Genomic DNA, 57,671 nt, shown 5'->3' with positions numbered 1-57,671 from the left:
GCCACGCCTGCCGAGGGAACCGAGGCCGCAGCGACAACGCCAGCGGATGCTGCTGCAAGCGAGCCAGAGGCCAGCGCCGTACCGACACCTGCCCCGCTCCTCACCCCAGAGGAACAGAACAAGGTGCATGCCGAACGGGTATTGGCGCGCATCGAGGCCGCTATCGCGTTTGCCGAGCAGCAGCAAGCCAAGCGCATCGTGCTGCTGGGCCATGGCAGCGGCGCCTATTGGGCCGCCCGCTACCTGGCCGAACGCAAGCCCGCGCAAGTCAAGAACCTGCTGATGGTAGGAGCCTCGCTACCGGTCGGTTTCAGCCCGCCGCTGGAGGAACTGGTACCGGCGCTGCAGCTGCCCACCGGGGACTTCTACTACAAGGACCAGGCGCAAGACCGCAACGCCGCGCTCAGACGGGCCCAGGCCGGTAAACGACAGAAGCACCCGGCCTATATCCAGGTGGCGATGAAAGCCCTGCCCGGTAACCCTGCGGCCGAACAGGAGCAACTCTATCGGCGCATCCGCGGTTGGTTGACCCTGCAGATCACGGGCGCCACGTCGCCCTGAAACCACGCCAACGAGGGGCCGGCTTAGAAACCCTGGCGCTCGCGGATCAGCGCATAGGCCTGATGCAACTCGCGGGTTTTGTCCGTGGCCTCACGCACCCGCTCGGGGGAGGCGCCGCTGCCCGCGACCTTGTCCGGGTGGTGGCGACTGAGCAGGCGTCGGTAGGCGCCCTTGACCTGCGCCGGCTCGCTGTCAGCGCCGACTCCGAGCAGGTCCAGGGCCTGCTGATAGCTGCTTTGGCCACGCCGTATGGCACGCTGCGGGGCCTGCTCGTTGGCCAGCGCGTCCAACGCCTCTCGCCCCAGACCCAGCCACCCCCCCCATTGCGCGATCAGTTCCCGCTCGCGAGCGGGTACCCGACCGTCCGCCCACGCCATGCGCCAACAGGCGCGCAGCAGCGCCTCGGCCATCGCCGGCTGGTGGCGCAGGCGCCGCAGGGGCCAACGCACCTTGAGGCGCTCGGTCTTGCCACGGCCGAACGCGGCGATCGCCCGCCGTTCCGCCGCCTCATCCAGGCCCAGGCGGCGCATCTCCGCACGGGCCTGCTGAATATGCACCGGCAACACCTGGCCCTGACTTTTGGCCAGATGACCGAGCAAGACGAACAGCAGGTCGTTGTCCGGCTGCACCACGCGCTGCAAGCGCTGCAGCAGATTCCCCCAGGAGCCGATCGCCAGGCGTCGGTCCAGCACCTGCCCGAGCACAGCGCCCAGCAGGGCACCCGGAATGCTGGCCAGGGCCAGCCCCGCCGCCGCGCCGAGCCAGGTGGCTGGCCAGATCACTAGAGCGGCGTCCCGAGCAGACGCTCGACATGGGCCAGGCGTTCGGGGGTGCCGACGTCCACCCAGCGCCCGCGAAAATGCTCGCCGCTGACCAGTCCCTCGGCCATCGCCTGGCGCAGCAGGGGCGCCAGCTTGAAGGCGCCGGCGCTGCAACCGGCGAACAGCCGCGGATCGATGATCGCAATACCGCTGTAGGTCAGGTTCGGCCCCGCGCTGCTGGCGTCCCGCACCCGGCCGTCGACCAGGGCGAAGTCGCCCTGGGCATGGTGCTCGGGGTTGTCCACCAGCACCAGGTGCGCCAACCCGTTGAGCGGGACCGGCAAGTTCGCAAAGGGGTAGTCGCACCAAATATCGCCGTTGACCAGCACGAAGGGTTGCGGCCCCAACAGCGGCAGCGCGCGAAAGATACCGCCGCCGGTCTCCAACGGCTCGCCTTCGGCGGAGTACCGAATCCGCACGCCGAAGCGTTGGCCGTCACCCAGATGCTCGACGATCTGCTGACCGAGCCAGGCGTGGTTGATCACCAGCTCGGTCAGGCCGGCCGCCGCCAGGGCGCGCAAGTGGTACTCGATCAACGGAGTGCCCGCCACCGGCAGCAGGGGTTTGGGCGTGTGCAGGGTCAGGGGGCGCATACGCTCGCCCTTGCCCGCCGCCAGGATCATGGCCTTCATGTTGAAGCACTCGTGGGCGGCGGCAGGCTGTCGAGCAGCAGCGCCAGGTCGGACAGCTCCGGCCGACGCATCAGTACTTCGTGCAAATAGGCGAAAAAGCGCGGGACATCGGCCAGGTACCTCGGCTTGCCATCGCGGTGGCAGATGCGCGCGAAAATACCTATCACTTTAAGGTGCCGCTGCGCGCCCATCAGGTCGCTGGCCCGCAGGAAATCCTCGAACTGCGGCTGCACCGCGATACCGGCCGCCTGTGCCTGCTGCCAATAGCGCAGCAGCCAGCCCTGCACGCGCGCCGGCGGCCAACTGAGGAAGGCATCCTTGAACAGGCTGGTGACGTCGTAGGTCACCGGCCCGTAGACCGCGTCCTGAAAATCCAGCACGCCCGGGTTGGGGTCACTGTGCATCAGGTTGCGCGGCATGTAGTCGCGGTGCACCAGCACCTTGGGCTGCGCCAGCGCGCTGGCGATCAACAGGTCGCACAGGCGCTGCCAGGCCAACAGCCGTTCACCGTCCAGGCGCAGGCCCAGCTCATGCTGCAGGTACCAGTCCGGAAACAACTGCAGTTCGCGGCGCAGCAAGGCTTCGTCGTACTGCGGCAGTGGCGCCGTCAACGGCAGTTGCTGGAACGCCAACAACGCCTGCAGGGCGTCGTCGAACAAGGCATCGGCATTCTCGGCATCGATCACGTCCAGGTAGGTTTGCCGACCCAGGTCACTGAGCAACAAAAACCCTCGCGGCAGGTCGGCGGCCAGTACCTGGGGCACGTTCACCGCGGCTCCGGCCAACAACTCGGCGACCTGAACAAAGGGGCGGCAATCTTCCTGGGGCGGCGGCGCATCCATCAAAATAAAACTGCGGCCTTGCCCCTCCCAGCGAAAATACCGGCGAAAACTGGCATCGCTGCTGGCCGGCACAAGGTTCGCCGAAGGCACCGCGCCCCAGCCCTGGCGGGCGTAGAGCGCCTGCAGCTGCGGCGTGAGCCAGTGGTTCAGTTGGTCCAAACGTCTATCTTCATCAGGCATTGCAAGGGTCTCCGACGGCGCTAGCCGTTGCGCGGGTCATGCTTTATTATCCAGCATCTTTTTCAGCCCATCGAGAGGCGTGCGGCCCCCTGGGGCTCATGCGCGCAGGAAGCCCGGACTAACAGATGGCAGTAAAATACCCCGCGTTTCGTAAAAAATTCCCGCTGATCGTGACCGGCAGTTTGCTGGCACTGCAGCCCCTGGCCGCTTCCCTGGTGGGTGCCGCCGAGCAGTTCGACTGCCAGGCAGGCGCCTCCGGCGGTTGGGCTTGCGCGCCGAAAAGCACGCCGGCCGCTGTGCCGCCGCGCCCGGTGCACAGCACCAACGCGGTGAGCTCGACTGCCGGTACGGCAGCCGAGGGCACGAGTGATACCAGCGCGGGCGATAAAACACAAACCGCCATCCTGGTCACCGAAGCCCAGGGCAAAGGCCTGAGCTCGCGCAGCGCTGATTACAGTCACTTGGACTGGGTGCCACGGGAAAAGCTCACCGAAGCTCAGTTGGCCGAAACGGGCCCCTACTGCGCCGGCAACTATGTCGAGCCGGTACGCCCGGGCATGAACGACGAAACGCCGCGGGACGAAGCCCCGATGTTCGTTTCCGCCAAGGCCTCGCGCTACGAGCAGGAACAGCAGGTGGCGACCCTGGCCGGTGACGTGGTGTTGCGCCAGGCCGGCATGCAGGTCGAGGCTGACGAAGCCAACTTGCGTCAGGCCGAGAACAAGGGCGAACTGATCGGTAACGTGCGCCTGCGCGACAAGGGCATGCTGGTGGTGGGCGACCGCGCCGAGCTGCAACTGGACAACGGCGAAGCGCAGATCGACAACGCCGAGTACGTGCTGCACAAAGGCCATGTGCGCGGCAACGCGCTGTACGCCAAGCGTCAGGAAGACGCGGTGATCCGTCTTAAGGACGGCACCTACACCCGCTGCGAGCCGGGTAACAATGCCTGGCACCTCAAAGGCAACAATATCAAGCTGGATCCCGCGACCGGGTTCGGTACGGCGACCAACGTGACCTTACGGGTGAAGAACATCCCGGTGTTCTATACACCGTACCTGTACTTCCCCATCGACGACCGTCGCCAATCCGGCTTCCTCGCGCCGAGCATCAGCTCCTCCAGCGACAGCGGTTTTACGCTGCAGACGCCCTACTATTTCAACCTGGCGCCCAACTACGACGCCACCCTGTATCCGACCTACATGACGGACCGGGGGCTGATGATGGAAGGCGAAGGGCGCTACCTGACCCCGAGCAGCGAGGGCCAACTGGGCGCCGCCTTCCTCAACGACGAGAACGACGATCGCAAGCTGCAGTCGGACTACGAAGAAACGCGCTGGATGTACAGCTGGCAGCACAAGGGCGGCCTGGATGAGCGCCTGCTGGCCGAGGTCGATTACACCGATATCAGCGACCCTTACTACTTTCAGGACCTGAGCACCGACCTGGGCATCGACACCCCGGATTTCGTCGACCAGCGCGGCGCCCTGACCTACCGTGGCGAAAGCTACCGAGCGCGCCTGAATGCGCATGCCTACGAACGTGCCACGGTAACCGACATCACCCCCTACGACCGGCTGCCGCAAATCAGCCTGGATGGCACGCTGCCGTTTAATCCAGCGGGCCTCAACTTCAACTACGGCACCGAGCTGGTGCGCTTTGACCGCGACCTGCGCAGCGGCGACTTCATCAACGAAGACGGCAATCCGGAAAGCTGGTACGACAACAACCTGCGCGGCCTGGCCCGCGCCAACGGTACCCGCGCGCACCTCGAACCTGGCATCAGCCTGCCGATGCGCGCCACCTGGGGTTACGTGACACCCCAGGTCAAGTACCTCTACACCCAGTACGACCTGGAGCTGGACTCCATCGGCCGCAGCCAAGTCGGCACTTACGATGACGCCCCGGACCGTGGCGTGCCGTTGCTCAGTGTCGACAGCGGCCTGTATTTCGACCGCAATACCGAATGGTTCGGCAAACCCTACCGGCAAACGCTCGAGCCGCGCCTGTTCTACCTCTATGTACCCGAGGAAGAGCAGGACGACATTCCGGTGTTCGACACCGGCGAGAACACGTTCAACTATGCCTCGCTGTTTCGTGAAAACCGCTTCTCCGGCAAAGACCGTATCGGCGACGAGAACAAGATCTCGCTGGGCGTAACCAATCGCTGGATCGAGAAGAACGGCTTCGAGCGCCAGCGCTTCAGCATTGGCCAGGCTTACCACTTGGCGGATCGCGAAGTGCAACTGCCGGGCATCGACTACCGCACCCGGGACGACGCCAAAACCAGCCTGTCACCCTATGCGCTGGAATACCTGTACCGCTTCAACCGCGACTGGCGCTTCAGTTCGGACTTCAACTGGGATAAGGACACCCACAGCACCCGCTCCGGCAGTGCCATGTTCCACTACCAGCCCGAAGCCAATCCGAACAAGGTGGTCAACGCCGGTTACCGCTACCGCAACGACACCGTCCGCTTCGACCAGTCGACCGGTAACTGGGTGGTGGGCAGCGGCGATTTCGGGGTACCGGGCGCGCCGAACTACATCAAGGACTACTACAAGATCAGCCAGCACGACGTGTCGACCATCTGGCCGATCGTGCCGCAGTGGAGCGCCATTGGCCGCTGGCAGTACGACTACAACCGCAACCGCACGCTGGAGGCCTTCGGTGGCTTCGAGTACGACAGCTGCTGCTGGAAACTGCGCCTGATCAACCGCTACTGGGTCGACTATGACGAAGTCAGCCTCAACCCTGACCTCAACGAACAAGGCGATCACGGCATTTTCCTGCAGATCGTATTGAAGGGTCTGGGCGGCGTGGTCGGCAACAAGGTAGAGGGTTTCCTCGACCAAGGCATTCAAGGTTATCGTGAACGTGAAGATCAAGCTTTCTGATTGTCTGCGCCCACTGCTGCTGGGCACGTTGTTCCTCGCCACCTCGGCGCATGCCGAGGTCAAACCGCTCGATAGGGTCGTGGCCATCGTCGATAACGACGTGGTCATGCAGAGCCAACTGGACACGCGCCTGCGCGAAGTCCAACAGACCCTGAGCAAGCGCGGCGCGGCGCTGCCGCCCGAACACGTCCTGCAACAGCAGGTGCTCGAGCGCCTGGTGATCGAGAACATCCAGCTGCAGACCGGTGAGCGCTCGGGTATTCGCATCACCGACGAAGAACTGAACCAGGCCATCGGCACCATCGCCCAACGCAATGGCATGAGCAGCGAGCAGTTCCGCGCAGCCCTGGCCCAGGACGGCTTGTCCTATGAGGACGCGCGCGAGCAGGTACGTCGCGAAATGGTGATCAACCGCGTGCGTCAACGGCGCGTCGCCGAACGTATTCAGGTTACCGACCAGGAAGTGAAGAATTTTCTTGCCTCGGACATGGGCAAGATGCAGCTGTCCCAGGAATTCCGCCTGGCCAACCTGCTGATTGCGGTGCCCGAGGGGGCTTCGGCAACGCAAATCCAGGCCGCCGAGCGTCAAGCCAAGGAGCTTCACGAACAGCTGCGCCAGGGCGCTGATTTCGGCCAGTTGGCGATTGCCCGCTCCGCCAGTGAAACCGCCCTGGAAGGCGGCGAAATGGGCTGGCGCAAGGCGGCGCAACTGCCGCCTCCGTTCGACAGCATGATCAACACCCTGGCCGTGGGCGAAGTCACCGAGCCGGTACGTACGCCGGGCGGCTTTATCATGCTCAAGCTGCTGGAAAAACGCGGCGGCGACACCCAGGTACGCGACGAAGTCAATGTTCGTCATATCCTGATCAAGCCCAGCGAAATCCGCAGCGAAGAAGAAACCCAGCGCCTGGCCGAGCGTCTTTACGAGCGGATCAAGGCCGGGGAAGACTTCGCCGAGCTGGCGAAGAATTTCTCGGAGGACCCGGGTTCGGCGCTCAATGGCGGCGTGCTTAGCTGGGTGGATCCCAATGCGCTGGTACCCGAGTTCCGCGCGATGATGGCCAGCACGCCCAGCGGCGAACTGTCCAAGCCCTTCAAGACCGCCTACGGCTGGCACGTGCTGGAAGTCATGGGCCGTCGCGCCACCGACAGCAGCGCGCAGTTCCGCGAGCAACAAGCAATGAACCTGCTGCGCAACCGCAAGTACGAGGAAGAAGTACAAGCCTGGCTGCGGCAAATTCGCGACGAGGCCTACGTCGAGATCAAACTGTAACGGGCTCGCCCCGAGCAGACCCGAACCCGGTCTCCCGCCTGTGCGGAGCCGGGTTTTTTTTCGTCCACGTCACTGCCGCGAGTACTCCTCCATGGGCACAGCACCGCTATTTGCACTCACCCCCGGCGAACCCGCGGGCATCGGCCCCGACTTGTGCCTGTTGCAGGCCCGCACCGCCGCACCCTACCCACTGCTGGCGATCGCCAGCCGAACGCTGCTGGCCGAGCGCGCAACGCAGCTGGGCCTGGACATCGCGCTGATCGAAGTCGGGCCCGGTGAATGGCCGTCCGCCCCGGCCACCGCGGGCAGCCTGTATGTCTGGGACACACCGTTACGGGCCCCGGCGCAGGCCGGTCAACTCGACCCGGCGAATGCCGCCTATGTACTGGAGACCCTGACGCGGGCCGGCCAGGGCTGCCTGGATGGGCATTTCGCCGGCATGATCACCGCCCCGGTACACAAGGGGGTGATCAACCAGGCCGGTATCGCGTTTTCCGGGCACACCGAGTTTCTCGCCGAGCTGACCCATAGCCCACAAGTGGTCATGCTGCTGGCCACCCACGGCCTGCGGGTGGCGCTGGTCACCACGCACCTGCCGCTGCGCCAGGTGGCGGATGCCATCACTGGCGAACGCCTGGAACAGGTGACGCGCATCCTGCATGACGACCTGGTCGCCAAGTTCGGCATTCGCGCGCCACGCATCCTGGTCTGCGGCCTCAACCCCCACGCCGGCGAAGGGGGCCACCTGGGACGGGAAGAAATCGAGGTGATCGAACCGGCCCTGGCACGCTTGCGCCTGGAAGGCCTGAACCTGATCGGGCCGTTGCCGGCCGACACCCTGTTCACCCCCAAATACCTGGAGCATTGCGATGCCGTGCTGGCCATGTACCACGACCAGGGCTTGCCGGTGCTGAAATACAAGGGCTTCGGCGCGGCGGTGAACGTCACCCTGGGCCTGCCGATCATCCGCACGTCGGTCGACCATGGCACGGCGCTGGACCTGGCCGGCAGCGGCCGCATCGACACCGGCAGCCTGCAGGTGGCCCTGGAAACCGCCTATCAAATGGCGATGGCCACGCGCGGCGCGGCCTAGCCAGGGTGCCGCCGCCCGCCGCAACTGGTAAGCTGCCGCCCTTCTTTTTCGCTTTCCACGCGGCATGATGCGCGCGGCCTGAAGCCTGGAGCTGTTCCGATGTCCGAATACCAGCACCGCGCGCGCAAGCGCTTTGGTCAGAACTTCCTGCATGACGCCGGGGTGATCCATCGGATCTTGCGCGCCATCCATGCACTGCCCGGCGATCGCCTGGTCGAGATCGGCCCGGGCCAGGGCGCGCTGACTGAAGGCCTGCTGGCCAGCGGGGCGCGCCTGGACGTGGTGGAGCTGGACCTGGACCTGATTCCAATTCTCGCCCACCAGTTCGGCAACACCCCAGGTTTCACCCTGCACCAGGGCGACGCGCTGAAGTTCGACTTCGCCAGCCTGGGCAGCGAACCACAGGGCCTGCGGGTGGTTGGCAACCTGCCGTACAACATCTCGACGCCGCTGATTTTCCACCTGCTCGACCACGCGCACCTGTTTCGTGACATGCACTTCATGCTGCAGAAGGAAGTGGTCGAGCGCCTGGCTGCCACCCCCGGCGGGGGTGACTGGGGCCGCCTGTCGATCATGGTGCAGTACCACTGCCAGGTGGAGCACCTGTTCAATGTCGGCTCCGGGGCGTTCAAGCCGGCGCCCAAGGTCGACTCGGCGATCGTGCGCCTGGTGCCGCACGCCGAACTGCCGCACCCGGCCAAGGACCACAAGCTGCTCGAGCGAGTGGTGCGCGAGGCCTTCAACCAGCGCCGCAAAACCCTGCGCAACACGCTCAAGGCATTGCTCGACAGCGAGGCCATCGAAGCCGCCGGGGTCGATGGCAGCCTGCGCCCGGAGCAGCTCGACCTGGCCGCTTTCGTCCGTCTGGCCGACCGTTTGAGCGAACAGAGTACGGCGCACAGCGCCCAGTGAGGCATTGTCGGTCGCAATAGCAGCGCAACAGGGCCTAAACTCGCGTTTTAGGCCGTTTTGTTATTCAGAGCCCCCCATGTCCGATCCCCGTTATCAAATCGACGTCAGCGTTATCACCCGCTATCTCCCCGAGCAATCGGAGCCGGAACAGAACCGCTTCGCGTTCGCCTACACCGTGACCATCCAGAACAATGGGCAGCTGCCCGCCAAGCTGCAATCGCGGTATTGGCTGATCACCGATGGCGACGGCCGCAAGCAGGAAGTGCGCGGCCCCGGCGTGATTGGCCAGCAACCGCTGATCGCCGCCGGCCAGAGCCACACGTACAGCAGCGGCACCCTTATGACCACCCGGGTCGGCACCATGCAGGGCAGCTACCAGATGCTGGCCGATGACGGCAAACAGTTCGACGCGGTGATCGCACCCTTCCGTCTCGCCGTGCCCGGGGCCCTGCATTAATGGCGGTATACGCCGTCGGTGACCTGCAAGGCTGCCTGGCACCCTTGCAGTGCTTGCTGCAGCGCGTGGCCTTCGATCCGCACCAGGATCGCCTGTGGCTGGTGGGCGATTTGGTCAACCGGGGCCCGCAATCCCTGGACACCCTGCGCTTCCTCTATGGCATGCGCGAGGCGGTGACCTGTGTGCTCGGCAATCACGACCTGCACCTGCTGGCAGCGGCGCAGCGTATCGAGCGCCTGAAGAAAACCGATACGCTGCGCGAGATACTCGAGGCGCCGGACCGGGACCTGCTCCTCGATTGGCTGCGCCGGCAGAAACTGCTGCACTACGACGAAGGCCGCGGCACGGCCCTGGTACACGCCGGCATCCCACCCCAGTGGTCGCTGAAAAAAGCGCTGAAATACGCCGCTGAGGTCGAGCAAGCGCTGCAGGACGACGAGCGCCTACCGCTGTTTCTCGAGGGCATGTACGGCAACGAACCGGCCAAATGGCACCGGGAGTTGCGCGGCATCAGCCGCCTGCGCATCATCACCAATTACTTCACCCGCATGCGCTTTTGCAAGGCCGACGGCACCCTGGACCTCAAAAGCAAGGAGGGTATCGGCACCGCCCCGCCCGGCTTCGCCCCCTGGTTCAGTCACCCTGAACGCAAGACCCGCGGCCTCAAGCTGGTCTTCGGGCATTGGGCCGCGCTGGAAGGCCAGTGCAACGAGCCGGGGCTGTTCGCCCTCGACACCGGCTGCGTCTGGGGCGGCGCCATGACCCTGCTGAACCTTGACAGTGGCGAACGCCATCGCTGTGACTGCAGCCCCGAAAAACCGACCCGGAGCGTCGCCTAGCCGACAGGATCACCTGGCCAGGTGCCCCGACCCTTTGGACAGCCTAAGAGTGCCTCCCATGAACGAGTTCCAACGCATCCCTCCCGCGCAAGCCCAGGCCCTGCGCCAACAAGGCGCGGTGGTGGTGGACATCCGCGACCCGCACAGTTACGCCCAGGGGCATATCGCCGGCTCGCACCACCTGGACAATCAGTCCCTGCACGACTTCATCACCCAGGCCGACTTGGATCAGCCGCTGATCGTAGCCTGCTACCACGGCAACTCGAGCCAGGGCGCCGCGGCCTATCTCGCCAGCCAGGGGTTTTCCCAGGTCTACAGCCTCGATGGCGGCTTCGAACTCTGGCGCACCAGCTACCCGGCGGAAACGGCGAGCGCGAACCAGGACTGAAATCGCCCGCCTGGACCTGCGTCCCCGCACCCCGGAAACCGGGTGGAAATGACCGTTGCAGAGCCTTCGCAATATTTTTTTCCGCCCGTCCAAGCCGCGCCAGCCCTAGCCTGCAGGGTCCCTGGCGAGAGCCATCTGCGGCTCTTCTTGTGCCTTGCCCCTTGATAAGCCCGATTCCGAACTATCCTTAGCCTCAGGCCATCCAAAACAGGGGAAAGCCGGCACACCGGCTTCCGGGCTATCGGCAGCGATCTTTTTGGTGTTCTGGGGGAATCATATCGACTGTCCCGTCGACCGATACCAGCACCCGCCCGACCGATATCGCGCCGGCTCCGAGTATCAGCGAGGTGACGTCATGAGTATCTTTAGCCACTTCCAACAGCGCTTCGAAGCGACTCGTCAGGAAGAGTACAGCCTTCAAGAATACCTGGAGTTGTGCAAACAGGATCGCAGCACCTACGCCACCGCCGCCGAGCGCCTGCTGTTGGCCATCGGCGAACCCGAGCTGCTGGACACGTCGACCAACTCGCGGTTGTCGCGAATCTTCTCCAACAAGGTCATCCGCCGTTACCCGACCTTCGAAGATTTTCATGGCATGGAAGAGTGCATCGACCAGATCGTGTCGTTCTTCCGCCATGCCGCCCAGGGTCTCGAGGAGAAGAAGCAGATCCTCTATCTGCTCGGCCCGGTCGGCGGCGGCAAGTCGTCATTGGCGGAAAAGCTCAAGCAACTGATGGAGAAGGTCCCCTTTTACGCAATCAAGGGCTCACCGGTCTTCGAGTCGCCCCTGGGGCTGTTCAACCCCACCGAGGATGGTGCCATCCTCGAAGAGGACTTCGGCATTCCACGGCGCTACCTCTCCACCATCATGTCGCCCTGGGCGACCAAGCGCCTCGCCGAGTTCGGTGGCGATATCAGCCAGTTCCGCGTGGTCAAACTCTATCCCTCGATCCTCAACCAGATCGCGGTCGCCAAGACCGAACCGGGTGATGACAACAACCAGGACATCTCCGCCCTGGTCGGCAAGGTCGATATCCGCAAGCTGGAGGAATTCCCGCAGAACGACGCCGATGCCTACAGCTACTCCGGTGCCTTGTGCCGCGCCAACCAGGGCATGATGGAATTCGTCGAGATGTTCAAGGCGCCGATCAAGGTCCTGCACCCCCTGCTCACCGCCACCCAGGAAGGTAACTACAACAGCACCGAGGGGCTCGGCGCGATCCCTTTCATGGGCATTCTGCTGGCCCACTCCAACGAGTCGGAATGGCACAGCTTCCGCAACAACAAGAATAACGAAGCCTTTATCGACCGGATCTACATCGTCAAGGTCCCCTACTGCCTGCGGGTCAACGATGAGATCAAAATTTACGACAAGTTGCTGTTCAACAGCTCGCTGGCCAAGGCCCATTGCGCGCCGGACACCCTGAAAATGCTCGCCCAGTTCTCGGTATTGTCGCGCCTGAAGGAGCCGGACAACTCCAACGTCTACTCCAAGATGCGCGTCTACGATGGCGAGAACCTCAAGGACACCGACCCCAAGGCCAAGTCGATTCAGGAGTACCGCGACACCGCCGGGGTGGATGAAGGCATGAACGGCCTGTCGACCCGCTTCGCCTTCAAGATCTTGTCCAAGGTGTTCAACTTCGACCCCCACGAGATCGCCGCCAACCCGGTGCATCTGCTGTATGTGCTGGAACAGCAAATCGAGCAGGAACAATTTCCCGCCGAAGTGCGCGAGCGCTACCTGCGCTACATCAAGGAGTACCTGGCGCCGCGTTACATCGAATTCATCGGCAAGGAAATCCAGACTGCCTACCTCGAGTCCTACAGCGAGTACGGGCAGAACATCTTCGACCGCTACGTGCTGTATGCCGACTTCTGGATCCAGGACCAGGAATACCGCGACCCGGAAACCGGCGAAATCCTCAACCGCGTGGCCCTCAACGAGGAACTGGAGAAGATCGAAAAGCCGGCTGGCATCAGCAATCCGAAAGATTTCCGCAACGAAATCGTCAATTTCGTGCTGCGTGCCCGCGCCAACAACAATGGCAAGAACCCCACCTGGCTCAGTTACGAAAAACTGCGGGTGGTGATCGAGAAGAAAATGTTCTCCAACACCGAGGACCTGTTGCCGGTCATCAGCTTCAATGCCAAGGCGAGCAAGGAGGACCAACAGAAGCACAACGACTTCGTCACACGCATGGTCGAGCGCGGCTACACGGACAAACAGGTGCGCCTGCTGTCCGAGTGGTATCTGCGGGTCAGAAAGTCGCAGTAAGGCAGCGATACGCGGCAAGCCCTGCGCTGCAAGCCTGGCGCTCAGGTTGACCCAAGCGCCCTTGCAGCTTGCGGCTTGTGCCCTGCAGCTCCCCGGAGGGGCCTATGAGCTATGTGATCGACCGTCGATTGAACGGCAAGAACAAAAGCACGGTGAACCGTCAGCGCTTCTTACGGCGCTACCGTGACCACATCAAAAAGGCGGTGGAGGAAGCGGTCAGCCGCCGCTCCATCACCGACATGGAGCACGGTGAACAGATCAGCATCCCCGGCCGCGACATCGACGAGCCGGTGCTGCACCATGGGCGGGGCGGCAAGCAGACGGTGGTGCACCCGGGGAACAAGGAGTTCACCAGCGGCGAGCGCATTCCCAGACCCCCCGGTGGCGCTGGCGGCAAGGGGCCGGGCAAAGCCAGCAATTCTGGCGAGGGCATGGATGAGTTCGTCTTCCAGATCACCCAGGAGGAGTTCCTCGACTTTATGTTCGAGGACCTCGAGTTACCGAACCTGGTCAAACGTCACCTGACCGGTACCGACACCTTCAAGACGGTGCGCGCGGGGATCAGCAACGAAGGCAATCCGTCGCGTATCAATATCGTGCGTACCCTGCGCTCGGCCCATGCGCGGCGTATCGCGTTGTCGGGCAGCAGCCGTAACAAGCTCAAGCTTGCCCAGGCGGAGCTGGAACGCCTGCAGCGGGAAGAACCGGACAATTTCGGCGATATTCAGCTAATGGAGGCCGAGGTGCTGCGCTTGCGCGGGCGGATCAAGAAAGTGCCCTTCCTCGACACCTTCGACCTTAAGTACAACCTGCTGGTCAAGCACCCCAACCCCAGTTCCAAGGCGGTGATGTTCTGCCTGATGGACGTGTCCGGCTCCATGACCCAGGCCACCAAGGACATCGCCAAGCGCTTTTTCATCCTGCTGTACCTGTTCCTCAAGCGTAACTACGACAAGATCGAGGTGGTGTTCATCCGCCATCACACCAGCGCCCGGGAAGTCGACGAGGAGGAGTTTTTCTACTCTCGCGAGACCGGCGGCACCATAGTGTCCAGCGCCCTGAAGATGATGCAGGAGATCATGGCCGAGCGTTATCCGACCAACGAATGGAATATCTATGCCGCCCAGGCGTCCGACGGCGACAACTGGAACGACGATTCACCGATCTGCCGGGACATCCTGCTCAAGCAAATCATGCCTTTTGTGCAGTATTTCACCTACGTCGAAATCACCCCACGCGAGCACCAGGCGCTGTGGTTCGAGTACGAGCAGGTGAGCGCGGCGTTTTCCGACAGTTTTGCCCAACAGCAGCTGGTGTCCGCGGGAGACATCTATCCGGTGTTCCGCGAACTGTTCCAGCGCCGACTGGTTACCTGAGGGCCTTCGCCATGAAGCCGCGCGAGAGTAAACGCCAGCCGCTGTCCACCGGCTCCGAATGGACCTTCGAGCTGATCCAGGCTTATGACCGGGAAATCGGCCGCATCGCCCAGGGCTATGCCCTGGACACCTACCCCAACCAGATCGAGGTGATCACCGCCGAGCAGATGATGGACGCCTATGCCTCGGTGGGCATGCCGCTGGGCTACCACCATTGGTCCTACGGCAAACACTTTCTCAGCACCGAGAAATCCTACAGCCGGGGCCAGATGGGCCTGGCCTACGAAATCGTGATCAACTCCGACCCCTGCATCGCTTACCTGATGGAAGAAAACACCATCTGCATGCAGGCCCTGGTGGTGGCCCACGCCTGCTACGGGCACAACAGTTTTTTCAAGGGCAACTACCTGTTCCGTACCTGGACCGACGCCAGCTCCATCATCGATTACCTGGTCTTCGCCAAGCAGTACATCATGCAGTGCGAGGAGCGGCACGGTATCGACGCCGTGGAAGACCTGCTCGACTCCTGCCACGCACTGATGAATTACGGGGTGGACCGTTACAAGCGACCCTATCCGATTTCCGCCGAAGAAGAACGGCGCCGGCAGAAGGACCGTGAAGAGCATCTGCAGAAACAGATCAACGACCTCTGGCGCACCATTCCCAAGAGCGCCGGCAAGGGCAGCGACAAGGACAACAAGCGGTTTCCGTCCGAGCCCCAGGAAAACATCCTGTATTTCCTCGAGAAACACGCCCCGCTGCTGGAGCCCTGGCAACGCGAAGTGATTCGGATCGTGCGCAAGATCGCCCAGTACTTCTACCCCCAGCGCCAGACCCAGGTGATGAACGAAGGCTGGGCGACCTTCTGGCACTACACGCTGATGAACGACTTGTATGACGAGGGCCTGGTGACCGACGGTTTTATGATGGAGTTCCTGCAGTCGCACACCAGCGTGGTCTACCAGCCGTCCTTCGACAGCCCCTACTACAGCGGCATCAACCCCTATGCCCTGGGTTTCGCCATGTACCGCGACATCCGCCGGATCTGCGAGAAACCCACGGAGGAGGACCGCCACTGGTTCCCGGACATCGCCGGCAGCGATTGGTTGGCCACGCTGAAATTCGCCATGAAGAGTTTCAAGGACGAGAGTTTTATCCTGCAGTACCTGTCCCCCCAGGTCATTCGCGACCTGAAGCTGTTCAGCATCCTCGACGACGACCAGCAGGACCAACTGCTGGTGCCCGCCATCCATGACGAAAACGGCTATCGCACCATCCGCGAAACCCTGGCCGCCCAGTACAACCTGGGCAATCGCGAGCCCAACGTACAGATCTGGAGCATCGACCGGCGCGGCGACCGCTCCCTGACCCTGCGTCATCAGCAGCACGACCGCAAACCCCTGGGCGAGTCCACCGACGAGGTCCTCAAGCACCTGCACCGTCTGTGGGGGTTCGATATCCACCTGGAAACCCTGCAGGGCGAGCAGTTGGTCTCCACCCATCATGTCCCACCCAAAAGCGAGCGGGATGGCGAAGTCGACTACCCGCGGCTCGACCTGATGCTTCCACCCATATGACGGGGCAGCCCCCTGCGCCGCGACACGGCCAGATCCGCCCCGTGCACAGGCACAGGGTGCGGCTTGCAACCCCCTTGTTGTTCAGTCTGGCCCTGCTGGCGTGCGGCACCACGGCCCGCTTCAGCAGCCATGTGCTGCAGCCCGCCGACCCGGCGCTGGCGGGGCTGCAGCGGTTTACCGTGCAGCCTACGACAGGGGAGCCCGATGCAACCCTGGCCCAGCTGCTGAGCCAAGCCCTTGAGCGGCGAGGTTATCGGGACAGCCCCTCGCCGCAGTTCGTCCTGCTGTACGCACTGGACACCGACACCGGCGCCCGCCAATGGTCGGTTAACGCCCCAGCCCCCATGCCCCTGGGCCCCTCCCAAGCCGTTCATCGCCTGCCGGAACAACAGACCCGTCTGTCCGTGCGCCTGACCGACCTGAAGCAGCGGATCCTCTGGGAGGCCAGCGGCGAGGGCGTGCTGGCGCCCGCCAACACCGCGGCGGACGCCGACACCCTGGAGCAGGCCGTCGAGACGCTGCTGCAGACGCTACCGCGACAGACCGACGCGCCGTGACGCCCGCCAGCGGGTATGCTGGCCGGCTAACGGAGGAGTCAAGTCATGCGCATTTACAAGGTCGGCGGCGCGGTGCGCGACCGCCTGCTCGGGCGACCGGTCACCGATATCGACTGGGTGGTGGTCGGTGCCCGCGCCGAAGACATGCTGGCCCAGGGGTATCGCCCGGTCGGCGAGGATTTTCCGGTCTTCCTGCACCCCGAGACCGGCGAGGAATATGCCCTGGCCCGCACCGAGCGCAAGAGCGGCCGCGGCTATGGCGGTTTCACTTTTTTCGCCAACCCCGATGTGACTCTTGAAGAAGACCTGATCCGCCGCGACCTGACCATCAACGCCATGGCCGAGGATGAACACGGCCAGGTGACAGACCCCTACGGCGGCCAGCGCGACCTCGCCAATCGGCTCTTGCGCCATGTCGCCCCGGCGTTTGCCGAGGACCCGCTGCGGGTATTGCGTGTGGCCCGTTTTGCCGCCCGTTATGCCCCCCTGGGGTTCAGCGTGGCCGCGCAAACCCTGGCCCTGATGCGCCAGCTGGCCGAGTCAGGCGAGCTGCAAGCCCTGACCCCGGAACGCAGTTGGAAAGAAATGTCCCGCGCGCTGCTCGAGGAACGCCCGGACGTGTTTATCCAGGTCCTGCGCGACTGTGGCGCCCTGCAGGTGCTGCTGCCCGAGGTCCAGGCCCTGTTCGGCATACCCCAGCCCGCCGCTCATCACCCGGAAATCGATACGGGGGCACATATACTCGCCGTGCTGCGCCAGTGCGCCGAACAGGCCCAACCGCTGACGGTACGCTGGGCCTGCCTGCTACACGACCTGGGCAAGGCGCAGACACCGGCCGAAGAATGGCCGCGCCACTTCGACCACGAAAACCTCGGACTGCCGCTGATCCAGGCCGTCAACCAACGCTTCAAGGCCCCCCGCGACTGCCAGGAGCTGGCCCTGCTGGTTGGCCAATACCACACCCATTGCCACCGGGCACAGGAACTCAAGGCCTCTACCCTGCTCAAGCTGCTGCAGGCGTTCGACATCTACCGGCGCCCCGAGCGTTTCGACGAATTTCTCGCCGCCTGCGAAATGGATGCCCGCGGACGCCTGGGCCTGGAGCGACGTGCCTATCCCCAGGCCGACTACCTGCGCGGCGCGGCAGCGGCAGCGCGCGCGGTACCAGTGCAACCGCTGCTGGCCGAGGGATTCAAAGGAGCGGCCCTGGGCGAAGCCTTGAGCCTGGCGCGGCTCAAGGCGCTTAAAACCTACAAGCAGGCCCAGGGCGAGCCGTAGCACGGCGGCGGCACCGACGAGAACGTAAGCACGGAGGGCGGCCTCGGCGCGCCGTCCAGCGACAGCCCGCCATGCGTGGCTGCATTGAGCACGAGCGTGGGCGGCCTATTCGGTGCGGACGCGGGCGGGGAGCTAAGCCTGGGCTTGCGCCAGAAGCCGATCAGGCTGCCGGATAAGCCTGCTGCAGGGCGGCGGGCGTCAGCTCGCTGCCACGCCATTGGAAGGCCACTGGCCACAGCTGCTGGTCGATCTGCGCGCTGCCCCAAAGATCGGCGAAGGTCCGCTCCACAGCGGGGTGACGCGTCTCGGGCGCCAACAACGCCAGCGGCCAGAGCACAAAGGCATTGCAGAGGATTTCCGCGCGCGGCAACTGCAGGCCATCGAAGTTGCCGACTTGCTCGCCGTACAGCAGCACATCGATATCCAGGGGCAAGCCCTTGCGCGCCGGTGCGTAGCGACCATTGTCGGCCTCGATAAACTTCAACCGCCGGTCCAGCTCGATCAGCGGCAAGTCGGTATAACCCGAAACCACCAGGTTAAAAAAGGGCCCGCTCTTGATGCCTACCGCCTGGCTCTCGAACACCGGCGAACAGCGCAGCGACTGGACAAAGCCAGCCAGCGCCTCGAGTCCGGCGCACAGGTGCGCTTCACGCTCGCTGTTGCTGCCGAGCCCGAGAAAAATCGGTATCAGCGGCATCCGCGCTCGATCTCCACGCCAACCCCGGTGGCGGCGGCAACAGCACCAGGCTTGGTCAGGCGCAGGCGCAGCCAGGGAATCTGGAATTCACTCATCAGGGTCTCGGCCAGGCGCTCGGCGAAGGTTTCCACCAGTTGGAACTGCGCCTGCTCGGCGAAGGCCTGGATGCGCGTGGACACCGAGGCGTAGTCGAGTGCCTTGCTCAGGTCATCGGTCGCCGCGGCAGGGCGATTATCCCAGGCGAAGGACAGGTCCAGTCGCAGGCATTGGCGAATGCCTCGCTCCCAGTCGTAGGCGCCGATCACGGTGTCGACCTCCAGGCCGTCGATAAACACTCTGTCCAACATTGTTCTCCATCGCACGGGGCGCACCCGTCGCCCTTATTCAAGCGGTTCCGACCTGTTCGTTCGACCAGGCCACCCTGTCAGCACACACCGCGGGACAGCCGGCATTCTCGCCTGAATCGGCCCGCGGCCCCAGCGCAATCTGCACTGCCCGTCGCAGCCAGGCGGACCGGCCCTCGTAGCCGCTTGGCAGCGCCTGCTAGAATCCCGGCTTTATCGCCCGGAAAGCCTCGCATGTTCTGGTTGCTGACAACCCTCGCCTACCTGCTCGGCTCGCTGTCCTTCGCCATTCTGCTCAGCCGCCTGGCGGGTCGACCCGATCCACGCGCCAGCGGTTCGGGCAACCCCGGGGCGACCAATATGCTGCGCGTCGCCGGACGCAAACTGGCCTTGCTGACCCTGCTCGGTGATGTGCTCAAGGGGCTGCTGCCCGTCTGGTTCGCCGGCCACCTGGGCCTGGGGCCGCAGCAGCAGGCCTGGATCGGCCTGGCCGCGGTGGTCGGCCATTTGTATCCGCTGTATTTCCGTTTTCGCGGCGGCAAGGGCGTGGCCACTGCCGCCGGCATGCTGCTGGGCGTCTACCCACCCGCGGCGGCCCTGGCGGCCGCGGCCTGGCTGCTGACCTTCGCCTTGACCCGCACCAGTTCGCTGGCCTCACTGATCGCCACGCCGCTGACCCTGCCCCTGCTGGCCTGGCAGCATCCGCCGGCCTTGCTGCCCATGAGCGTGCTGACGGGGCTGATCGTCTGGCGCCACCGCGCCAACCTGCGCGACCTGTTCAGTGGTCATGAACGGCACTTTTAAGGCATGCGCCCGGCTTGATCCACGGAGCCTTACGCAGCCCTCGAGCGGACTATACGGCTGGCTTACAGCGGCGCCAGCTGCTCCATGGGCCAACGCGGCTGAACCGTGATGGCCGGGCCCTCGTGCTGCCCGGCCAGCAACCGCTGGCAGCCGGCATAGGCGATCATCGCGCCGTTGTCGGTGCAGAACGCCGGACGGGCATAAAAAACCTGCCCGCCCAGCCCCTCCAGCATGCCCTGCAAGGCCGCGCGCAGTGCGCTATTGGCACTGACGCCCCCGGCGATCACCAGGCGCTTGAGCCCGGTTTGCTTGAGGGCACGCTTGCATTTGATGGTCAGAGTCTCCACCACCGCCTGCTGGAAGGCCAGGGCGATGTCGCAACGGGTTTGCTCACCGTCGTCTTCAGCGCTGCGGCACTGCTGCCAAGTGTTCAGGGCAAAGGTCTTGAGGCCGCTGAAGCTCAAGTCCAGGCCCGGACGGTCGGTCATCGGCCGCGGGAAAACGAAGCGGCCCGGCGTACCGCTCAGCGCCAGGCGCGCGATCTCCGGGCCGCCCGGGTAGTCCAGGCCTATCAGTTTGGCGGTCTTGTCGAACGCTTCGCCAGCGGCATCGTCCAGCGACTCGCCGAGCAACTGATAACGGCCGATGCCATCGACGCGTACCAACTGGGTATGGCCACCGGACACCAGCAAGGCGACGAACGGGAACTCCGGCGGCTGCTCCTCGAGCATCGGCGCCAACAGGTGGCCTTCCATATGGTGCACGCCCAGGGCCGGAATATCCCAGGCGAAGGCCAGCGCCTGGGCGCAGGAGGCGCCGACCAGCAAGGCGCCGACCAGGCCAGGGCCGGCTGTATAGGCCAGCGCGTCGATCTCGCCCGCCACACAGCCGCCTTCCTGCAACACCTGGCGAATCAACGGCAGCATGCGCTTGACGTGATCGCGCGAGGCCAACTCCGGCACCACCCCGCCGTAGACACGGTGCAGGTCGATCTGACTGAACAGCGCATCGGCCAGCAGCCCACGCTCGCTGTCGTACAGCGCGACCCCGGTTTCATCGCAGGAGGTTTCCAATCCCAGTACTAGCATGGGTGCGCCTTCAGGCTCGGCCAATTCGAAGGCGCGCATGATAAGCGCCGTCCCGGGCCCCGGCCAGCGGTTTTCGATCAGAGGCTTTGCATTCCTGGCGCCAAGGCGGTAACATCCGCAACCCTTGAAAACCGACGTACTCCCAGTGCCTTTTAATGCCAGGAGCACGTTCACCACCGGTAATTAATTAAGGTAGTTTTGGATGCCAGCCGTCAAAGTTAAAGAGAACGAACCCTTCGACGTCGCTCTGCGTCGTTTCAAGCGCTCCTGCGAAAAAGCCGGTGTTCTGGCTGAAGTCCGTAGCCGTGAGTTCTATGAAAAGCCCACGTCCGAGCGCAAGCGCAAGGCTGCCGCTGCAGTCAAGCGTCACGCCAAGAAAGTGCAGCGCGAACAGCGCCGCGCCGTACGCCTGTATTAATTTACAGACGCACGCTGTCAGCTTTTGCCACGCCCGGCTGATTGCCGGGTTGCCGGCATGACCGACTCCAACCTCAAGACCCGTCTTACGGACGCTATCAAGGACGCCATGCGCGCCCAGGATAAGCCACGTCTGATGACGTTGCGTCTGGCCCTCTCCGACATCAAGCGCGTCGAAATTGACGAGCGAGTCGAAGTGGACGACGCACGGTTCTTGCTGATCCTCGACAAGATGATCAAGCAGCGCCGCGATTCCTTTCGTCAATTCAGCGACGCGGGCCGTAAAGACCTGGCCGATGTCGAAGCCGCTGAAATTGTCGTGCTGCAGGCCTTTATGCCCAGCCCCCTGAGCGAAGCCGAGGTCCGCAACCTGATCGAGCAGGCCATCGTCGACAGCGGCGCCCAAGGCATGCCGGACATGGGCAAGGTCATGATGCTGTTGCGCCCGCTGGTTCAGGGTCGCGCCGACATGGCACTGGTCAGCCAACAGCTTAAAGCCGCCCTGTCCTCCTAATTCCGCCGCAGCTATGCTGGCGACTCGACCGATCACGAGAACGCCATGGCCGGGCTTATTCCTCAGGGTTTTATCGACGACCTGCTCAACCGCACCGACATCGTCGACGTGGTCAGCTCGCGCGTCCAGCTGAAAAAGACCGGTAAAAATTTCAGCGCCTGCTGCCCGTTTCACAAGGAAAAAACCCCCTCGTTCAGCGTCAGCCCGGACAAGCAGTTCTACTACTGCTTTGGCTGCGGCGCCGGCGGCAATGCGTTGGGGTTTGTCATGGACCACGACAACCTGGATTTCCCCCAGGCCGTCGAGGACCTGGCCAAGGCCGCCGGCATGGAAGTACCCCGCGAAGAAAGCGGCGGACGCCCACAGAAACCGCGCCAGTCCGGCGACTCGCCGCTGTATCCGCTGCTGACCGCGGCCGCCGACTTCTACCGCCATGCGCTAAAACACCATCCCTCGCGCAAGGCCGCGGTGGATTACCTCAAGGGCCGCGGCCTGTCTGGCGAAATCGCCCGCGACTTCGGCCTGGGGTTCGCCCCGCCTGGCTGGGACAACCTGCACAAGCACCTGGGCAGCGACGCCTTGCAGCAGAAGGCCATGATCGAGGCCGGCCTGCTGATCGAAAACGCCGAAACCGGCAAACGCTACGACCGCTTCCGCGACCGGGTGATATTCCCCATTCGCGACAGTCGCGGGCGCATCATCGCCTTTGGCGGCCGGGTGCTGGGGGACGACAAACCCAAGTACCTGAACTCCCCGGAGACGCCGGTGTTTCACAAGGGCCAGGAGCTTTACGGGCTTTACGAAGCCCGTAAAAGCAACCGCGACCTGGACGAAATCCTGGTGGTCGAGGGCTATATGGACGTCATCGCCCTGGCCCAGCAGGGGCTGCGCAATGCCGTCGCGACCCTCGGCACCGCCACCAGCGAAGAACACCTCAAGCGCCTGTTCCGCGTGGTTCCCAGCGTATTGTTCTGCTTCGATGGCGACCAGGCCGGGCGCAAGGCCGCCTGGCGCGCCCTGGAAGCGGCCCTGCCCTGCCTGCAGGACGGCCGCCGCGCGCGCTTCCTGTTTCTCCCCGAAGGCGAGGACCCGGACAGCCTGGTGCGCAGCGAAGGCACCGATGCCTTCCGCGCGCGCATTACCCAACAGGCGCAGCCCCTGGCCGACTATTTCTTCCAGCAACTGACCGACGAAGCCGACCCGCGCTCGCTGGAGGGCAAGGCCCACCTGGCGACCCTGGCCGCGCCGCTGATCGACAAGGTCCCAGGGGCCAACCTGCGCGCGCTGATGCGCCAACGCCTGACCGAACTGACCGGCCTGAGCGGCGAGTCCCAAGCGCCCTCGGCAGCGATGCCGCCCGGCGCCCCCCTGCCCAGCCTCGATGACCACGGCTACTACGACAGCAGCCAGGCGTACGACGAGCCGCCCAGCTATGGCGACGCGAGCTACCCGCCCAAGCGCGAGAAAAAATGGGACAACACCGGGGACAAACCCTGGAGCAAGGACAAGAACTGGAAGAAAAAAGGCCAGGCCGACTTCACGCCACGTGGGCCGCGGATCGCCGCACCGGTCGAATCACCGACCCTGACCGCACTGCGCACCCTGCTGCATCACCCCGAGCTGGCGCATAAGGTCGAGGACGCCAGTCACTTCGCCGCCGAAAATGACACCTATGCTCAATTGCTGGTGGCCTTGCTCGGCGCCCTGCAAAAAAACCCGAAATTACGCTCGCTGCAACTGATCGCACGCTGGCACGGCACCGACCAGGGCCGCTTGCTGCAGGCCCTGGCGGAAAAGGAATGGCTGATTCAGGCGGACAACCTTGAACAACAGTTTTTCGACACCATAACTAGCCTGGCCGCCCGTCAACGTGAGCGCAGCCTGGAACATCTGCTGCGAAAAGCCCGTCAAAGTGAACTCAACCCGACGGAGAAAGAGCAACTGCGCGAACTGCTCAGCCGTACTGTTTCTCGCGCGAATCCGACCTCAACTGGCGCGTGAGGTCCCTGCTCAGGTATAATCCTCGGCTTGTTTTTTGCCCGCCAAGACCTTCAGTGGATAGGGTGTTATGTCCGGAAAAGCGCAACAATCTCGCCTCAAAGAGTTGATCAGCCGTGGTCGTGAGCAGGGTTACCTGACTTACGCCGAGGTCAACGACCACCTGCCGGAGGATATTTCAGATCCGGAACAGGTGGAAGACATCATCCGCATGATCAATGACATGGGGATCAACGTATTCGAGACAGCCCCGGATGCGGATGCCCTGTTATTGGCCGAAGCCGATACCGACGAAGCGGCGGCCGAAGAAGCCGCGGCCGCGTTGGCCGCGGTAGAGACCGATATCGGCCGTACGACCGACCCGGTGCGCATGTACATGCGTGAAATGGGCACGGTCGAACTGCTGACCCGCGAAGGCGAAATCGAAATCGCCAAGCGGATCGAGGAAGGCATTCGTGAGGTGATGGGCGCTATCGCGCACTTCCCAGGCACGGTCGACAGCATCATGGCCGAGTACACCCGGGTCACCACCGAAGGTGGGCGCCTGGCCGAAGTGCTCAGCGGCTACATCGACCCGGACGACGGCATTGCCGCGCCGGCCGAAGTGCCGGTGCCGGTGATCAAGGAAGGTGACGCCGCCGAACCCGAAACCGACGACGAAGAAGCCGAAGGCGACAGCGACGACGAAGAGGAAGGCGATGGCGGTCCGGATCCGGAAGTCGCCCGCGTGCGCTTCGGCGCCGTGGCCGAGCAGCTGGAAAAAGCCAACAAGGTGCTGAAAAAGCACGGTCGTGACAGCAAACAGGGGGTTGCCGAGCTCAAGGAGCTGGCCCTGCTGTTTATGCCGATCAAGCTGATTCCCAAGCAGTACGACGCGCTGGTGGTGCGGGTTCGCGATTCCCTGGAGCGCCTGCGTGGCCAGGAACGCGCCATCATGCAACTGTGCGTGCGGGATGCCCGTATGCCGCGCGCCGATTTCCTGCGCCAGTTCCCGAACAACGAAATCGACGAGGGCTGGACCGACAAGCTGGCCAAGGGCAAAAGCAAATACGCTGAAGCCATTGGCCGCCTGCAGCCGGACATCAAGCGTTGCCAGCAGAAGCTGGTTGCCCTGGAAGCCGAAACCGGTCTGACGCTCGCCGAGATCAAGGACATCAACCGTCGCATGTCGATCGGCGAGGCCAAGGCCCGTCGCGCGAAGAAAGAGATGGTCGAGGCGAACCTGCGTCTGGTGATCTCGATCGCCAAGAAGTACACCAACCGTGGCCTGCAGTTCCTCGACCTGATCCAGGAAGGCAACATTGGCCTGATGAAGGCGGTGGACAAGTTCGAATACCGTCGCGGCTACAAGTTCTCGACTTATGCCACCTGGTGGATTCGCCAGGCGATCACCCGCTCGATCGCCGACCAGGCGCGGACTATCCGTATCCCGGTGCATATGATCGAGACGATCAACAAACTCAACCGTATCTCGCGGCAGATGCTGCAGGAAATGGGTCGCGAGCCGACCCCGGAAGAGTTGGGCGAACGCATGGAAATGCCTGAGGACAAGATCCGCAAGGTGTTGAAGATCGCCAAGGAACCGATCTCCATGGAGACGCCGATCGGCGACGACGAAGACTCGCACCTGGGGGACTTTATCGAAGACTCCAGCATGCAGTCGCCGATCGACGTGGCCACGGTGGAAAGCCTCAAGGAAGCGACCCGCGAAGTGCTGGCCGGCCTCACTGCCCGTGAAGCCAAGGTACTGCGCATGCGCTTCGGCATCGACATGAATACCGACCACACCCTGGAAGAGGTGGGTAAACAGTTCGATGTGACCCGCGAGCGGATCCGCCAGATCGAGGCGAAGGCGCTGCGCAAGCTGCGTCATCCGACCCGAAGCGAGCATCTACGCTCCTTCCTCGACGAGTAAGCCCAAAACCCCCGGCCCCAACCGGGGGTTTTGCTTTGTGCGCGCAGCCCAGCGCCGTCCGTCTACACTCGCTCATAACGCACGCCTGATATGAGCCCGTTATGCCCAGACTGCCGGCCCTTGTTCTGTTGTGCTGGGCGTTCTGGGCGGTGCCTGCGAGCGCCTTGACCCTGAGCGAAACCGAACGTGATTGGCTTGCCGCCCACCCGCAACTGCGCCTGGGCATCGATTCCACCTGGCCGCCGTTCGAGTTCCGCGACGCCCAGGGCCACTACCAGGGCCTCTCGGCCGACTATATCCGCGTGGTCGAGCAACGCCTGGGCATTCGCCTGGAGCCGGTGGAGCCGAGCGACTGGAGCGAGGTGCTCAAGCAGGTACGCACAGGGGGCATCGACCTGCTGCCTGGCATCATGGCCACCCCCGAACGCGAGCAGTACCTGGCCTTTACCCGCCCCTACCTGGATTTCCCCATCGTCATCCTGGCCCGGGTGGACGGTCCGCAGCCCCACAGCCTGGACAGCCTCAAGGACCTGACGGTGGCGGTGATCCGCGACTACGCCCCCCACGAGCTGCTGCGCAAACACCACCCCGAACTGCGCCTGCTGGCCCTGCCCAATGCCCGCGAAGCCCTGCAGGCGCTGGCCACCGGCCGTGCCGATGCCTTCGTCGGTGACCTTGCCTCCAGTGCCTGGAGCCTGCGCCAACTGCATTTCGACGGCCTGCTGGTGACCGCTGAAACGCCCTACCGCTACCAGTTGGCAATGGCCGTACCGCGCGAGCACGCGGTGCTGGCCGGCATCATCGACAAGGTTTTCCTCGACCTCGATGCGGCCGAGCTGGCCGCCCTGCAGACCCAGTGGGTCGGCGGCATGCTGGACACCCGCACGCCCTGGCACGAACTGCTGGTTTATGGGCTGCCGGGCCTGCTGGCGCTGATCGGCGTGATCGGCGTGATCCTGCTGATCAACCGCCGCCTCTCTCGCGAGATGAGCCGCCGTGCCGCCCTTGAACTGCAGTTGCGCGACAGCGAGCAGCACTACCGCGGCCTGGTGGAAAGCCTCTCCGCCATTGCCTGGGAGGCGCGCCCCAGCGATTTCTGCTTCACCTATGCCTCGCCGCATGCCGAAAAGCTGCTCGGCTACCCCCTGACCGACTGGCTGCAACCTGGGTTCTGGCAACGCGTCGTGCACCCGGACGATGCGCAGCGCGTCGACGACTTCTGCCGCCGCGAAAGCGCCGCCGGGCGCGACCATAGCCTGGACCACCGCATGTTGGCCGCCGACGGCCGGGTGGTCTGGGTCCGCGATATCAGCACCCTGAGCCGGCATGGCGACGTCACCGTGCTGCGCGGCCTGATGATCGACATCAGCGAAGCCAAGGAGACCGAGCAGGCCTTGCACCTGTCCGAGCTGAAGTTCGCCTCGGTCTTCCACCATTGCCCCGATATCCTGGTCATCGCCCGCGGCGACAATGGCCGCCTGCTGGCGCTGAACCGCGCCTTCGAGTTGCAATTCGGCATCGCCGCCGCCGATGCCCTAGGCAAGACCGCCACCGAACTGGGCCTGTGGGGCCAGGCCGACCAAGGCCCGCAGCTGCTGCAGCGCCTGCAGGGCAACAACCTGCGCAACCTGGAACTGCCCTTCCGCCGACGCGACGGCCAGGGGTTCACCGGCCTGCTCTCGGCCGAGCGCATCGCCCTCGACGGCAGCGATGCCCTGGTGCTGGCGGTGCGCGACATCAGCGAACTCAAGGAGACCCAGCTGCGGCTGCAAAACTCCGAGGAGCGTTTTGCCAAGGCGTTCTACGCCTCGCCCGACGGGCTGCTGATCACCCGCCTGCGCGACGGTCTGCTGATCGAGGCCAACCAAGGTTTTAGTCGTATCACCGGCTACAGCGCCGAACAGGCCTCCCAACGCTCGACCCTGGAGCTGCGCATCTGGGCCGACCCGGAAGACCGTATGCGCCTGGTCCAGCGGGTCGCCGTGGAGGGCCTGGTCCGCGACTTCACCGCGTTTATCCGCACCACCGAGGGTCTGTTGCGGCTCTGTGAGCTGTCCGCGCAGCCGATCAACATCGGCGGCGAACCCTGCATGCTGACGATCGCCCGCGACATCACCGAACGCCAGCAGATGCAGGAAAAGCTGCTGCAGGCCGCCACCGTGTTCGAAAGCACCGCCGAGGGGGTGATGATTACCGACCTGGCCCAGCGCATCACCGCGGTCAACCGCGCCTTTAGCGAGATCACCGGCTACAGCGAAGCCGAAGCCCTGGGCCAATCGCCACGCCTGCTCGCCTCCGGCCAGCATGACAGCGCGTTCTACGCGGCGATGTGGCACCGCCTGGCAGCCGAAGGCCATTGGCAGGGCGAGATCTGGAACCGGCGCAAGAATGGCGAAGCCTACCCGGAGTGGCTGACCATCAACGCGGTGAAGAATGGCAAGGGCGCCGTCAGCCATTTTGTCGGGGTCTTCGCCGATATCTCTACCCTCAAGCAAGCCCAGGCGCGCCTGGACCACCAGGCCCACCACGACCCGCTGACCGGCCTGCCCAATCGCCTGCTGTTCGAGAACCGCCTGCGCAGCACCCTGAACGACGCCCAGGCGGGCGACTGCCAGGGCGCGGTCCTGTTCCTCGACCTCGACCGCTTCAAGCACATCAATGACAGCCTCGGCCATCCGGTGGGCGACCTGCTGCTCAAGAGCATCGCCAAGCGCCTGCGCGAACAGCTGCGCGATATCGACACCGTGGCGCGCCTGGGCGGCGACGAATTCATCATCCTGCTGCCGGGACTGCACCAGAAACAGGACGCCGAACTGATCGCCAGCAAGTTGCTGACCTCGTTCAACCTGCCCTTCCAGTCCGGCGAGCACGATTTTTTCATCAGCGTCAGCATCGGCATCAGCCTGTTCCCCGAGGACGGCCTGGACGTGGCCACCCTGGTGAAAAACGCCGACGCGGCCATGTACCGCTCCAAGGCCCGCGGGCGCAACCGGGTGGAGTTCTACACCTGCGACCTGACCACCCAGGCCAGCGAGCGCATGGCCCTGGAAAACGAGCTGCGCCGCGCCCTGGAGCGCAACGAATTGAGCTTGCACTACCAGCCCAAGCTGGCGCTGCACGACCACCGGCTGGTCGGGGCCGAGGCACTGGTGCGCTGGCGCCACCCGGTGTTCGGCGAGGTGACACCGGAACGCTTTATTCCGCTGGCCGAGGAAAACGGCCTGATCCTGCCCCTGGGCGACTGGGTGTTGCAGGAAGCCTGCCGGCAGATGGGCGACTGGCAGCGGCAGTACGTGACCTTTGGCCCGCTGTCGATCAACCTGGCCGGCGCCCAGCTGCGCCAGTCGCACCTGGTCGGGCGCATCCGCCAGTTGCTCGAGGACGCCGGGCTGACCCCGGACCAGCTGCAACTGGAGATCACCGAGAACTTCATCATGAGCCAGACCGAGGAGGCCCTGGGCATCCTGCATGAGCTCAAGGCATTGGGCGTGCAACTGGCCATCGACGACTTCGGCACCGGCTACTCGTCCCTGAGCTACCTCAAGCGCCTGCCGCTGGATATCCTCAAGATCGACCAGTCCTTTGTCCGCGGCCTGCCCGAAGACCACCACGACGCCGCCATCACCCGCGCGATCATCGCCCTGGGGCGCAGCATGCAGCTGACGGTGATCGCCGAGGGCGTCGAGACCCTGTCCCAGCAACAGTTCCTCGCCGCCGAGGGCTGCGAGCAAATCCAGGGTTACCTGATCAGTCGTCCTCTGCCGGCGGCGGATTTTGCCGCGACCTTTCTGGTGCCGTGGCATTCGATTGGCACAACCGCCACACCGCCGGTATAATCCGCCAGCTTTTCCGGGCCTATAGCTCAGTTGGTCAGAGCAGAGGACTCATAATCCTTTGGTCCACGGTTCAAGTCCGTGTGGGCCCACCACCTTCAAAGCCGCGCCCTGCGCGGCTTTTTTGTGGGCGTGGCAAAAGACGCTCGCCCCACTCCGCCGCCGCACCTGTAGAAGCCCCACCCCCGGGGCGATACCAACCCACAGCGCCCGCATGCACCCCTCGGTCTGTGTGGCCGTGCGGGACGTTGCCTGTAGGAGCGACATTCGCTTACAACAGCGCTTTCACCTGGCCCCAATTGTGTTTGAGAACGGGGTTTTCCAAGGGTGATCGCCTTAGCCGAGCAGCCAAGCCCGCCAAAAAGCCACGCCTGCGTTGCAGGTAGGCAAACATCAGGGCGCGAACCTCCTCGGCGTTCCAGGGCTCCATTTCCGGCGTGGTATTGAAGGCGCTGATATTGCTACTGAACACCGGATAAACCTCCGCGCAGAGGATGTCCTCAAGTTCCGCAACGGTTCGCCCAGCCCCCTGCAGGACTGCAGCGATTGCCCGGTAGTCGTACTGCTGCAGCTCTTTGGCGACAAAAAGCTCCGACAGGGCCGCCCAAATGGGCAGCCGGCGCGCAAACTCGTATTCCGACAAGGTAGTCATGTTGTTATGGCACCGAAGAAACCCGCACGCGAGATCTGCACGGTACAAGTGAGCTGCGCCGCCCTGCAACTGCAGAGCCTACGCCGCGGCGAGAGCCGCTGGACTGTCGCAGCATGGCGTGCCGAGGCCACCCTGGCGGGGCTAAAATGGACAGTTATGCAGTGCGGAACATCGAGCCGGAATGGCCAAAGGGGGTTAACCGTGCGCAGGTCGGATAGTAGAAAGCGTACCTTGACAGCCCATCGAGGCCGCCAAGGCAGCGGGTGTAGCCGGGCGCCAGTAGCTACCGAGGGGTTGGAAAAAGACTGCTTCGCCCAGGGGGCGAAACAGCCAAGGGGATAAGCAGCGCAGGGTCAATCCAGGGCGGCACCGCCTGAAGCCACTGGATCGACACTCGCTTGACCGACAAGGGTCCCTTACTTCAGCACCAGCAAGCGATGCACGCCGTCCTCGACCTCGATCCCATGGGTGTCATGGGTGAAGCCGGGGAAGGACTTGTCGAAGCTCTCCAGGGCCTTCAGGTAGCCCAGCAATGGCCCGTCCGCGGGCCCGGCGTTTTCGCCCGGCATCAGCAAGGGAATGCCTGGTGGATAGGGCACGATACCGGTGGCGGCCAGACGCCCGGCGGCTTGGTCCAGGGTCACCAGCTCGATTTCGTTGCGCACCAGTTTTTCGTAGGCCTCCACGGGGCTGAACACGGCTTGCGGCAAGGTGCCGAAGGCCTGGGACATGCTGGCGGTGGTCTTGTGCTTTTTCATGGCGGCGAAGATTTCATCCGCCAAGTCCTTGAGGCCCATGCCGGCGTAACGCGACTGGTTGGCCGACACCAGGTCCGGCAGGCACAGCTCCAGATCGGTGTTCTCGTCATAATCGCGCTTGAAGTCCAACAGGGCGTTGACCAGGGTGCCCCATTTGCCCTTGGTGATGCCGATGGAGAACAGGAACAGGATGGTGAAGTCGGTGGTTTTCTCCACGACTATGCCATGGCGTCCCAGGTACTTGGTGATCACGCAGGCCGGGACGCCCGACTCGAGCAGGTTGCCGTCATCGCCCATGCCGGGGCTGAGCACCGAGACCTTGATCGGGTCCAGCATGCAGTAGCCTTCCTCGATGTCGCCGAATCCGTGCCACACCTCGTTGGGGTGCAAGACCCAACAGCTCGGCTCGGTCCTCAGCAGCAGCGGATCCGCTGCATGGAAGGGCACCGCGGCAGTGCCCACTTGCACCGTTGGCGGCTGCCAGCAGGTAAAGAACCAGTCGTCCTTGTCCGCCATCTCGTGGTGCATGCGCGAGATGACCTGGCGGAAGGCCACGGCTTCCTCGATGGACTCGTTGGTGAGTATCTCCCCGCTCGGCGCCTCCATCATCGCCGAACTGACGTCGCAGGACGCCATGATCGCGTAGTTGGGCGAGGTCGAGGCGTGCATCATGTACGACTCGTTGAACCGCGCGTGTTCGATCGGGTTGCGGCCGTTGCGCACATGGATCATCGAGGCCTGGGTCAGGGCCGCGAGCAACTTGTGCGTCGACTGGGTGGCGAACACGGTCGGCTTGGATTCATCGTGATCGTCCGGACTGCCGTGCATGGCGAAGCGATCGCGGTACAGCGGGTTGAACCGCGCATAACCGTACCAGGCCTCGTCGAAATGCAGGCGGTCGACGCTCTGGCCCAGCAATTCCTCGACCCGGGTGACGTTATAGGTCAGGCCGTCATAGGTGGAGTTGGTGATGATCGCGTGCACCGGCGTCGGGTCGATGCCGGCCTTGACCATCGGGTTGGCGGCGATGGCGGCTTTCACCCCTTCGCGGCTCAGGGTTTGCGGCAGGATCGGGCCGATGATGCCGTAACGGTTGCGGGTCGGCACCAGGTAGGTGGGCAAGGCCCCCGACAGGGTCATCGCGTGCTCGGCCGACTTGTGGCAATTGCGGTCGCACAGGGCAATCTGGTTACGCGTGACGCTGGCCATCAGGATCACGCGGTTGGACATCGAGGAGCCGTTGGTGACGTAGTAGGTGCGATGGGCACCGAACACCTTGGCCGCGTAGCGCTCGCCCTGGCCGATGGGGCCGCTGTGGTCCAGCAGGGAACCGAGGTCACCCACCGAAATCGACAAGTCCGAACGCAGCAGGTTTTCCCCGAAGAACTCGTAGAACGCCCGGCCCACGGTACTTTTCAGAAACGCGGTACCACCGGCGTGGCCGGGGGTGTGCCAGGAATACTCATAGGTTTTGGCAAACTTCACCAGCGCGCCGAACATGGGCGGCAGCACGGCCTGGCGATAGCGTTCGATGGCCGCCAGGATACGCCCGCTGAGGAAGCGACTGGTGTCCTCCGGCAGCCAGATAAAGTCGTCGGCGTGCTGCATGACCACCAGCGGAATGGTGGAGGCGGTGCTGCGGTAGCTGACCAGGAACACCGGCACCCGGGTGTTACGCGCACGCAGGCTGGTCAGCAGCTTGATGCACTCCTCGTGGTTTGGGCTGTCATCCATTTCCCAGCTGAGCAGGACGCATTGTATGGCTGGGTCGGAACTGAGGATCGAGGTCGCGTCGCTCAGGGATTCCGACATCAGCACACTGATGGCGCGCGTTTCCATTTCAGTGATCAGTTGATTGAGCGACCGACCGAAAACCGTGCGCTTGTCCGGCGGACTGCTGACCAACAGCGCGAGCATGCCGACCGTGGTTTTATACTCCGACATTATCTGATCTCCCTACTCATGGCTTATAGGTTGTTAACCGGCACCGGCTCGCCCGTGATGTGCTGCGCATTGACCGTTTGTGTCGGCACGCTGTTATTGCGCGCTTCCAGGGCGATCAGGCGGTTGTTGACGAAGCTGAACATGGTGTAGCCGAAGATGGTCGCCACGCCGCCGAGCATCAGTGCCTGCTCGCCGGAGCTGTACAGCGCCAGGTAGCTGTAGACCGTCGCCACCCAGGCGATGATATTGGTCTTGAGCGCCGCGTCGGCCGGCACATTAGAGGCTTTCTGTATGGTCATCACGGCCGCCATGGAGAGGATGTACGGCACCAGGTTGGTGACCACGGCGAGGTTGACCAGGGTATCGAACTGCTTGCTCAGGTCCGGACTGATGGTCAGGAAGCCCAGGGCCGTCTGCGCCGCCAGCAGGATCAACATGCCGATGATCGGCGTACCGGCCTTGTTGGCCTTGGCGAAGATCGACAGGAAGTACCCGGTGTCCGCCGAGCTCTTGAACACCTGGGCGATGGTGAACTGCCAGCCCAGCAACGAACCGATGCAGGCCAGCACCATCGCCGCCATCACCAGGTCACCGACAAAGGGGGTGAACATCTTGGCGAACACCAGGCCGAACGGCGCGGTGGAGGCCGCCAGCTCGGGGTTGTTGACGATCCCGGCGATCACGTTGGTGGAGACGATATAAATCACCGCCGCACCGGCGGTACCGCCCAGCACCGCGATCGGCACGTTCTTCTCCGGGTTTTCCACCGCATCGGTGTTGGCACAGGCCGACTCCAGCCCCAGGAATGCCCACAGGGTGATTGCCACCGAAGCGCCGGCCGCTTCCAGGTAGCCCATGTTGTGCGGGTTCCAACCCGCGGCGTAGATACTGCTGTCGAACCAGAACCAACCGACGGTGGACACCAGCACCACCGGCGCGATAACGCCCCAAACCGTGATGGCACCGATACGGCCGGTGATCCGCGCGCCCCCGAAGTTGGCAACGGTGGTGATCCAGAGCAAGGCGATGGTCGCCAGACCCACCTGCAGGGGATCGAGTTTTATGTCAAACAGCACCTGGATATAGCCGACCGCGGTGATACTGATGGCCACGTTGGCGATCAACAACGACATGCCATAGGTGTAGTTCGTCAGGTAGTTGCCGGCCTTGCCGAAGGTGTATTCGGCGTAACCGCCCATGCCGCCGGTCTTGCGGCTGAGCATCCCGCAGCGGGCAAACGCATAGGCCAGCGCCAGCGAGCCGGTGGCCGTGATCAACCACGAGAGGATGGAAATACCGCCGACTTGAGCGAGTTTGGTCGGCAACAGCACAATGCCCGAACCCAGCATATTGACGGCGGTAAGCATGGTCAGCTGTCCCACCGTCATCTTTTTCGCGGTTGTCATTTCGAACCTCACCTAACGTGGAGGGAAAAACTTAGTAATAGCAAAATAATTGCAGCTAGCAAGAAACTCATAACAAATCGTTTGAACAAGATCGGCTTGTAAATGTCCCGCATAAGTCGCCCGGTATTGCGAATCGAATATGCCCTACCCGGCAGGTGTAAGCAGGCTCAGGTGCAGGGCATGGGACGCTATGCGAACAACCGCCACTGCTTATGGCTGGAATCCGTAGTACCGGTGGCTGCGCTGACCATCACCAGCAAGCAATGAGCGCGGCACTCACCCACTTGCCAAACCTAAACGTGGCACAAATGTATTACCGCCAGCCTTTACACCGCGGTGCCTGACGCCATTGATCGGCAGCAACGCCCTCCAAGTAACCAGACCTGCCAGTTCAGCCCTCCCTGAACAACTCACAGCTTCGCCGCCTGCCCCCTCGGGCCGCAGGGCTATTGTTGGGACCCGCGCCCAATCGGAACAATCAACTAATCATCCCGAGAACAGTAAGGGAGCGGGGTGACTCTTTTATTGCGTCCCGTCGAGATACCGTGCCAATTGTTCAAGGAACACCGCAAGACATTGAAAGGCATTAATATCTTTGTTTTTCGGTTACGTTGGACCAAGTTCTACACAGCGAACGCCCGAACACCTCATATAACCTTAGCGACTCCTTAAACCCGCGCAACAGTTGGCAGCCGGCACAAGGGCGGTGTCTATTTGGCCTCGCTGGCACTTTGCGATTGATCGCCCATACTTTGCCAACCTGCCTTAGGCAGCTGCAAAAAGTGCTGCAAACAGCCTGGGACGACACAACCCTAGGGGTACTCGAGCAGCCGTTGGACCAGGGCCTGGAAGGGATCATCCGCTGGTGCTGCGTCAGGCTTTGACGGAGTTGGCGCAAAAACTGGAAACCAAACGCAGTCGCTACATCCGAGAGGGGACTGGCACCATGCAAATGCAATTCAGGCGCAGCGGCAGATTGTTGCACGACCTGCTCGACCTGTTTATCCGGGTCGGTCTGATCGCCGCGATGGTTGCCTTTTCCTATCAGGTGTTCGCGCCGTTTCTGGAACTGATGGTGTGGTCGGTGATACTGGCCGTGACCCTGTATCCCTTGCAGCGCCGTTTGCAGGCACGGCTGGGCTGGCGTGACGGCTGGGCAGCGACGCTTATCGTGGTGGTCGCGCAATTGCTGTTGCTGGTGCCGGTGTACCTGTTGCTATCGTCCCTGAGCGAATCCCTGGAGTCCTTGATCGCCCTGCTCAAAAGCGGCGCCTGGAGTTTACCCAAGCCGCCCGACTCCGTGGCCGGCTGGCCGCTGGTGGGGCCGCAACTGCATGCCTTGTGGCTGTCCACCTCCAACGACCTGACCAGTACCCTGCAAAACCTGCTGCCCCATTTCAAGGGAACTGGCCGCGTGCTGCTGGCCGCGCTGGCCAATGTCAGCGCCGCCCTGCTGCTGTTTATCGCGGCATTGATCATCGCCGGCATCTGCATGGCCTTTGGCGAGCAAGGTGCAAACGCCTTCAAACGGATCACCACACGGATTTCCGGGCCCGAGCGCGGGCCACATATTGTTCACTTGTGCACCGCCACCATTCGCGCCGTGGCCATGGGCGTGATTGGCATCGCCTTTATCCAGATGGTGCTGGTGGGCATGGGACTGGTCGTTATGGGGGTGCCAGGAGCGGGATTTCTGGCGTTTGTCGTGCTGCTGCTGGGTATCGTGCAGTTGCCGGCCACGCTGATTACCCTGCCCGCCATTCTCTATGTCTTCAGTACCCAAGGCTTCGATGCCGCGACCATCGCCTTCGCCCTGTATATGTTTATCGCCGGCCTGGCCGACAATGTGCTCAAGCCCATGCTGCTGGGCCGTGGCGTCGATGTGCCCATGCCGGTGGTATTGATCGGCGCCTTGGGCGGCATGGTTGCCAAAGGCATTATCGGGCTGTTTATAGGACCGGTAATTCTGGCGGTCGCCTACAAACTGTTCTGGATGTGGGTCGACGAACAGAAGCCGGGAGACAGCATCGATCCGCTACCGCCGTATTGAGCCCGTTGCGCCAGAGCCGCTCTCCAAGGCCCTGCCAAGAAGCACGGCCAGTGCCTTGGGAACTGATCGCTGCCCATCAAGACGCATGGACGGCCGCCCCTTTCAGGGCGTCGCAAAAAACCTTGCTAGCACCTTGCTATTAACCGGCGCTGATCTACACCTAGAGGCACGTTCTTCGATCACCCGCCGCAGTAACGCAAGGGAATGCCGCCTATGAACGCTCCCAATTGAATCCTGACGCGCTCATCACCCCTGAGCTCGCCGTCGGATAGACCCTTCAAGCAAAGAAAACCGCCGCGCCCGGTTCGCCCGCGCGGTCATTCGGCACGCCCGTGATTCGGCAAAGCCCCTAAGGCCCGCGACTGGCGGGTTGCTTCAGATGCGTTTGCAACAACGGCAGGCCACAGCGATCGGGTGTGTACCACACGCCCCGCGCAAGGCAAGCCTGCTGGCTAGCAGGTCCCCACTCCCCTGAACAAGGAAGGTTAACCATGACTACGTCCACCGACATCCCCTCGACCTTTTCCCCACCCAGCGGCTTGCTGGTCGACAACCCCACCGCGGGGGCGCCACCGCTGTTCTGCCTGTTCACCCAGGACTGGATCCAGATGCAGGGTTTTATCGCCCAGGCGACCCAGCTCCCGGTCGCGACCGGTGATTTCAAAAGCAAATATGGCACCTTCACCGACGAGGCCGAAGTAGAGGGCTGCGTCGCGGCCATGAAGAGCATCCAGGGCTTGAGCACCCTGTTCGGCGATCCACTGGCGCTGCTCACCGAGCTGGCGAACAACCCGGCCATTTTGCAGAGCGATACCGCCCCTACCCAGCTGTACCTGCATATCGTCTGGTTCGCGACCAAGCTCTATCAAACCGCGACGACCTTCAACCAGACGCTCTCGCAGTTGATGGCCGTACTCAACGCGGTACCGCCCGACCAATTGCCCCAGGTACTGGCGTCAATCCTGACCGGGCCGGGCGGGCTGCAGTCCTCGGCGGTGTCCATGGTGACGCTGACCAATGCCTTGATCCAGGACCTGGCGAAATTCAACCTGCAGCTCACCCCGTCCATCAACGTCATGACCACCTATACCGCCAGCTCGTCGAAATTCTATACCGACGTGGTCAGCGCCATTGGTGCGGACGCCGCGGATGTCATCTCCTACCAGAGCGAAGCCGACACCGCTTACAAACTCTGGCGCGACCTGACCATCTCGGCGGTCACCACCTCGGTCGGGACCATGATCCTGAGCGGCGGCATGGCCTGGCCAATCTCCGCCACCCTGGCGGGCGTGTTGGGCGATCAGGCGAAAAAAGCCCGAGATGCTTACGACAAGGCCTGCGCCCAGCGCGATGCGGCCTCCAGTGACCAGCAGAAGAAACTCTCGCTGCAAAACGACCTCGGCGCGTTCAACCTGAAGATGGGACCGACCAATACCGCCGCCCAGGCCTTTCTGGCGGACCTGCAGCGGGTCTCGGGCGTCTGGACCAGCATCGGCTCCGACCTTGACTTTATCGCCAAGAACTTCACCCCTGCCCAGTTCGACAATCTGCCCGTCTGGAGCGCGGCCATGAAACTCGACCAGGCCACCCTGGATTGGCAAGCGATTGCCGCCAAGGCCAACGAATACACCAGCAACTCCCTGGTGACCTACAGCATCGTCCCCTTTGGCAGCCCGTTGCCACCCGACACCACGCCCGCCGGCCAATAGTCACCTGCGGTGTGGGTGCTGTTCAGTTTTTCCATCAAGGAGACACACATGAATAGGGTACAACAGGCGGTCCCGGTGAACTGGCCGCCCCTGCAACAACAGGCGGCCCCTTACACCACGTTGGTCAGCGTGCAGGATCCGGTTAGCGGCCTGATCGACGTCACCTACTGTGGCTTGAAAACCAACCTGTCGGATGTGCTGAAAGACCAGCCGGCCAGCGGCGTGCACAGCGTCGCCATTTTCGCCGACACCCTGGTGCTGGACGTGCCCACGGTGGCCACCAGCGGGTTGCTGCTGGTGGTGCGCAATATCGACACCAGCGCGCTCGCGGGTCAACCATTCCGCGCGACGCCTGGGGCCAATGGCGAGTTTATGGCGCAGGTCCTGGTCGGCGCGGCCGTGGGCGGCACCTTCAGCCTGGGCGTCACCGGGCAGGATGGGCAGGTCTCCCCAGCGGTGGGCAGCGACGCCCTGACTGCCAGCACTTATCTGGCCGCCCGCAATGAGCCGCTCAGCCTGTTGCCACCGAGCCCCGGCAACAACCTGGCCAGCCTGCTGGACTACTCGTGGAACATCAACAGCCTGTACGCCAGCTTTTCCGCCGCTGCCTGGCTGATGGACGACCCGGCCAACAGTTCGACCAACGACACGGCGAAAGCCATGCTGGCCTGGGTGGTGACCAGTACCGCCAGCCTGGCCACCCAGCAGCAACTGCCGAGCAACTATGGGCAGTTGTACAACCAGGCGGCGGCGCTGCTGGTGACCCTCAACGTCGCCTCGGGCGCCACCTTCGTGCCGGTGCTCTCGTCGACCTATTACAGCCAGCATATGAACGACATCCTGGTGGTCATCCGTGACTACGAGGGCCAGCTGCAAACCCTCGACACCCAGCAGGATATTGCCCAGGCCATCGCCACAGTCAGCGCGACCCTGGCGGGGGTCGCCAGCGACGAAGTCGCGCCGCTGCAGGCCCAGCTGGACAGCATCAACCTCAATACCCAATCGCTGTTCAACGATATCGTCCAACTGCGCGGCCAGTTTCTGTTGCAAACGCAACGGGCGCACACCGCCTTTCAGATCCTGGGCACCGAAATCACCCTCGACAGCATCAGGGCGCAATTGTCCGCCGAAATGGACCTGGCCATGTCGGTGATCAGCCTGGGCTTTAACGCAGTCAAGCTCTACGAAGGGGATCCCAGCGCGCTCAAGGACGCGATCAGCGACAGCGTCGACGCGATCAAAGGCTTGGTCGCTACCATCGACGCCGGCCAGCAAGGCAGTACCGACGACATGTCCACCCAGGCCAGCGCCCTGCTGCAAAGCCAGTCGGCGCTGATGGAAACCGTCCTCAATGGGCGCCTGCTGTGGCAGCAGGCGCTTGACCAGCACAGCGGCGGCATTTTGCCGGCCAGCCTGGCGTCGATCACCATCGACCCGGTCACCGACTGGGATAACTACATGGCCACCGCCGAGGCCAAGATCAGCACGCTGGAGCGCTCCATCGGCGGCAATGCGCAAGCCGCGGCCGACACCTACCTGGCCAGCCTGAAGATCCTGGCCGGCTACGGCAAGGCGATTGGTGGCAAGTATGTGGCCTATGTGGCGCAGCTGGTGCAGGCGACCATAGTGATCGCCCAGATCAAGGCGGCCAATGACGTTGAAGCACGCTGGCAAGCCACCCTGCAGAACGCGACGTCCGATGCCCAGAAACTGGTGGCCCTCAAGGCCCTGATCCAGGGGCGCCTGCAAGCCATCAAACGCTCGCTCTACCTGGCCTGGAGCTACTACGCCGCTTCCTATTTCTACCTGAATTTCCAGGCACCGCCGCGCACCGTGCACCTGGACATGGACGCCGCTGCGCTGGGCGCCGCCCTGGTCGGTGTCGCCGATTGGGTGGCGGCTGCGCAAGGCAACGCCCCCGCCGGTCAGTCGGTCCAGCTGCCCAGCACCAATGCCCATATCGAGCTCGACTTCGCCATCCTCCCGGTGGGCGGGGACAGCCCCACCGGCGATGCGGCCCTGCTCGACAAGACGGCGGACGGCGGATGGTCGCTGACCTTCACGGTGCCACTGGGCACGCCGCAACTGGACGGCGTACTGCCGAACCAGGGGCAATGCGCGATCTGGCTTTCCCAGGCGGCCTTTTTCCTCGACGGCGTGACGGCCAACAGCAAGGGCAACGTGATCGCCTCGGTCTCGACCTCGGGCACCTATCAGAACGGCCTCGGCTCGAAGGGCGATTTCACCTTTGTCACCAAGCCGCTGAGCGGCAACTATGCCTACCACGTGCCGGACCTGGACGTGTACAGCCCCTGGGCGATCAATACCGCGGTCTATATGACCCCCACGCCCTATACGCAGTGGAGCATCGTCCTGGCCCCGGGCAGCGGCGACCCCAGCAGCGCGACCCGGCTGCGGGTGAAACTGCTGATCGCCTACCTTTCGTGATCCCTGAGCCATAGCGGCAGGGTTTATCGACTCCTGGCACGCAACGTCTCCCGGCGTTGCGCGCGAACACCTGAAAGGATTCGCCATGTCGAACGTTATGACCGCCCCCTCCTTGGCCTCCAGCCAGTTCAGCGTCACCAGCCGTCGGCGCCTGGCGCCGGCGCCCCGGGCATCCTCCTGTACCCTCAGTGACAGCGGCGGTGCCCAGGCCCAGGCCTTGTCCGCCATGGCTGCGTTGTCCACGGCCTGTTCGAACGCGATCACCCTGGTCAACCAGAACCCGTTGGGGCGCTATGCCAACAGCGGCTCGTGCAGCTACGACTGCGGCTTTATGGAGCAGGACTGGAACTGGTGGGCCGACTATCGCCCCACCAACGCCAACCTGGCCCAACGCCTGTCCGCCATGAACATTGCCGCCTCCTATGGCGTGGCGTTTCAACCGACCCAGAACTGGCTGAATCAGGGCCTGCCCGGCTACGCCAACCAACTCAGCGGCAACCTGGCGACCATCAACGGGATCGATGCGGTGATTGCCGCCACCGGCAGCGAAACGCCGGAACAAAGCGCCCAGTTGAGCAGCGCCTTCACGGCGCTGGGCAACGCCTTGCAAAACAACCTGAATGAAGCCAATCAGGGGCTACAGAGCCTTGCCGGGTTCCTGTCCTGGGAGCAAGGATCCACCAGCGGTTTTCCTAGCTTCGTCGAGGGTTGCAAGACCTTTATCCAGCAAAACGCCACCGCTACGGAAAACAACCTGATCGGCCAGATCGCCTGCGGCGCCGACGATGTGCGTAATACCTACAACGCCATGTTTGCGGATATCGCTGCCAAGTTCGCCCGGATGCAACCCGGCTTCAACGATACCGGCAACCGACTGCAGAGCGCGCTGCAGGCCGGCGATGCCGTCACCGGTGTCTTTCTGGTGTTGCAGTCCAACAGTCAGCTGGTCAGCGGTCAACTGGCCCAGGCCCAGCTCTACCCGGCCGGCAGCGTGCTGAGAACAATGCACCTGAGCATCGTGCAGAACGAATGGGGCAGCTTCGTCCAACAGGCGAACAGCCAACTGAGCGCGGGATAGCGTCTGGCGCAGACGGCCACCGGCGGCCCGACCGAGCCCGCTGACAACACACCTTAATTGGATGGAAAACCGCGATGACCCGACCGACTGACCCCGACGCCGCTCCGCCCCTTGGTTTGCGTATGCCCAAGGCCATGAGCGTGCCCGGCATCTGCCGCGGCGCGCTGACCCAATGGCCCCAGCTGCATGCGGCCATCCACGAACTGAGCCTGGACCCCGCGTCCCGCCCCGCCTTTGTCGGTGGCCCCGGTGCCACGCAGGCACAGCGGGTCGGGGGCCCGGTGCAGCTGCAAGCCGCCCTGGCCAGCGATGCCGGTTACCTTTCACGCCCGACCCCGCCGCCCGACCTGTATGCCTGGTTCGTATGGCTGACCCTGCGGGTCTATCAAGGGGCCCGCCGCTTCAACCTGACGCTGCAGCACCTGCCGGATCTGTTCCAGGCGGCGCCCGGCACCACCCAGGCGGATCGCGGCGAATGGGTCAAGGAGGTGCTGGCCGGTACTGCCGGACTGCTGGCCTGCGCCCAAGGCATCAGCCTCCAGGCCAGCACCTTCGCCCGCCACCTGCACGGTATCGAAAGCGACCTGGGCGCGGCCAGAGCGGCCCATCAGCAGGCCGCCGAGGTGTTCAGCCAGCCCAGCCCGGTCGGCGACAACCAGCAGCCCGCGTCCATAAATGCCCATGGCCTGGCACGGCAACTGGCGCAGCAAACCCAGTATCAGTTGGCCCACCTCCAGCTGAGCGCCGCCCGCGTCACGGCACTGTCGGTCCTCGACAATATGACCAAGGCCACCGACACGCTGGTTGAGTCCTGGCAACGCATGGTGCTGCAGCTCGAAACGATTGCCGCCCGCCCGGTAGCGGAACTGGGCAATCTGGAGCTGCTGCGCAACACGTTTTATCTCGACGAGGCGACCCCTGAATGGGGCGCATTTGCCGGGGTTATTCAAGCCTTCGTCCAGGGCACCCTGCTCACCGTCCGGGCCCGCTAGCCCCTGCCCGCTTTGGCTAACCGCCTGCGCGGTTAGGACGGGGTCTGTGGGGACCGAGAGATTTCACCGTCGTTTCGCGAATTCGTAGGATGGGTTGAGCGCAGCGATACCCATCAGCCGGTCCAAGCCCCAGGTCTGCCTGTTGTTCCCCGATCACCCCTGCCACCCGCTCTGGATACCCACCTGCGCGGGTAGGACGGGTACCTGGGATGTGCGGAGGATTGCTTTTGGCCAGGAACGTCCACCCCTGGTCATATCCTTATTCAATAAAAGTATTTCCAACAGAAATTTTATGCCTCTATCGTCCACTTCAACTTGTCATAACAAGTACTGATCACGAGAACCCCATGGCCCAATTGCTACCGCTGTCTCCCGTCCCGCTCTACAGCCAACTCAAGGAATTGCTGCGCTCGCGCATCTTCGACGGCAGCTATGCACCCCACAGCCGCATGCCGTCCGAGAGCGAGCTGGGTCGGACCTTCTCGGTCAGTCGCATCACCGTGCGCCAGGCCCTGGGCGACTTGCAGAAGGAAGGCTTGATCTTCAAGATCCACGGCAAGGGTACGTTCGTCGCCAAGCCCAAGGCCTTCCAGAACGTCTCGACCCTGCAGGGCTTGGCCGAATCGATGACGCAGATGGGTTACGAGGTGCTTAACCGCCTGCGCAGCTTCAAGTTCGTCGCGGCTTCGGCGCGGGTCGCCGAGCGCCTGCAGGTGGCCGAAGACAGCCTGGTAACCGAGATCAAGCGGGTGCGCCTGATCAACCGCGAACCGGTGTCCCTGGAAATCACCTACCTGCCCCAGGCGGTCGGCGAGAGGCTGGAGAAAGCCGACCTGGTCACCCGCGATATCTTCCTGATCCTGGAAAACGACTGTGGCATCCCCCTCGGGCATGCCGACCTGACGATCGACGCGGTGCTGGCCGACAGCGAACTGACCCAGGCGCTGGGCGTCGAGGAAGGCGCACCGATCATGCGTATCGAGCGACTGACCCATGCCGCCGACGGCACCCCACTGGATTTCGAACACCTCTATTACCGCGGCGATGCCTTCCAGTATCGCCTGCGCATCGACCGGCAGAAGGACGGGCAGCCATGAGCGACTATCAGACCCTGGAGCAGGACTACGACATCGTGGTGATCGGCGGCGGCACTGCCGGGCCCATGGCGGCGATCAAGGCCAAGGAGCGCAACAAGAGCCTGCGCGTGCTGCTGATCGACAAGGCCAACGTCAAGCGCAGCGGCGCCATCAGCATGGGCATGGACGGCCTGAACAACGCGATCATTCCCGGCCACGCCACGCCCGAGCAGTACACCAAGGAAATCACCGTGGCCAACGACGGCATCGTCAATCAGGCCGCCGTGTACGCCTATGCCAGCCACAGCTTCGAGACCCTCGAGCAGCTGGACCGCTGGGGCGTCAAGTTCGAGAAGGACGAGACCGGCGACTACGCGGTGAAGAAAGTCCACCACATGGGCGCCTACGTGCTGCCCATGCCCGAGGGCCACGACATCAAGAAGGTGCTCTATCGCCAGCTCAAGCGGGCCCGCGTGGAGATCAGCAACCGAGTGATCGCCACCCGCCTGCTGACCGATGCCGAGGGCGCGGTCAACGGCGTGATGGGCTTCGACTGCCGCACCGCCGACTTCCATGTGATCCGCGCCAAGGCGGTGATCCTCTGCTGCGGCGCCGCCGGGCGGCTCGGCCTGCCGGCATCCGGCTACCTGATGGGCACCTACGAGAACCCGACCAATGCCGGTGACGGCTATGCCATGGCCTACCACGCCGGCGCCGAGCTGGCGAACCTCGAATGCTTCCAGATCAACCCGCTGATCAAGGACTACAACGGCCCGGCCTGCGCCTACGTCACCGGCCCGCTGGGCGGCTACACGGCCAACAGCCAGGGCCAGCGCTTTATCGAGTGCGACTACTGGAGCGGGCAGATGATGTGGGAGTTCCACCAGGAACTCGAAGGCGGCAACGGCCCGGTCTTTCTCAAGCTCGATCATCTGGCCGAGGAAACCATCCAGACCATCGAGGAGATCCTGCACAGCAACGAACGTCCCAGTCGCGGCCTGTTCCACGCCAACCGCGGCACCGATTACCGCAGCAGCATGGTCGAGATGCATATTTCCGAGATCGGTTTCTGTAGCGGCCACAGCGCCTCCGGCGTGTGGGTCAACGAGAAGGCGGAGACCTCGGTCAAGGGCCTGTACGCGGCCGGCGACATGGCCGCCGTGCCGCATAACTACATGCTCGGCGCCTTTACCTACGGCGCCTTCGCCGGACAGAACGCGGCCCTGTACGTCAGCGAACGGGATTTTAGCCCGCTGGACGGGGCGCAGATCGAGGCCGAGCAGGCGCGTGTCTATGCGCCGCTCGAACGTACCCAGGGGCTGCCGCCGGCCCAGGTGGAATACAAGCTGCGGCGGTACGTCAACGACTACCTGCAACCGCCGAAAGTGACCAAGAAAATGGAAATCGGCCTGGCCCGCTTCGACGGCATCCGCCACGACCTGGACCAGCTCAAGGCCCACAACCCCCATGAGCTGATGCGCGCCCTGGAGGTCAGCGTGATCCGCGACTGCGCCGAGATGGCCGCGCGCGCCTCGCTGTTTCGCCAGGAAAGTCGTTGGGGCCTGTACCACCACCGGGTCGACTTTCCCGAGCGCAACGATGCCGAGTGGTTCTGCCACTGCCATCTGAAAAAAGACCAACAGGGCCAGATGGTCAGTTTCAAGAAGCCGGTCGAGCCCTACCTGATCGCCCTCGACGACGACGAACAGCAGGCCTACCAGCAGCTGCGGGTCAAGAGCGTCGCGGCGTGAACGCTGATGTTCATTCCCAGGCTCCGCGTGGGAATACCACCCCGGACGCTCCGCGTCCGTGGGTGTCGACGCGGAGCGTTCGGACAGGGGTTACCACGCGGGAGCGTGGAAATACTCAGTACTGAAAAAAAGCGAGAGCCGCAGGCTCCAAGGAACCGTGACATGGCGTTTCAACCCCAGGATATTTTCTTTCGCAGCAACGCCCCGGTGACGGTGGACGAAGACAAGTGCATCGCCCACAAGGGCTGCACCGTGTGCGTCGACGTCTGCCCCATGGACCTGCTGGCCATCAACCCGGCGACGCAGAAGGCCTATATGGCCTTCGACGAGTGCTGGTACTGCATGCCCTGCGAGAAGGATTGCCCGACCGGTGCGGTCAAGGTCGAGATTCCATACCTGTTGCGTTGACGGTTTCCTTCTCCCTCCGGGAGAAGGTGCCCGAAGGGCGGATGAGGGATGTCCGCACGGACTGAATGCCCCTCACCCCGGCCCTCTCCCAGCGGGAGAGGGTGAAAAAGCCATCCGGCCAACCACCGGACGCCGCACTGAAAAGCCCCTCGTTTCCCACCAGCCCACCGCATGGCGGAGACGATTCCAACATTGATGATTCGAGGGGAAACACCATGCTTCTGCGCACCACCCTTGCCGGCCTCGCGCTGGCCATCGCCAGCGCCTCGGCCTCGGCGCAAACCATCCGCATCGCCATCGGCACCCAGGACACCACCATCAACTGCGCCGCAGGCGGCCTGCTGATCCGTGAGCTGGGCCTGCTCGACAAGTACCTGCCCCGCGAAGGCCAGTACCAGGACGCGCAGTACCAGGTCGAGTGGAAAAACTTCACCAGCGGCGCGCCGCTGACCAACGAGATGGTCGCCGGCAAGCTGGACTTTGGCGCCATGGCCGACTTCCCCGGTTCCTTCAATGGCGTGGCGCACCTGGAGGCCGGCAAGCGCAGCCTGTTTATCAGCGTGCTGTCCGGCAGCATCCTGGGCAGTGGCAATGGCATCGTGGTGCCGGCCGCCTCCGCCGTGCAGTCGCTGCAGGACCTCAAGGGCAAGACCATTTCCGTGCCCTTCGCCTCCACCGCCCACGGCATGCTGCTGCGCGCCGTGGCGGCCCAGGACTGGGACCCGGAGAAAGACCTGCGGATCATCGCCCAGGCCCCCGAGATCGCCGGCTCGGCGCTGCGCAGCAACCGTATCGAGGCCCATGCCGACTTCGTGCCGTTCGCCGAGCTGTTCCCCAACCGCGGCTTCGCCCGCAAGATCTTCGACGGCTCCCAGGCCCAGGCGCCGACCTTCCATGGCGCCTTGGTGGACGCCGACTACGCCAGCAAGTACCCGGAAGTGGTCACCGCCTACCTGCGCGCCAGCCTCGAGGCCGACCGCCTGCTGGCCGCGGAACCGGAAAAGTACAGCGAGCTGATCGAGAAAGTCACCGGCATCGAGGCCGAGGTCAACTACCTGTTCCACGGCCCCCTGGGGCTGCAGACCCGCGACCTGAGCTGGAAGCCCGAATACCGCCAGGCGCTGGCGACCTCGATCGACACCCTGCTGTTGCTGAAGAAGACCCAGCGCGGCCTGGACACCCAGCAGTTCGTCGACGACCGCTATATCCGCGCGGCCTTCAAGGCCTCCGGCCTGGATTACCAACGGCAGCTGGCCAACTACGCGCCGCAACCACTGGTGGCCAAGGACGCCTCGACGGGCCAGCCGATCACCGACTTCAAGCGGCTGGCGCAGATCTGGGTGCGCGGCGAAGCCCAGGTGCGCCACTACGCCTCCCCGGAAGCCGCACTGACCGCCCTCGCCGCGCTGGAAAAGGACGGCAAGGATATCCGCGCCATCTACGCCCAGGCGACGGACAGCGGGATCAAGCTGCTGGCCAACCAGGCCTGGTTCGTCCGCGACGGCGACGGCCGGCTGAGCGCCTTCCTGCTCAAGGACCAGGCCGAAACCTATGCCCAGCAGCACGGCGGCACGCCGCTGGACTTCGTCGGCGCCAACCAGCAGCTGCTGGCCAGCCGCTGACACACGCCCTACCGCTGCCTCGGCGTGGGGATAACCCCTCACACCGTCACTCCCGCCCAGGCGGGACTCCAGAAACCGGCTGAGGAGTCGCTGATGAGCCGTTCCACCCTGTACCGCTGGCCCCTGCGCATCGCCTCGCTACTGGCCTGCCTGCTGTTCTGGCAGCTGGCGGCCAGCCAGCGGCTCGACCTGGGGCTGATCGCCTTTACCCATGTGCCGACCCCGGGCGCGGTACTGCAGGCGGCCCTCGGCCTGTTCGCCTCAAGCAAGCTGCTGCCGCACCTGGGCAGCAGCCTGGCCCGGGTGTTGGCCGGCTACCTGGCCGCCGCCCTGGTCGGGGTGCTGCTGGGCCTGGCCATCGGCCGTTCGAGATGGGCCGCGGACAGCCTGCTGCCGCCCCTGGAAGTGTTGCGGCCGATCCCCGCGGTGGCCTGGATTCCGCTGGCCATCCTGATGTTCCCCTCGTCGGAGCTGTCGATGGTCTTTATCACCTTTACCGGCGCGCTTTTTCCCATCCTGCTCAACACCATCCATGGCACCGAGGGCGTCGATCCGCGCCTGATCGCCTCGGCCCGCAGCCTGGGCGCCGGACGCCTGGCGCTGCTGCGCGAAGTGATACTGCCCGGGGCGGCACCGAGCATCGTCACCGGCCTGGCCATCGGCATGGGCACCTCCTGGTTCTGCCTGGTGACCGCCGAGATGATCGCCGGCCAGTACGGCATCGGTTACTACACCTGGGAGTCCTACACCCTGCAGAACTACCCCGACATCCTGGTCGGCATGCTGCTGATCGGGCTGCTGGGCATGGCCAGCAGCAGCCTGGTAAAAGCCGGCGGCACGCTGCTGACGCCCTGGTACCGGCCACAGGGGAGCAGCCGATGAGCCTACAGCCAACCCGCCTCGGCCTTGGCCAGGTGCAGGTCGAGCAGTTGACGATTCGCCTGGGCGACGGCGCCCAGGCCTTCGAGGCGGTGCAGTCGCTGGATTTTGCCATCGCGCCGGGGGAGTTCGTCTGCATTCTTGGGCCGTCGGGCTGCGGCAAGTCCACCCTGCTCGGCGCCCTGGCCGGGCACCTGCCCCCCAGCACCGGCACGCTGCGGGTCGATGGACGGCGGGTCGACGGCCCGTCCCCGGAGCGCGGCATGGTGTTTCAACAGCACAGCCTGCTGCCCTGGCGCAGCGTGCTGGACAACGTCGCCTTCGGCCTGAAGATGCAAGGCCTGGGCAAGACCGAACGCCAGCGCCAGGCGGCGGACTTCCTCGGCCTGGTCGGCTTGCAGGATTTCGCCCAACGCTGGCCGAACCAGCTGTCCGGCGGCATGCAGCAGCGCGCCGAAATCGCCCGGGTGCTGATCAACCGACCGCACCTGCTGCTGATGGACGAGCCCTTCGGCGCACTGGACGCCCAAACCCGCAGCAAGATGCAGGAGCTGCTGCTGGAGATCTGGACCCGCCTGCGCACCACCTTGGTGTTCGTCACCCACGACATCGACGAAGCGCTGTTCCTGGCCGACCGCATCCTGGTGATGAGCCCGCGCCCGGGCCGTTTTATCCAGGACTTGCGCCTGGACTTTCCCCGCCCACGGCGCGCCGGCCTGCTGACCAGCCCCGAGTTCGTCCGCCTCAAACGCCATTGCCTGGAGCTGCTGCGCCACGAGGACGGCCGAGAATTGCCGCGCCTGACGCCACTCGGGCTGCCCACCGACTTCTCACCACTGCGAATCGCGTTATGACCGAACCCAACACCGATATCCGCGAGATCCTCGCCCTGCTGCCGCGCCTGACGGATGCCGACGCCGGGGTGCGGCGCATCGCCCTGATCGACCTGGCCGATCTGGAGGAACCGGAGGGCCTGCCTTGGCTGGTCCAGGCCCTGCACCAGGACCCGGACGGCGCGGTGCGGGCCGAGGCCGCGCGCCTGCTCGAAGCCTGGGAGGAACCCGAGGCGGTCGGCGCGCTGTGCGCCGCCCTGGCCGATAGCGACCACAGCGTGCGCGACGCGGCGGCGCAGAGCCTGAGCGAACTGAAAAGCCTGGAGGCCGGTACGCTCATCCTGCCCTGGGCCGACCATGCCGACGCCTTCGTGCGCAGCCGCGCCTTGCGCGCCTTGCGCGAACTGCGCCTGCCCGACAGCGTGCCGGTAGCCCTGCGGGCGCTGCACGACCGCGATGCGCGGGTGCGCCGTGAAGCGGTGGGCATCCTCGGCTGGCTCAAGCAGCGCGACGCCCTGCCCGCCCTGGCGCGCCTGGCCAGCGAGGACCCGGACACCGAAGTACGGCGCGCCGCCACCGGCGCCCTGGGGCTGGCCTGCGACCCGGAGGTATTACCGGCGCTGCGGACCGCCCTGCGCGACCGTGAATGGCAGGTGCGCGAGGAAGCCGCCACCACCCTGGGCAAAATCGGACTGAGCGAAGGCGGCGACGCCCTGGTCGAAGCCTTGGCCGACAGCTACTGGCAGGTGCGCCTGCGCGCCGCGCGCGCCCTCGGCACCCTGCGCCATGCCGGCGCGCGCGAGGCGCTGGCCGAACTGCTCGGCCACAGCATCAGCAACCTGCGCAAGGAGGCGGCACTGGCCTTGGGTGAACTGGCCGATCCAGCTGCCCTGCCAGCCCTGCAGGCGGCGGAGCAGGACGGCGATCCCGAGGTGCGCAAGGCCGTGCGCATTGCCTTGACCCAACTGCAACGGAGTCCACGATGAGCGCGCCGGAGCGTATCCACAACCAGCGGGCCGCCGGCGCCCTGCAACTGCACTGGGCGGACGGGCACCGCCTGACCCTCAGCCATGCCCGCCTGCGCGCCGCCTGCCCCTGCGCCCAGTGCCGCGCCGGGCGTCTGCAGGGGCGCATCGCCCTGGTCGACCCGGGGGTGCGTCTGACCACCATTCACCCCCAGGGTTATGGCGCGCAGCTGGTGTTCGACGACGGCCATGCCCGCGGCCTCTACCCTTGGGCCTATCTGCGCGAACTGGGGACGGTGGGTTAAAGGCAGCGATCCGCCAGCCTCAGGGGCTGTCGCGTCGATTCGGCGTAGGGCGGCCTCGGCGCGCCGTCCAGCGACAGCCCGCCGTCATGGGTCACCGCTCTCTATAGCGAAAGGCTTACACGACGACACTGCATTCCGCTCTATGCCACCCGATGTGTGCCCCCTAACATAAGCCCCATGACTGCAGCACTGGATGCGCTCAGGCAGACCCCGCCAGGATGGCATTTCGATACGGATATCGATCAAGGTCAGCACAAACCCGCTTCGGCGGGTTTTTTCATGGTCGCGAAAAAGTGCGGGGCACCGTGCCCCTGGCGCCAGTGCCAGTCCCCACGCACCGAAAGACCTAGTGGAAATCCCGACTTCTGACCGTCAGCCCGGCCAGCAGCGGCGTCAGGTCGGTCAAACGCCGGGCGATCAGGTGGCGCACGCCCTGCTCCGACTCCAGCCGCCCGTCCACCTGCAGCAGCCGTGACTCCAGCAGCACCCGCCGCTGACGCTCGGCCACGTCGCGCCAGACCACCACATTGAGCAGGCCATGTTCGTCCTCCAGGGTGACGAAGGTCACTCCGCTGGCGGTGGGCGGCCGCTGCCGGCCGATGACCAGGCCCGCCGCGCTGACCCGCGTGCCGTGCGCCAGTTCGACCAGCTCCAGGGAACTGCGGCAGCGCCGGGCCCGCAGCGCCGCACGCAGCAGCGCCAGCGGGTGCGGTCCCAGGGTGGTGCCGAGGCTGACATAGTCGGCCTGCACATCCTCGCCCGGGGTCGGCCGCGGCAAGGCCACGGGGGGTTCCCGGGGATCGGGCACGTCGGCGAACAGCGGTATTTGCGGCGCTACCGCGGCCACCGCCCAGCGCGCCTGATAGCGGTCGCCGGCCAGTCCCTGCAAGGCCCCGGCATCGGCCAGCAGTGCGCGACTACGGGCATCCAGGCCAGCCCGTTGGCAAAGGTCGGCCACCGAGTCGAAGGCACGGCCGGCCCGGGCCCGCACCACGGCCTGCGCCTGGGCCTCGTTGAGGCCCCGCACCAGGCTCAGCCCCAGGCGAATATCCGGTTGTGCCGCCGCCCCCGGTTCCAGGCTGCAATCCCAGTCGCTGTGGCGCACGTCCACCGCCAAGGTACGGACACCGTGGCGACGCACGTCCTGCAGCACCTGATCGGGGCTATAAAACCCCATCGGCCAGCTGTTGATCAGCGCGCAGGCGAAGGCCGCCGGCTCGTGGCATTTCAGCCAGCAACTGGCGTAGGTCAGCAAGGCGAAGCTGGCCGCATGGGACTCGGGAAAACCGTAGCTGCCAAAGCCCTTGATCTGCTCGAACAGCCGCGCGGCGAACTCGGCGTCGTAGCCATTCTTCAGCATGCCGTCGAGCAGCCGCACGCGCTGCGGCTCCAGGCCGCCGTGGCGTTTCCAGGCAGCCATGCAGCGGCGCAGCTGGTCGGCCTCGCCCGCCGAATAATCGGCGGCGACCATGGCCATCTGCATCACCTGCTCCTGGAACAGCGGCACGCCCAGGGTTCGCTCGAACACCGCGCGCAATTGCTCCGAGGGGTAGATCACCGGCTCCTCGCCGTTGCGGCGGCGCAGGTAGGGATGGACCATGTCGCCCTGGATCGGCCCGGGTCGGACGATGGCGACTTCGATCACCAGGTCGTAGAAGGTCTTGGGCTTGAGCCGCGGCAACATGGCCATCTGCGCCCGCGATTCGATCTGGAACACGCCCAGGGTATCGGCCCGGCCGATCATGGCGTAGGTCGCCGGGTCCTCGGCCGGAATGGTCGCCAGGCTCAGGTCGCGGCCACGGTAGCGGCGCAGCAGGTCGAAGCAGCGGCGCAAGGCGCTGAGCATGCCCAGGGCGAGGATGTCCACCTTGAGCAGGCCCATCTGGTCGAGGTCGTCCTTGTCCCACTGGATGATGGTGCGCTCGGCCATGGCGGCGTTCTCCACTGGCACCAGGGTATCCAGGGGCGCCTCCGAAATGACGAAACCACCCGGGTGCTGCGACAGGTGACGGGGAAAGCCGATCAGTTGTTCGGTCAGGCCCACCACCCGGCGCAGCAACGCGTTTTCGGGGTCGAACCCCTGCTCGCGCAGGCGCTCGGCCGACGGTGGCTGGTCGCTCCAGCGGCTGCAGCAGGCGGCCAGCGCGCCGATCTGGTCGGCCGGCAGCCCCAGGGCCTTGGCCACGTCGCGCACCGCCCCGGACGCATGGTAGGTGCTGACCACCGCGGTCAGCGCCGCGCGCCCACGCCCGTAACGCTGGAACACGTACTGCAACACCTCCTCGCGGCGCTCGTGCTCGAAATCGACATCGATGTCCGGCGGCTCGTTGCGCTCGCGGGACAGAAAACGCTCGAACAGCATGTTGCTGCGCTCGGGTTCGAGCTCGGTGATGCCCAGGGCGAAACAGACCGCCGAGTTGGCCGCCGATCCGCGACCCTGGCAGAGGATATGCCGGCTGCGGGCGAACTGGACGATATCGGCCACCGTCAGAAAATAACTCTCGAAGCCCAGTTCACCGATCACCTGCAACTCGGCGTCAATCTGCTCACGCGCCTTGTCCGAGGCGCCCGCCGGCCAACGCCGGAGCATGCCCTGCTCGGTCAGGTGGCGTAACCAGGCGGCCGCGCTCTGGCCGGCGGGCACCAGTTCATGGGGGTACTGATAGCGCAGTTGAGCCAGGTCGAACTGGCAGCGGCGGGCGATGGTCAGCGTCTCGTCCAGCAGGGGTGGCGGATAGAAACACGCCAACACCGGCAGGCTGCGCAGGTGCCGCTCGCCATTGGCGAACAACCGCTGCCCCGCCTCGGCCAAGGTGCAGTGCTGGCCGATGGCCGTAAGGGTGTCCTGCAAGGCACGGCGCCCACGCACGTGCATATGCACATCGCCGGCCGCCACCGCCGGCAGGCCCAAGGCGCTGGCCAGGGCCAGCCGCCGCTGCAGGTGGCGGGCATCGTCCGGCCCGCGGTGCAGTTCCACCGTCAGCCAGAGACGGTCCGCGAAGACCCGCTGCAACCAGCGCCCCTCCGCCAAGGGCGCGAGCTCGGGCGCGGGCTCACCGCTGTCAGGGTCAGCGCCCCCCTCGTCCGCCAGCCACAGGGCCAGCAGCCCGCCGGTGTGGGCCTGCGGCCCCTCGAAGTCGCTGCGCAGCAGCCGGTACTGGCCTTTTTTCACCCGGCGCCGGGCCTGGCTGATCAGCCGGCAGAGGGCCTGGTAACCACCAAGAGTCTCCGCCAGCAGCACCAGCCGGGGCCCCTGTTCGATGCGCATTTCGCTGCCGACGATCAGCGCCAGACCCGTTTGCTGGGCGGCCTGCCAGGCCCGGACTATGCCGGCCAGGGTGCATTCGTCGGTGATCGCCAGGGCCTGGTAGCCCAGTTGGGCGGCGCGTTCGAACAGCTCCAGGGCGCTGGAGGCGCCGCGCTGGAAACTGAAATTGGACAGGCAGTGCAGCTCGGCGTAGCTCATGCGAACCAGCCATGCAGCACAAAGGGGCCGGTGCCGCCCGCGGGGCGATAGACCCAGGCCCACTGGCCGTTGCGGGTCTGGACCCGGTAATAGTCGCGGCGCACGTCGGCGCCATCCCACCAGCCGGACTCGATGCGTTCGGGGCCGGCCAAGATCTGTGGGGCGAGTTCGTCCAGTGGCTGCGGCGCTTGCAACAACCAACCGGGTCGCAGACGCGCTTCGGCCGCGACCGGGGCGGCCGAGCACTGGGGCGACCAGGCACACTCCGGGCGATGGTCGGCACGCAGGCCGAGCGCCTGCACCGCGTCATCGCCCAGGCGGGCCCGCAGGCGCTCGCGCAAGGCCTCCCAGGCCAGGTGCTGCTGCGCCCGTTCCTCGAAGAGCTCGCGGCGCTCGGGCACGAAAGCCGGCAGCTCCTCGGCCACCAGCCGCAGCGCCCGCACCGGCGCAGGCACTTGCAGGCGCTCGAGCCGGCCACGGGCCAGTTCGAACAGCCGCGCGGGCACCCGCTCGGCGCTCAGCAAGCCGACCGGCACTTGGCTGTCGGGCCCGTCGGCATGCTCCAGGTGCAACACAAAACGCTGCACGCCACGGTCGCGCCCGGCCAGGAACGCGCCCAGGTCGGCGGTCAGGCGACGCAGGGGGAACAGCAGCGCCGGGTGCGACTCGACGTCGAAATTCAGCTCCAGGCGCTGGTCGAAACGGTCCGGCGGACGGTAACACTCCAGCGCCAGTGGCCGCTCGCCCAGCAGGGTATCCAGGTGCCGCAGCAGCTCAGGAGCAAAGCGCCGGGCCAGGCTGTCACGGGGCATGCCCAACAGCTCGCCCAGGCTGCGCAGGCCCATGCGCTGCAGGGCCTCGGCCGTCGCGCCGGGCAAGCCGGCTCGCTGCAGCGGCAGCCGTGCCAGGGTCTCGCGCAACCGCGGCGTCGCCACCGCCAGGCCGTCATGGACGTTGGCCAGTACGCGAGCCGCCAGGGGGTTGGGCGCCAGCACCAGGCGGTGCTGAAAGCCCAGGGCGGTCAACTCCTCCCGCAGGCGCGCCTCCAATCGCGGCCAGGGGCCAAAGAGCGCCAGGCTCGAACCGATTTCCAGCAACAGGACCCGGGGGAAATGCAGGCTGACTTGGGAGCTGTAGCCATAGGCCCAGGCGGCCAGCAACCGTCGCCAGTCTTCGATGGCCCGCGCATCGTAGTCGACCGCACTAAAACTGCCATTCAGGGCCCGTGCGGCGCTCAGCGTTTGCCCCGCACGCAAGCCCAGGCGCCGGGCCGACGGACTCACCGCCCGTAACACCCGCCGTTGCTGTGGGCCATCGACCAGCACCCGCGGTGCCTGCGGGTCGAAGCAGCCGCGCAGCACGCCATCGAGCGCCAGTTGCGGCAGCAGAATGCACAACCAGCGCATAACCGCCTCACTGCCCGCGAAACGCGATGGGCCTGCTCGGGGCCAGGCCGCCACGGCACTTGAGGACACGCACCTGGCCGCGCGGGCCGTCGAGCAGCAGGCGCAGGGCCGCGGGCGAGGGGTTGATCGCGGCCTGTAGCGGTCGGCAGGCGAACGCCAAGCACTGCCCGGTTTCGGCGGCCACCTGCAACCGGCGCAAGGCACGGTCATCGACCTGCTGCGGCCAACACAGCACGGCGGCGCAGCTGCCCGAACGCAGGCACTGTTCGGCCGCCCACAACCCCTCGGCGGCGCCAGCCTGCACCACCGACAATCCACGCAGGTCCACGCCGGCGGCCTGCCAGGCCGGCGCATAGGGCACATAAGGCGGCGCCACCAGCACGATGGACTGGCCCGCCTGACTCAGCCGGGCCAGGGTGGGCCAGAGCAGCTGCAACTCGCCGTGGCCCGGACCGGCACAGAGCACTTCGCTCAGCGCGGACGGCGGCCATCCGCCGGCCGGCAGGGCCGCATCCAGCGCAGCATGCCCGGTGGGCTGAAGGCTGGGCGGCAGGCCTTGGGGCTGCCCGCGCCAGACCCGGCGCTGGTCCAGCAGGGTTTCCAGGGCCAGCAGATTACTCACCCTGGCGTTCCTCGTAATGCCCTACCGAGCCTTGTACCGGGGCATACGCCCAAAAGCCGGTAGGACCTCGCACAGGGGGCGCCGGACGCAGCGCTAAGCCGGGGTGTTGGAGCGGCCAGACAAGACGACAAGACATTATGGCGACTCAATTATAGCTGTATGTACGTACAGTATAAGAGGCGGCATTTTGCCTGCAAGCCCGGCGCACCTCGCGCGACCGGCGGTTGCGCCTGGCTGCGCAGCGCCCGTATCCCAGGCGTAAAAAAAGCCTCCGCGGAGGCTCTGAACGCTGAACGGCGTTCAGCGTTTGGCGATGATATAGACCGCATGCACGATGCCCGGGATATACCCCAGCAGCGTCAGCAGGATATTCAGCCAGAAGGCACCGGCAAACCCCACCTGCAGAAACACGCCCAGGGGTGGAAGTAAGATGGCGATCAGAATGCGCAGCAGATCCATGGTGAGGTCCTCGTAATTCGATAGCGGGTCTGCCCAATTGACTGCAGGAGTCTTCAAGCAGTTCATTTCCTTATATTTTTATTAATTTTCGGCGCCGGCGGGCTAAACCATCAACGCCTAGTGGCGCCCCACAGCCGCCATTCCGGACAGGAGGAATGTGCCAAAAACAGCCAATCAGAACAAAGTGTTTAGATGGCGCAGGAGGCCACGCACAGCGATATCGCCTTGAGCGAAATCAGGTCGATTCAGCGGGCAGAGCTCGGAATACAGGGAAGCGCTCGCAGCGCTGCCGACCTATGACGATCGACTTCGAGGATGGCCGGATCGGCGTAACGCCGGCTAGGCCTGTCAAGCCCGGGGACATCCCGTTCCCCGTTAGACTCAAGCCCCATCAGCAGGGCCAGCGGCAACGCTTATCGAGCGGGCTGCTGCAGCGGCACCGACCCCAAGGGGGCGATATGCACCGGCACACCCTTATTCCGCAATGGCTGCTGAGGCCGTGCCTGCTGCGGAACCAGGGTCGGTCGGTAGCTGGCAACCTGCGCTTGCGTCTGGGCTTTGGGCAGGATCAAGGGTTGCTGGTTGCCCTGCTGCGCCAATTGCGCACCGCCCACCTCATCCTGGTTGTACAGACGGACTCCGGCCAAGACCGCCACGGTCACAGAGGCTGCAACGGCCAGGCGACCAATACCGCGCCAGCGTCCCGCCAAGGCAATCTTGCCGACCGGCGGCGCGACGTTGATGACCGGTTCGTGGGCCAACGCAGCGGAGATCGACGAGGCGATATCCAGACGGGGCTCGAGCAGTTCCTTGTGCATCACAGCACGTACCAACTGATAACGTGACCAAGTCCCACGAACGTCATCCGTCTCGAGTGCGCCGAGCACACGACGAAACTCCAGTTCGTTCGCTTCATTGTCCATCAAGGCAGACAAAGATTCTTTCAAGGCTTCACGACTCATAACGTTTCCTCTCTTTGTTATGACCATTGACTCAGGCTTGCAACAAAGGTTGCAAGGCATGATCGATGGCCTCGCGCGCCCTGAAAATCCGGGAGCGCACGGTACCCACTGGACACTGCATGACGCTGGCGATGTCCTCGTAGCTGAGACCATCAAATTCACGCAAAGTTATTGCAGTGCGCAAATCATCGGGCAAACGCTGAATACTTTTATGCACCGAGGCCTCCATTTCATCGCGCAAGACCAATCCCTCGGGCGACTCCACATTCTTCAGCCCATCGGCGCCATCGTGGTACTCCGCGTCTTCTG

General features: G+C 64.5%; 47 protein-coding genes and 1 tRNA gene (2 of these 48 running past the window's edge). 33 read left to right on the top strand and 15 right to left on the bottom strand.

All coding sequences use genetic code 11. The features are described from left to right. Positions 1-561, top strand: partial view of an alpha/beta hydrolase family protein gene (locus ABWY06_RS04130; RefSeq protein ID WP_353924297.1) — the end only. 600 nt of this gene lie to the left of the window's left edge; only the last 561 of its 1,161 coding nucleotides appear in the window; its start codon lies off the left edge, out of view; it ends in the stop codon at positions 559-561. Positions 562-584: 23 nt separating this feature from the next. On the opposite strand, the gene ABWY06_RS04125 is transcribed toward ABWY06_RS04130, so the two are convergent. The 3 genes from ABWY06_RS04125 to ABWY06_RS04115 are packed head-to-tail and all read right to left on the bottom strand — an operon-like array spanning position 585 to position 3,036. After that, positions 585-1,343, bottom strand: a complete 759-nt coding sequence (locus tag ABWY06_RS04125) for a TerB family tellurite resistance protein (RefSeq protein WP_353924296.1) — start codon at positions 1,341-1,343, stop codon at positions 585-587. Then, complete coding sequence (gene murU, locus ABWY06_RS04120) at positions 1,343-2,014, bottom strand: N-acetylmuramate alpha-1-phosphate uridylyltransferase MurU (protein ID WP_353924295.1); 672 nt, start codon at positions 2,012-2,014, stop codon at positions 1,343-1,345. The genes ABWY06_RS04125 and murU overlap by 1 nt, the downstream gene beginning before the upstream one ends. Continuing rightward, complete coding sequence (locus ABWY06_RS04115) at positions 2,011-3,036, bottom strand: aminoglycoside phosphotransferase family protein (RefSeq protein ID WP_353924294.1); 1,026 nt, start codon at positions 3,034-3,036, stop codon at positions 2,011-2,013. Before ABWY06_RS04115 ends, murU begins: the two co-directional genes overlap by 4 nt. A gap of 125 nt (positions 3,037-3,161) precedes the next feature. Here ABWY06_RS04115 and ABWY06_RS04110 point away from each other — a divergent pair, with 125 nt between their 5' ends. From ABWY06_RS04110 to ABWY06_RS04055, 12 genes are all read left to right on the top strand, one after another. Continuing rightward, positions 3,162-5,933, top strand: a complete 2,772-nt coding sequence (locus ABWY06_RS04110) for an LPS-assembly protein LptD (RefSeq protein ID WP_353924293.1) — start codon at positions 3,162-3,164, stop codon at positions 5,931-5,933. Continuing rightward, positions 5,914-7,206, top strand: coding sequence for a peptidylprolyl isomerase (locus tag ABWY06_RS04105; protein WP_353924292.1), 1,293 nt, complete (start codon positions 5,914-5,916; stop codon positions 7,204-7,206). The genes ABWY06_RS04110 and ABWY06_RS04105 overlap by 20 nt, the downstream gene beginning before the upstream one ends. A gap of 91 nt (positions 7,207-7,297) precedes the next feature. Further along, positions 7,298-8,299 carry a 4-hydroxythreonine-4-phosphate dehydrogenase PdxA gene (gene pdxA / locus ABWY06_RS04100; RefSeq protein WP_353924291.1) on the top strand — a complete coding sequence of 334 codons (1,002 nt, stop codon included), beginning with the start codon at positions 7,298-7,300 and terminating at the stop codon, positions 8,297-8,299. Between the two features lie 99 nt (positions 8,300-8,398). Continuing rightward, the gene (gene rsmA, locus ABWY06_RS04095) at positions 8,399-9,211 is read left to right on the top strand and encodes a 16S rRNA (adenine(1518)-N(6)/adenine(1519)-N(6))-dimethyltransferase RsmA (protein ID WP_353924290.1); all 813 of its coding nucleotides are present in this window, start codon (positions 8,399-8,401) and stop codon (positions 9,209-9,211) included. Positions 9,212-9,287: 76 nt separating this feature from the next. Next, a complete protein-coding gene (apaG, locus tag ABWY06_RS04090) occupies positions 9,288-9,668 on the top strand; it encodes a Co2+/Mg2+ efflux facilitator ApaG/CorD (RefSeq protein ID WP_353924289.1) in 381 nt (126 codons plus the stop codon). After that, positions 9,668-10,507, top strand: coding sequence for a symmetrical bis(5'-nucleosyl)-tetraphosphatase (locus ABWY06_RS04085; RefSeq protein ID WP_353924288.1), 840 nt, complete (start codon positions 9,668-9,670; stop codon positions 10,505-10,507). The genes apaG and ABWY06_RS04085 overlap by 1 nt, the downstream gene beginning before the upstream one ends. A 58-nt stretch (positions 10,508-10,565) precedes the next feature. Continuing rightward, positions 10,566-10,895 (top strand): thiosulfate sulfurtransferase GlpE, encoded by a 330-nt coding sequence (glpE, locus tag ABWY06_RS04080; RefSeq protein WP_353924287.1) that lies wholly within the window; start codon positions 10,566-10,568, stop codon positions 10,893-10,895. A 355-nt stretch (positions 10,896-11,250) separates the two neighbouring features. Next, positions 11,251-13,173 (top strand): PrkA family serine protein kinase, encoded by a 1,923-nt coding sequence (locus tag ABWY06_RS04075; RefSeq protein ID WP_353924286.1) that lies wholly within the window; start codon positions 11,251-11,253, stop codon positions 13,171-13,173. A 104-nt stretch (positions 13,174-13,277) separates the two neighbouring features. Further along, positions 13,278-14,549 (top strand): YeaH/YhbH family protein, encoded by a 1,272-nt coding sequence (locus tag ABWY06_RS04070; protein ID WP_353924285.1) that lies wholly within the window; start codon positions 13,278-13,280, stop codon positions 14,547-14,549. 11 nt (positions 14,550-14,560) lie between these two features. Then, the gene (locus tag ABWY06_RS04065; protein ID WP_353924284.1) at positions 14,561-16,126 is read left to right on the top strand and encodes a SpoVR family protein; all 1,566 of its coding nucleotides are present in this window, start codon (positions 14,561-14,563) and stop codon (positions 16,124-16,126) included. A 74-nt stretch (positions 16,127-16,200) separates the two neighbouring features. Continuing rightward, positions 16,201-16,683, top strand: a complete 483-nt coding sequence (locus ABWY06_RS04060; RefSeq protein ID WP_353924283.1) for a DUF4136 domain-containing protein — start codon at positions 16,201-16,203, stop codon at positions 16,681-16,683. Between the two features lie 45 nt (positions 16,684-16,728). Next, positions 16,729-17,961: a multifunctional CCA addition/repair protein gene (locus ABWY06_RS04055; protein ID WP_353924282.1), complete on the top strand. Its 1,233-nt coding sequence runs from the start codon at positions 16,729-16,731 to the stop codon at positions 17,959-17,961. A gap of 160 nt (positions 17,962-18,121) precedes the next feature. Here ABWY06_RS04055 and folK read toward each other — a convergent pair whose 3' ends face one another. After that, positions 18,122-18,658 (bottom strand): 2-amino-4-hydroxy-6-hydroxymethyldihydropteridine diphosphokinase, encoded by a 537-nt coding sequence (gene folK / locus ABWY06_RS04050; RefSeq protein ID WP_353924281.1) that lies wholly within the window; start codon positions 18,656-18,658, stop codon positions 18,122-18,124. Beyond that, complete coding sequence (gene folB / locus ABWY06_RS04045) at positions 18,649-19,002, bottom strand: dihydroneopterin aldolase (RefSeq protein WP_353924332.1); 354 nt, start codon at positions 19,000-19,002, stop codon at positions 18,649-18,651. The genes folK and folB overlap by 10 nt, the downstream gene beginning before the upstream one ends. Positions 19,003-19,236: 234 nt before the next feature. Between folB and plsY the strand changes: the two genes are divergently transcribed. After that, positions 19,237-19,806: a glycerol-3-phosphate 1-O-acyltransferase PlsY gene (gene plsY / locus ABWY06_RS04040; protein WP_353924280.1), complete on the top strand. Its 570-nt coding sequence runs from the start codon at positions 19,237-19,239 to the stop codon at positions 19,804-19,806. A 62-nt stretch (positions 19,807-19,868) separates the two neighbouring features. On the opposite strand, the gene tsaD is transcribed toward plsY, so the two are convergent. Continuing rightward, entirely contained in the window at positions 19,869-20,894 is a 1,026-nt protein-coding gene (tsaD, locus tag ABWY06_RS04035) for a tRNA (adenosine(37)-N6)-threonylcarbamoyltransferase complex transferase subunit TsaD (RefSeq protein ID WP_353924331.1), read from the bottom strand. Positions 20,895-21,096: 202 nt separating this feature from the next. Between tsaD and rpsU the strand changes: the two genes are divergently transcribed. The 6 genes from rpsU to ABWY06_RS04005 all read left to right on the top strand — a co-directional run bounded on the left by rpsU (position 21,097) and on the right by ABWY06_RS04005 (position 29,666). After that, entirely contained in the window at positions 21,097-21,312 is a 216-nt protein-coding gene (rpsU, locus tag ABWY06_RS04030) for a 30S ribosomal protein S21 (protein ID WP_002551877.1), read from the top strand. Positions 21,313-21,369: 57 nt separating this feature from the next. Next, positions 21,370-21,825 (top strand): GatB/YqeY domain-containing protein, encoded by a 456-nt coding sequence (locus tag ABWY06_RS04025; RefSeq protein ID WP_353924279.1) that lies wholly within the window; start codon positions 21,370-21,372, stop codon positions 21,823-21,825. 45 nt (positions 21,826-21,870) lie between these two features. Then, complete coding sequence (gene dnaG, locus ABWY06_RS04020) at positions 21,871-23,826, top strand: DNA primase (RefSeq protein ID WP_353924278.1); 1,956 nt, start codon at positions 21,871-21,873, stop codon at positions 23,824-23,826. A gap of 67 nt (positions 23,827-23,893) precedes the next feature. Further along, positions 23,894-25,738: an RNA polymerase sigma factor RpoD gene (gene rpoD, locus ABWY06_RS04015; RefSeq protein WP_353924277.1), complete on the top strand. Its 1,845-nt coding sequence runs from the start codon at positions 23,894-23,896 to the stop codon at positions 25,736-25,738. 101 nt (positions 25,739-25,839) lie between these two features. Next, complete coding sequence (locus ABWY06_RS04010) at positions 25,840-29,574, top strand: bifunctional diguanylate cyclase/phosphodiesterase (RefSeq protein ID WP_353924276.1); 3,735 nt, start codon at positions 25,840-25,842, stop codon at positions 29,572-29,574. 15 nt (positions 29,575-29,589) lie between these two features. Next, positions 29,590-29,666, top strand: a tRNA-Ile gene (locus ABWY06_RS04005). Between the two features lie 176 nt (positions 29,667-29,842). On the opposite strand, the gene ABWY06_RS04000 is transcribed toward ABWY06_RS04005, so the two are convergent. The 3 genes from ABWY06_RS04000 to potE all read right to left on the bottom strand — a co-directional run bounded on the left by ABWY06_RS04000 (position 29,843) and on the right by potE (position 34,331). Further along, the gene (locus ABWY06_RS04000) at positions 29,843-30,223 is read right to left on the bottom strand and encodes a DUF7079 family protein (protein WP_353924275.1); all 381 of its coding nucleotides are present in this window, start codon (positions 30,221-30,223) and stop codon (positions 29,843-29,845) included. 416 nt (positions 30,224-30,639) lie between these two features. Continuing rightward, positions 30,640-32,925 carry an Orn/Lys/Arg family decarboxylase gene (locus ABWY06_RS03995; protein WP_353924274.1) on the bottom strand — a complete coding sequence of 762 codons (2,286 nt, stop codon included), beginning with the start codon at positions 32,923-32,925 and terminating at the stop codon, positions 30,640-30,642. Between the two features lie 23 nt (positions 32,926-32,948). Continuing rightward, positions 32,949-34,331 (bottom strand): putrescine-ornithine antiporter, encoded by a 1,383-nt coding sequence (gene potE, locus ABWY06_RS03990; RefSeq protein ID WP_353924273.1) that lies wholly within the window; start codon positions 34,329-34,331, stop codon positions 32,949-32,951. Positions 34,332-35,277: 946 nt separating this feature from the next. Between potE and ABWY06_RS03985 the strand changes: the two genes are divergently transcribed. The 13 genes from ABWY06_RS03985 to ABWY06_RS03925 all read left to right on the top strand — a co-directional run bounded on the left by ABWY06_RS03985 (position 35,278) and on the right by ABWY06_RS03925 (position 50,447). Beyond that, positions 35,278-36,381, top strand: coding sequence for an AI-2E family transporter (locus ABWY06_RS03985; RefSeq protein ID WP_353924272.1), 1,104 nt, complete (start codon positions 35,278-35,280; stop codon positions 36,379-36,381). A 491-nt stretch (positions 36,382-36,872) separates the two neighbouring features. Beyond that, the gene (locus tag ABWY06_RS03980; RefSeq protein ID WP_353924271.1) at positions 36,873-38,090 is read left to right on the top strand and encodes a hypothetical protein; all 1,218 of its coding nucleotides are present in this window, start codon (positions 36,873-36,875) and stop codon (positions 38,088-38,090) included. Between the two features lie 48 nt (positions 38,091-38,138). Beyond that, complete coding sequence (locus ABWY06_RS03975; RefSeq protein ID WP_353924270.1) at positions 38,139-40,538, top strand: hypothetical protein; 2,400 nt, start codon at positions 38,139-38,141, stop codon at positions 40,536-40,538. 85 nt (positions 40,539-40,623) lie between these two features. Then, positions 40,624-41,616 carry a hypothetical protein gene (locus ABWY06_RS03970; protein ID WP_353924269.1) on the top strand — a complete coding sequence of 331 codons (993 nt, stop codon included), beginning with the start codon at positions 40,624-40,626 and terminating at the stop codon, positions 41,614-41,616. 74 nt (positions 41,617-41,690) lie between these two features. Next, complete coding sequence (locus tag ABWY06_RS03965; protein ID WP_353924268.1) at positions 41,691-42,608, top strand: hypothetical protein; 918 nt, start codon at positions 41,691-41,693, stop codon at positions 42,606-42,608. A gap of 347 nt (positions 42,609-42,955) precedes the next feature. After that, positions 42,956-43,705, top strand: a complete 750-nt coding sequence (locus ABWY06_RS03960) for a GntR family transcriptional regulator (protein ID WP_353924267.1) — start codon at positions 42,956-42,958, stop codon at positions 43,703-43,705. Then, the gene (locus ABWY06_RS03955; protein ID WP_353924266.1) at positions 43,702-45,435 is read left to right on the top strand and encodes a fumarate reductase/succinate dehydrogenase flavoprotein subunit; all 1,734 of its coding nucleotides are present in this window, start codon (positions 43,702-43,704) and stop codon (positions 45,433-45,435) included. The genes ABWY06_RS03960 and ABWY06_RS03955 overlap by 4 nt, the downstream gene beginning before the upstream one ends. Before the next feature lie 162 nt (positions 45,436-45,597). Continuing rightward, complete coding sequence (locus ABWY06_RS03950) at positions 45,598-45,843, top strand: 4Fe-4S dicluster domain-containing protein (RefSeq protein WP_353924265.1); 246 nt, start codon at positions 45,598-45,600, stop codon at positions 45,841-45,843. Positions 45,844-46,058: 215 nt separating this feature from the next. Then, positions 46,059-47,465 carry an ABC transporter substrate-binding protein gene (locus tag ABWY06_RS03945; protein WP_353924264.1) on the top strand — a complete coding sequence of 469 codons (1,407 nt, stop codon included), beginning with the start codon at positions 46,059-46,061 and terminating at the stop codon, positions 47,463-47,465. 93 nt (positions 47,466-47,558) lie between these two features. Continuing rightward, positions 47,559-48,347, top strand: a complete 789-nt coding sequence (locus tag ABWY06_RS03940; RefSeq protein ID WP_353924263.1) for an ABC transporter permease — start codon at positions 47,559-47,561, stop codon at positions 48,345-48,347. Continuing rightward, positions 48,344-49,198 carry an ABC transporter ATP-binding protein gene (locus ABWY06_RS03935; protein WP_353924262.1) on the top strand — a complete coding sequence of 285 codons (855 nt, stop codon included), beginning with the start codon at positions 48,344-48,346 and terminating at the stop codon, positions 49,196-49,198. Before ABWY06_RS03940 ends, ABWY06_RS03935 begins: the two co-directional genes overlap by 4 nt. Continuing rightward, positions 49,195-50,163, top strand: coding sequence for a HEAT repeat domain-containing protein (locus ABWY06_RS03930; RefSeq protein ID WP_353924261.1), 969 nt, complete (start codon positions 49,195-49,197; stop codon positions 50,161-50,163). Before ABWY06_RS03935 ends, ABWY06_RS03930 begins: the two co-directional genes overlap by 4 nt. After that, positions 50,160-50,447, top strand: a complete 288-nt coding sequence (locus ABWY06_RS03925; protein WP_353924260.1) for a DUF971 domain-containing protein — start codon at positions 50,160-50,162, stop codon at positions 50,445-50,447. The genes ABWY06_RS03930 and ABWY06_RS03925 overlap by 4 nt, the downstream gene beginning before the upstream one ends. A 346-nt stretch (positions 50,448-50,793) precedes the next feature. Here ABWY06_RS03925 and ABWY06_RS03920 read toward each other — a convergent pair whose 3' ends face one another. From ABWY06_RS03920 to rpoE, 6 genes are all read right to left on the bottom strand, one after another. Continuing rightward, positions 50,794-53,913: an error-prone DNA polymerase gene (locus ABWY06_RS03920; RefSeq protein ID WP_353924259.1), complete on the bottom strand. Its 3,120-nt coding sequence runs from the start codon at positions 53,911-53,913 to the stop codon at positions 50,794-50,796. Beyond that, positions 53,910-55,319, bottom strand: coding sequence for a Y-family DNA polymerase (locus tag ABWY06_RS03915; RefSeq protein WP_353924258.1), 1,410 nt, complete (start codon positions 55,317-55,319; stop codon positions 53,910-53,912). Before ABWY06_RS03915 ends, ABWY06_RS03920 begins: the two co-directional genes overlap by 4 nt. 7 nt (positions 55,320-55,326) lie before the next feature. Then, a complete protein-coding gene (gene imuA / locus ABWY06_RS03910; protein WP_353924257.1) occupies positions 55,327-55,941 on the bottom strand; it encodes a translesion DNA synthesis-associated protein ImuA in 615 nt (204 codons plus the stop codon). Positions 55,942-56,241: 300 nt separating this feature from the next. Next, positions 56,242-56,400: a YqaE/Pmp3 family membrane protein gene (locus ABWY06_RS03905; RefSeq protein WP_353924256.1), complete on the bottom strand. Its 159-nt coding sequence runs from the start codon at positions 56,398-56,400 to the stop codon at positions 56,242-56,244. Between the two features lie 413 nt (positions 56,401-56,813). Continuing rightward, the gene (locus ABWY06_RS03900) at positions 56,814-57,362 is read right to left on the bottom strand and encodes a sigma-E factor negative regulatory protein (protein ID WP_502948145.1); all 549 of its coding nucleotides are present in this window, start codon (positions 57,360-57,362) and stop codon (positions 56,814-56,816) included. 31 nt (positions 57,363-57,393) lie between these two features. Continuing rightward, positions 57,394-57,671 carry the final stretch of an RNA polymerase sigma factor RpoE gene (gene rpoE, locus ABWY06_RS03895; RefSeq protein WP_353924255.1) on the bottom strand. Its footprint extends 301 nt past the window's final position, so only the last 278 of its 579 coding nucleotides appear in the window; the start codon falls outside the window, past its right edge — the gene reads right to left on this strand; its stop codon occupies positions 57,394-57,396.

This window comes from Pseudomonas sp. (genome assembly GCF_040514055.1).
Taxonomy (GTDB): Bacteria; Pseudomonadota; Gammaproteobacteria; order Pseudomonadales; family Pseudomonadaceae; genus Aquipseudomonas.
The sequence above is the reverse complement of the archived record's forward strand: the minus strand, read 5'-3'. Positions and strand labels throughout refer to the sequence as shown.

Coding starts and splice junctions, on each gene's coding strand:
- ABWY06_RS03925 (WP_353924260.1), top strand. CDS start 50,160: ATGAGCGCGCCGGAGCGTATCCACAACCAGCGGGCCGCCGGCGCCCTG.
- ABWY06_RS03985 (WP_353924272.1), top strand. CDS start 35,278: ATGCAAATGCAATTCAGGCGCAGCGGCAGATTGTTGCACGACCTGCTC.
- ABWY06_RS03945 (WP_353924264.1), top strand. CDS start 46,059: ATGCTTCTGCGCACCACCCTTGCCGGCCTCGCGCTGGCCATCGCCAGC.
- ABWY06_RS03970 (WP_353924269.1), top strand. CDS start 40,624: ATGTCGAACGTTATGACCGCCCCCTCCTTGGCCTCCAGCCAGTTCAGC.
- ABWY06_RS03940 (WP_353924263.1), top strand. CDS start 47,559: ATGAGCCGTTCCACCCTGTACCGCTGGCCCCTGCGCATCGCCTCGCTA.
- ABWY06_RS03935 (WP_353924262.1), top strand. CDS start 48,344: ATGAGCCTACAGCCAACCCGCCTCGGCCTTGGCCAGGTGCAGGTCGAG.
- glpE (WP_353924287.1), top strand. CDS start 10,566: ATGAACGAGTTCCAACGCATCCCTCCCGCGCAAGCCCAGGCCCTGCGC.
- potE (WP_353924273.1), bottom strand. CDS start 34,331: ATGACAACCGCGAAAAAGATGACGGTGGGACAGCTGACCATGCTTACC.
- rsmA (WP_353924290.1), top strand. CDS start 8,399: ATGTCCGAATACCAGCACCGCGCGCGCAAGCGCTTTGGTCAGAACTTC.
- ABWY06_RS03905 (WP_353924256.1), bottom strand. CDS start 56,400: ATGGATCTGCTGCGCATTCTGATCGCCATCTTACTTCCACCCCTGGGC.
- ABWY06_RS04085 (WP_353924288.1), top strand. CDS start 9,668: ATGGCGGTATACGCCGTCGGTGACCTGCAAGGCTGCCTGGCACCCTTG.
- folK (WP_353924281.1), bottom strand. CDS start 18,658: ATGCCGCTGATACCGATTTTTCTCGGGCTCGGCAGCAACAGCGAGCGT.
- ABWY06_RS03930 (WP_353924261.1), top strand. CDS start 49,195: ATGACCGAACCCAACACCGATATCCGCGAGATCCTCGCCCTGCTGCCG.
- ABWY06_RS04025 (WP_353924279.1), top strand. CDS start 21,370: ATGACCGACTCCAACCTCAAGACCCGTCTTACGGACGCTATCAAGGAC.
- ABWY06_RS03965 (WP_353924268.1), top strand. CDS start 41,691: ATGACCCGACCGACTGACCCCGACGCCGCTCCGCCCCTTGGTTTGCGT.
- rpsU (WP_002551877.1), top strand. CDS start 21,097: ATGCCAGCCGTCAAAGTTAAAGAGAACGAACCCTTCGACGTCGCTCTG.
- plsY (WP_353924280.1), top strand. CDS start 19,237: ATGTTCTGGTTGCTGACAACCCTCGCCTACCTGCTCGGCTCGCTGTCC.
- ABWY06_RS04010 (WP_353924276.1), top strand. CDS start 25,840: ATGCCCAGACTGCCGGCCCTTGTTCTGTTGTGCTGGGCGTTCTGGGCG.
- tsaD (WP_353924331.1), bottom strand. CDS start 20,894: ATGCTAGTACTGGGATTGGAAACCTCCTGCGATGAAACCGGGGTCGCG.
- ABWY06_RS03995 (WP_353924274.1), bottom strand. CDS start 32,925: ATGTCGGAGTATAAAACCACGGTCGGCATGCTCGCGCTGTTGGTCAGC.
- ABWY06_RS03955 (WP_353924266.1), top strand. CDS start 43,702: ATGAGCGACTATCAGACCCTGGAGCAGGACTACGACATCGTGGTGATC.
- rpoD (WP_353924277.1), top strand. CDS start 23,894: ATGTCCGGAAAAGCGCAACAATCTCGCCTCAAAGAGTTGATCAGCCGT.
- ABWY06_RS04055 (WP_353924282.1), top strand. CDS start 16,729: ATGCGCATTTACAAGGTCGGCGGCGCGGTGCGCGACCGCCTGCTCGGG.
- ABWY06_RS03960 (WP_353924267.1), top strand. CDS start 42,956: ATGGCCCAATTGCTACCGCTGTCTCCCGTCCCGCTCTACAGCCAACTC.
- ABWY06_RS04110 (WP_353924293.1), top strand. CDS start 3,162: ATGGCAGTAAAATACCCCGCGTTTCGTAAAAAATTCCCGCTGATCGTG.
- ABWY06_RS04065 (WP_353924284.1), top strand. CDS start 14,561: ATGAAGCCGCGCGAGAGTAAACGCCAGCCGCTGTCCACCGGCTCCGAA.
- dnaG (WP_353924278.1), top strand. CDS start 21,871: ATGGCCGGGCTTATTCCTCAGGGTTTTATCGACGACCTGCTCAACCGC.
- ABWY06_RS03900 (WP_502948145.1), bottom strand. CDS start 57,362: ATGAGTCGTGAAGCCTTGAAAGAATCTTTGTCTGCCTTGATGGACAAT.
- apaG (WP_353924289.1), top strand. CDS start 9,288: ATGTCCGATCCCCGTTATCAAATCGACGTCAGCGTTATCACCCGCTAT.
- pdxA (WP_353924291.1), top strand. CDS start 7,298: ATGGGCACAGCACCGCTATTTGCACTCACCCCCGGCGAACCCGCGGGC.
- murU (WP_353924295.1), bottom strand. CDS start 2,014: ATGAAGGCCATGATCCTGGCGGCGGGCAAGGGCGAGCGTATGCGCCCC.
- ABWY06_RS04000 (WP_353924275.1), bottom strand. CDS start 30,223: ATGACTACCTTGTCGGAATACGAGTTTGCGCGCCGGCTGCCCATTTGG.
- ABWY06_RS03980 (WP_353924271.1), top strand. CDS start 36,873: ATGACTACGTCCACCGACATCCCCTCGACCTTTTCCCCACCCAGCGGC.
- ABWY06_RS03915 (WP_353924258.1), bottom strand. CDS start 55,319: ATGCGCTGGTTGTGCATTCTGCTGCCGCAACTGGCGCTCGATGGCGTG.
- ABWY06_RS04070 (WP_353924285.1), top strand. CDS start 13,278: ATGAGCTATGTGATCGACCGTCGATTGAACGGCAAGAACAAAAGCACG.
- ABWY06_RS03920 (WP_353924259.1), bottom strand. CDS start 53,913: ATGAGCTACGCCGAGCTGCACTGCCTGTCCAATTTCAGTTTCCAGCGC.
- ABWY06_RS03950 (WP_353924265.1), top strand. CDS start 45,598: ATGGCGTTTCAACCCCAGGATATTTTCTTTCGCAGCAACGCCCCGGTG.
- ABWY06_RS04075 (WP_353924286.1), top strand. CDS start 11,251: ATGAGTATCTTTAGCCACTTCCAACAGCGCTTCGAAGCGACTCGTCAG.
- ABWY06_RS03975 (WP_353924270.1), top strand. CDS start 38,139: ATGAATAGGGTACAACAGGCGGTCCCGGTGAACTGGCCGCCCCTGCAA.
- ABWY06_RS04115 (WP_353924294.1), bottom strand. CDS start 3,036: ATGCCTGATGAAGATAGACGTTTGGACCAACTGAACCACTGGCTCACG.